Raw genomic sequence first — 55,899 nt, 5'->3', positions numbered from 1 at the left:
GTCCGCCGCTTCCGTCAGGCGGCCGGACACGTCCTTCATCACGTCCTTGCAGCGCTGGCGCAGGGCATCCACCTCGGCCTGCGTGACGAGCTTGCGAGCGATCATTTCCGAGGCGATGCGGTCCAGCGGATCGCGCTGGCGCCACTGCGCCTCTTCGTCCTTGGTGCGGTAGCCGAAGGCGCTGCCGGGGAAGGGGCCGTTCTGGTGGAAGAAGCGGTAGACGTCCACTTCGACAATGGTCGGACCGTTGCCGGCACGCATGTGTGCCACAGCCTCCGACATAGCCAGGTGCACGGCCAGCGGATCCATGCCGTCGACTTTCCAGGACGGAATGTTGAAGGCCAGCCCGCGCGCGGACAGGCGCGGCTCGGCGGTGGACTCTTCCACGGTGGTGGACACGGCGTAGCGGTTGTTCTCGATGAAGAAGCACAGCGGCGTCTTCCACGCGGCGGTCAGGTTCATCGTTTCCAGGACCGACCCGATGTTGACCGCGCCGTCGCCAAAGTACGTGACGGCTACGCGGTCCGTGCCCGCATGTTTGTGCGCCCAGCCCGCGCCGGCGGCCAGCGGCACGCCGCCGCCAACGATCGCGTTGGTGCCCAATGCGCCGGCTTCCAGCCAGCGCAAGTGCATGCTGCCGCCGCGGCCGCGGCAGTAGCCGTTGGCCAGGCCCATGATCTCGGCCAGCGTCTTGTGCAGGACTTCGTCGATGGCGGGCGTCAGCGGGGTGCGCGGATCCAGTCCAAGCGGCGCGACGTGTTGCAGCGCCTTCGCCAGGAACTGGTGATGGCCGCGATGCGAGCCGTTGATCTGGTCGCCTGCGCCCAGGGCCAGCACCGAACCGACGGCGCCGCCTTCCTGGCCCACCGACGAGTGCGCGGGGCCGTGCACCAGGCCTTCGGCGGCCAGCTCCAGCACGGCTTCCTCGAAAGCGCGGATCCAGTGCAGTTGGGTCAGCATCGTGCCGAGCAGCGCGGGGTCAGCCTGCTGCCAGTCCGAGGCCTCGGCCGTCAGTTGCCGCCAGGGCGCCTGGGGCTCAAGCGGTTGGTAGGTGGCCATGAATGAATCTCCAGAGTGTTTTTGTAAGCGTCGGGGGCAATCAGAGGTAGCTGTAGCGGCTCCAGCCGCCGTCGGCCACCAGGGTGTGTCCGGTGATGTAGGCGGCCTGGCGCGACGCCAGGAAAACCGCCAGGTCGGCCATTTCGGCCGGCTGCGCCATGCGGCGTAGCGGCGTGCGTTGCTTGAGGCGTTCGGGATCCAGCCGGCCGCGCGCCGCCAGGTCGCGCACCAGGTCGGTTTCGACGTAGCCCGGCGCCAGCGCATTGACGCGCACGCCCGCGGGGCCCCATTCGACGGCCAGCGTCTCGGTCAGCAGCACCACCGCGCCCTTGGTGGCGCAGTAGGCCGCACGGTCGGGGGCGGCCACCACGCCGTACATGGAGGCCAGGTTGATGATGCTGCCCGAGCCCGCGGGCACCATGCGCCGGCCCGCGGCCTGCGCGCACAGGAAGACGCCGGTCAGGTTGATGTCCACGGCGCGCCGCCATTCGTCCACGGTGACTTCCAGCGTGGGCTTGTTGGCCGAGATGCCGGCGTTGTTGACCAGCACGTCGATGCCGCCCCAGGTCTCGGCAACCTGCGCGAAGGCGCGTTCGACCGCGTCGGCGTCGGTGACGGACGCCCGCACGGCCATGGCCTGCGCGCCGGTTCCCGTTGCCGCCAGACTTGCGACAGCCGCCTCCAGCGCGGCGGCGTCCATGTCCAGCAGCGCGACGCGCGCACCCTGGCGCGCAAACGCCTGCGCCGTGCTGTAGCCGATGCCCTTCGCGCCGCCGGTGATGACGACCGTCTGGCCGCGCAGCTCCGGATGGATGACTTCAGTGGTGTTGTCCACGATGTGTGCCTGTAATGGATGAGTACGTGGGCTGGCTAGACCGCCAGCCATTCCTGGACGACGTCCTGGCGCTCATGGAGCTGCGCGGGCGGTCCTTCGAACACGATGCGGCCGTGGCCCATCACGCTCACGCGCGTGGACACCTTCAGCGCGATCGTCAGCTTCTGCTCGACCAGCACCACCGACACACCCTGCTTGTGGATATCCCGGATGACGTCGGCGATCACCTCGACGATCTTGGGCGCCAGGCCTTCGGTGGGCTCGTCGATCAGGATGACCTTGGGGTTGCCCAGCAGCGAGCGGCACATGGTCAGCATCTGCTGCTCGCCGCCCGACAGGTTGCCGGCCTTCGTGCTGCTGCGTTCCTTCAGGCGCGGGAAGTAGTCGAACATCTGCGCCACGGTCCAGTACGGCGCATCGTCGCGCCGGGGCTGCTCGCCCATGCGCAGGTTCTCGTCCACCGTCAGGTTGGCGAACACCTCGCGTTCTTCGGGCACGAAGGCCAGGCCGGCGCGCGCGATCTCGAAGGGGCGCTTGTTGGTGATGTCGCGGCCTTCGATGGCAATGCGGCCGCCGGTCACGTCCACCAGCCCCATGATGCTTTTCATGGTGGTGGAGCGGCCCGCGCCGTTGCGGCCCAGCAGGCTGACCACTTCGCCGCGCCCGATCGACAGGTCGATGCCGTGCAGGATGTGGCTCTTGCCATAGTGGGCATGCACGCCCTGCAGCGACAAGAGGGGGGATTGCGTCGTCATACCGTTTCCTCTCCCAGGTAGGCCTCGCGCACGCGGCCGTCGCCGCGGATCGCGGCGGGCGTGCCGGTAGCCAGGATCTCGCCGTAGACCAGCACGCTGATGCGATCGGCCAGCGAGAACACCACCTGCATGTCGTGTTCGACGATCAGCAGGGTGCAGTCGCGCGTTACGTCCTTGATGAGTTCGACCGTGTAGTCGACCTCGTGCTGCGACATGCCGGCCATGGGTTCGTCCAGCAAAATTACCTTCGGGCGCGACGCCAGCGTCATGCCGATTTCCAGCGAGCGCTGCTCGGAGTAGTTCAGGTCGCCGGCCGCCGTGTCCTGCTTGGCCGTCAACCGCACCTTTTCCAGCAGGCGGTCCACGTCTTCATTGACGGCGCGGTTGCGCGCAATCGGCCGCCAGAAGTTGTAGACCAGCCCGTGCATGCGCAGCACCGCCAGCCGCAGGTTCTCGCGCACCGACAGGCGCGGGAACACGTTGGTGATCTGGAACGAGCGCGCAAGGCCAAGCCGGTTGATGGCCTCGGGCGCCAGGCCGCCGATGGACCGCGAGCGCAGGCTGATTTCGCCCGACGTGGGCGCGAACGAGCCCGACATCAGGTGAAACAGCGTGGACTTGCCCGCGCCATTCGGGCCGATGACGGCGTGGCGTTCGCCGGCTTCGATCGCCAGGTTCACGCCGCGGATGATCTGCGCTTCACCAAAGGATTTGCGCACGTCGGTCAGGGTCAGGATCTCGTGGCTCATTTGGCGGGCTCCAGCAGAGGGGCGGCTTCCCCGGCGTCACGCCACAGGGTCAGCGCCCAGCGGCAGACGGCAAGGCCGGCGGCGAACAACGCCACCGGCACCAGCCAGGTCGACACGGCAAGCGGCGCCCACTCCTGGCCGAACAGCGGGATGGCGGGCCAGCCGGCCTCGGGGTTCATGGCGAGGAGGGCGCGGTAATCGCGCGCGAACATGCGTTGCAAGAGTTCGACGGTGAAGACGGTGGCGCCGGTCAGCAGCAGACCCCCGGCCACCGACACCGCGGCGCGTGGCAGCCAGTTAGTCAGTCCGCGCTCGCGCAGCGATTTGGCCGCGCGCTGCACCAGTCCGACCAGGCCGTCCGGCACGAACAGCATCACCAGCACGAACAGAATGCCTTGATACAGCAGCCAGGACCGCGTGATGTCGGCCAGCGTCTGCGACAGGAACGTCAGGATGGACGCGCCCAGCACCGGACCCAGGAACGCGTTGACGCCGCCGATGTAGGCGAACAGCACCGCGTCAGTGGACAGCTTGACCTCGAACAGCACGTAGTTGCCGGCCTCGATGTTCAGCGCCTGCAGGCCGCCCGCAATGCCGGCAAACATCGCCGACAGCGCGAACACCATGGTCTTGAGTGCATGCGGGCGGTAGCCCAGGTAGCGCAGGCGGTTGGCGTTTTCGCGCAGGCCCAGCGTCAGGCGGCCCAGCGGCGTGCGCGTCAGGCCGTACAGCGCGGCCAGCGACACCACCACCCACGCTAGCACCAGGTAATAGACCTCGATGTCGGAGCCGAAGGTAAAGCCCCACGCAGGCATGCGCATGGCGGATACGCCTGCCTCGCCGCCGAAGACGCCTTTCAGATGCGGGGCCAGCGCGTGCAGCAGTTCGGCCAGCGCCAGCGTGATCATCGAAAAGTACACGCCTGACCGCATGGTGGCGAACCAGCCGGCGACCACGCCGAACAGCAGCCCGGCCACGCCGCCCACGAGCGGCATCAGGGGCGTGGGCAGCAGTCCCGCGCCGCCCAGCGCATTCATCGCATGGATGGTGGCAAAGGTGCCGACGCCAAAGTATGCGGCATGACCGAACGACAGCATTCCGCCCTGGCCTGCCAGCAGGTTGAAGGCGCAGGCAAACAGTGCGGCAATCAGCATCTGCACGGCCGCCACGAGCTGGCCGGCGGGCAGCAGCCACGGCAGCGCGCATAGCGCGGCCACACACAGGATCAACAGCAGCGCGCCCGTGGCGCGGCCGGTGGAGGTAGCGGTATGGCTCATGCCTGCTCTCCCTTCAGTCCCGACGGCTTGACCAGCAGCACCACCAGCATCAGCAGAAACGGCAGCGTCGCGGCCAGGCTGGAGATCTTCACCGTCATCAGGCCACCCACGCTTTCGGCCCAGTCACGCGCGCCGAACAGGCCGAACAACGTCGCCAGGCTGGCGTCGATGCCGACCGAGAACGAGCTGATCAGCCCGATCAACAGCGAGGCGATCATGGCGCCTTCCAGCGAACCCAGTCCGCCGACCACGACCACCACGAACACCAGCACGCCCAGTTCCAGCGCCATGTTCGGGTTGGTTGTGTAGAACGCGCCCGCCACCGCGCCGGCAAGGCCCGCCATCGCGGCGCCCACGCCGAACACGCTCATGAAGACGAGCGGCACGTTGTGGCCCAGCGCCTCGGCCATGCGCGGACGGTAGATGGCCGAGCGCACCACGATGCCCACACGGGTGCGCGACAGCAGCAGGTAGATCACCGCAAACATCGCGATCGACACGCCGCCCATCAGCAGGCGGTAGAACGGATAATCCGCGTCGAACACGCGGAACGCCGCGAAGTTCAGGAACTGCGGCACGCGGTAGTCGACGGGAAAATCGCCGTAGAAAAGCTTGACCAGCTCGGCGACGATGAACGCCAGCCCGAAGGTCACCAGCAGTTCCTGCGCGTGGCCAAACCTGTGCACGCGGCGCAGAAAAAAACGTTCGACGCCCATGCCCAGCACGCCCGAAATGATCGTGGCCAGCACGAGGGCCGCCCAGAAGCCCGTGACGGGCGTCAGCGTGTAGGCGGCGTAGGCGCCAATCATGTAGAACGAGGCGTGCGCAAAGTTCAGCACGCCCATCATTCCGAAAATCAATGTCAGGCCTGCTGACACCATGAATAGCAGCAGGCCGTAGATCACGCCGTTCAACAGCGAGACGGTAAAGTATTCCATGTCCGCTCCAGGATTCTTGCGCGGGACGCCGGGCGTCCCGCGAGCGATTGCGCACGTTGTTTTTGCCCGGCCCGCGCCGGGTGTGCGCTTGTCATGTGCCGGCGGCGGCCCGTTCGCGTTTCAGCGCAAAGGCCGCCGCGCCGGCATCACTTCGGACGTTGCATCTTGCAGGTGGCCTGCACCGGCGCGGACACGTCGGCCGCGGCCAGCACCTTGACCGGTTCAAAGCCCATGTCGGTGCCGTCCGCCTTGTACTTGGCGTTCTTGCTGACCTTGGACACGACCATCGGCAGTTGCACCTGGTGGTCTTCGGCGCGCATCGTGTAGTCGCCCAGCGCGGACTTGTAGGTGACCTGCTCCAGCGCGACGGCCAGTTCGGGCACCGACAGCTTGCCGTCCTTGGGCTTGACCTGCTTTAAGGCTTCGCCCAGGAAGCGAACGCCGATCACGGTCTGCGGCTCGGTGTAGCTGGGGTAGTGGCCGGTCTTGGACTTGTAGTCCTCGGCAAACTTCGCGCCTTCCTCGCCCGCGGCCTCGATGTTGTACGGGTGCGCGATGTAATGGCCCATCGCGACTTCGCCGGCGTTGGCCAGGTTGCCCACCTGGTCCAGGAACACCGTGGCAAAGCGCACCTTCAGGCCGGCGGCCTGCGTGGCCTTCATCAGCAGCAGCAGGTCGTTGGACCAGTTGCCGGTGATCACCGTGTCCGGCGTGGCCGAACGGATGCGCGCCACGTACGGTGCGAAGTCCTGGATCTTGTTGACCTCGTGCAGCGTCTTGCCCACCACCTCGTAGCCGTAGTCCTTGGCAAAGCGCTCGGTCGCGCCTTCCATGTCCTGGCCCCAGGAGTAGTTCTGGTTGATGGCGTACACGCGCTTGCCCAGCGTGCCGTCGGCCGACATCACCGACGCCAGCGCCTTCACGCGCAGGTCGGCGTTGGTGGTGAAGCGGAAATGGTAGAAGTGGCACTTCTGGCCGGTCAGCTCAAGCGCCTCGCCGCCCACGTTCAAGAAGACGATTTCCTTGCCGGGATTGCGCAGGTTGTGCTTGCGCACGTCTTCCGTCAGCTGGCCCGAAATGGCCGATGACGACCCTTGCACCAGCACTTGCACGCCCTCGGCGGCAGCGGCGCGGAAGCGGTCGGAGGCGCCCACGGGGCCGCCCTGGTTATCGAACTCCACCAGTTCCAGCGGCTGGCCGTTCCAGCCGCCGGCCGCGTTGATGCGATCCAGCTCGTATTTGACGGCGGCACGGAACATCAGGCCGGTCGAGGCCTGCGGGCCCGACAGCGTTTCGATCAGGCCGATCTTGACGGGCGCGGCGTGGGCGGTGGCGGCGAGTCCGGCCAGGCACAGCAGACCGGTGGTGAAAGCCAATTTCATGCGTGTCTCCTCCGTTGAACGGGAGTGTGGTGATTGCGTGGGTCAGGCAGGCGCGCGCGCCGCATCGCCGCCGCGCCGCAAGGGCACGAAAGCGATGGGGAGCGAAGACGGGGGGATGGCGGCGGCCACGGTCGCACAAGGCGCCGGGGCGAAACGCCAGCCGGACAGGGCACGAAGCCGCCGGGGCGTCTGAAGGGGCGCCGTCGGACGTGCCGAGGGCGCGGATGCGGTCATGCTGCCGGTGAAGTTCACCTGGTTGTCCCCTGCCTGTTTATGCGGCGTGTCGCCGTGTTTTTCTGACTGACTTGCCTGAAAACGTCCGTTGATTTACGCTGTCAGCACAAGTTGTCAGGCAACTTTATCAAGTTGTCCGATAAATCATAGGCCAGGCGTTTTTCTCGTGTCAAGCAACGGATTCAGCAGTTCAATCAGAATTTGCACCGTTGCCGCGACAGCGCCGCGGACCGCTAAAAACAGCTTCAGGAGACAGGATGATTTCGTTTGAGGGGCAGGTTGCCGCCATCACTGGCGCGGGCAACGGCATCGGGCTGGCGACGGCACGCCTCATGGCCGCGCACGGCGCGCGGCTGGTGCTGACTGACATCGACAACGCGCGGCTGGAGGAGGTGGCGGCAGAGCTCGACCCCGCCGGGCAGCGCGTCTACACGCATGCGCTGGACGTGTCGGTGTCGCACGATTGCGAACGGGTGTTTGAGGCGGCGGCCAAGCATTTCGGTGGGCTGGATCACCTGGTCCACTGCGCGGGCATCTACCCGGAACAGCTCGTCAAGGACACCAGCGACGAGTCCTGGCGCACGCTGATGCGCGTGAATCTGGACGGCACGTTCTACGTGTGCCGCGCCGCCCAGCGCCATCTGCGCCACGACGGTTCGATCGTCCTGTTGACGTCGCTGGCCGCGCAGCGCGGCAGCTATGCGCACGCTGCCTATTCCGCGTCCAAGGGCGCGGTCCAGAGCTTCACCCGCAGCCTGGCATTGGAACTGGCCCCGCAGATCCGCGTGAATGCGGTGGCGCCCGGCATCATCGCCACGTCCATGACGCATGACCTGATCGGGCAGAAGGGCGCGCAGTTGCTGGAAAGCACGCCGCTGCGCCGCTTCGGCACGGCCGAGGAGATCGCGGGCACTATCGCGTTCCTGTGCTCGCCGCTGGCGTCATTTGTGACGGGCGAGGTCATGCAGGTCAATGGCGGGATCTACATCGCTTAAAGTGCAGGAACGCGGCGCGCCGGGACGAACCGGCAAATCTATAATTTCCAAGGCGCTGCCGCGAAGATGCCTGTCAGGACCCCCACGCGAGACATTCCTATAAACATGGCCGCCGCACCCGCGCGCCGCCCTCACGTTTGAAGATCCCCATGCAGCCCAGTCAAGAATCCGATCCGACGCGCGCCGCGCCTCGCAGTTCGCTATCCGCGGCGGTGGCGGATGCCCTGGCCGACCAGATACGCCAAGGCGTGCTGGCCCCCGGCGACCGTCTGCCTACCGAAAAGCAATTGACCGAAATGCATTCGGTCAGCCGCGCGGTCGTGCGCGAAGCCCTGGCTCGCCTTAAATCCGAAGGCCTGGTCACGTCGCAGCAAGGCAGCGGCGTGTTCGTCGATCCGAACTTCCAGAAGAACGCCTTTCGCATCGCCGCGCCCACGCCGGGCGACAACCAGGACCTGGAACACATCCTTGAGCTGATGCTGTCCATCGAGGTCACGGCGGCGCGCTATGCGGCGCAGCGGCGCACCGATCCTGATTTGAAAAAGATGCGGCAGGCGCTGGTGGGCATGGAGTACGCGCTCATCAACGACAAGCTGGGCGACGAGGAAGACTACCAATTTCACCAGGCCATCGTGCAGGCCACGCACAACCCGCATCTGGTGGCGCTGAACGATTATCTGGAAGCGAACGTGCGGCGCGTCATCCGGAGTGCGCGCAACAACACCGCGCGGATGTATGCAGAGCGCATGGCCGCGGTGCAGAGTGAGCATCAGGTCATCTTCGCGGCCATCGAAGCCGGGGACCCCGATGCGGCGGGGCGTGCGGCCGAACAGCATCTGCGCAACGCGGCGGACCGGCTGCGGTTGTTTCAGGCGGAGCGCCCGGCGCCGGTCTAGCGTGCCTCGGTCTGGCGCGCCCCGGTCTGATCCCATGACGAGCGCGCCGTCCTTTACGCGAAGGTCTGCTCCATCTCGCGCCGGAACTGCACCGCCGTCGAGCGTTCGTCGTATTCCACATCGCGCCAGCGGATCGCCTGCGACTGGCGCACGGGATTCTTCAGTTTGACCTTGTTCGACAACCCCAGCGGCAGATAGCCTTCCTCGACCGAATCGGGGGCTGGCATCAAGCGCCCGTACACCGTGTAGCCGCCTTCGCCGTCCAGGATCTGGCCGGCTTGCAGGTCGCGCTTGGCCGTCGCCACGACGTCACCATGCCAGCCGGCCGGCGCACCCGTCGGCTCGCGCCGCAGGCCTACGCTGGCCACGCTGATGCCCAACTCCAGCCCGATCAGGTGGTACGGCTTGTACATGGCGGTGAAATTGCCGCTCGGATCGGTGACCAGGCCATATTCCTGGAAGCAGCGCCGCACGTAGTCGCTGTCGGCCGCCAGCGTGACATACACGCCCCAGCGCAGGTCCCGGAACACCGGCCGGCCGTCGCGTTCCAGCGACGAAATCACCTCGACCTGGCCGCGATGGTGCAGCATGCCGCCATCTTCGCGGGGACGCAGCACGCGCGCCAGGTCGTCCACGCCGCACGGCGGAAAGTGCAGGCCGGACGGCGAGGGCAGCAGGCCCGTGGCATTGGAGACGGCCGCCATCTCGATGGCGCTCTTGGTGCCATCCAGAAAGCTGTTGAACATCTGCGCGTTGAAGTCGCCCGCCGCCACCATTTCCGCCGTGAAGCCGTAATAGGGCCAGACGGTATCGGGTGTGGACGTATGGAATTCCGGCAGGTACTTGGTGCCCTTGCCGGCGGCCATGACTTCAAAACCGCTGGCGCGCGCCCAGTCCACCATTTCGCAGATCAGCGCAGGCTGGTCGCCGTAGGCCAGCGAATAGACGATGCCCGCCTCGCGGGCGCGGCGCGCCAGCAGCGGGCCGGCCAGCGCGTCGGCTTCGACATTGACCATGATGATGTGCTTGCCGTATTCGCAGCAGGTCAGCACGTGCGTGATGCCGGCCGCGGCCTGGCCGGTCGCGTCGATGACGATGTCTACGTCGGGACTGGCGATGACGGTGCGCGCATCGTCGCAGAAATAGACCTTGCCGTTCTTGTACGCGTCATTGATGCTGCTGGCGTTGAGCGCGCCCGCGGGCCAGCCGACCCGGGTCAGCGCGGCGCGAGCCCGGTCCGGCACCAGGTCCGCGACGGCGACCAGCCGCATCCCCGGCGTGCGCGGGGCCTGACTCATGAACATGGCGCCGAACTTTCCGGCGCCCAACAATGCGACGCGCAGCGGCTTGTGGTCGGCTTCTCGCTGCTTGAGCAGACGGTACAGATTCATGGCGCGGGCTCCTCCTGGGTGGGGCGTACGACTCCACAGGATAGTCCCAAACGATGACGCCTGAACAGGACTCAGGCATCTGCCGTATAGAGCTCGCCGGCCAGCACGTTGCGCCAGTTCTGCCAGGTGATGCGCGGGCGGTCCGTCACCTCGCGGTTGTAGGGCGCGTCAAACAGGATGTGCTTCCAGCGCGGCCGCACGGCGCCTTCGATATGCGGCTTGTCGTCGATGAGCAGATGGCCCTGCACCAGCGTCTTGTCCTTGGTCAGGATCAGCCGGTTGGTGGCTTCGCGGCCCAGATTCTTTTCCACCCACAGGTATTTTTCGGCGACGCAGTTTTCAAACTGCGACAGCGGCGACGAGCAGATCCGCACATCCATGCCAAGCGCCAGCAGTTCCTTGACCGCGTCCAGCGCGCCGGGCACGGGCGGCAGATTGCGGATGAAACCCGGCGCGGTGTAGATCGCCTCGGCCAGACCGCGTAGTTCGGGGCCGTAATCCTCGCGGATGTAGAAGGACTTGCGGTCCTCGAACGCGATGGGCGCGATGTCCGGGTGGCGTTCGCGCCAGGCGTCGATGAAGGCGTGTTCGAAATCGGCCAGCACGCCGTCTTGATCCAGCAGGATGATCATGGGGGTCCCAAACGTTGGCAACCGTAGGATTGTGCCCTAGCCGACCAGCGGCCGGGATTGCGCCACGATGCGGTAACGGCTGCCGCCGGTCAGCGATTCGGACGCGACCAGCACCATGCGGTCGTAGCGCCAGTCGAGCGGCGCGGGTGCGTCGCCGGGCGGCTCGGCGTGGGTGATGTTGCGCAGCAATGTGACGTGCGGGCGGAACGGCTGGGTCGGCGGGGTCAGTCCATAGCCGGACAGCCACTGCCAGAGATCGTCGTGGGCCTGCTGCAGCCCCGGGGGCGTCTCGGCGGGACCCGCCCAAAGAATGCGCTGGCGGTGGAAGACCCCGTAGCGGTCCAGCCGCACATCGCCCGGCGTCAGGCGGCGTTCGGGCGTGGCGGCCGCCAGCTCGTCGGCCAGGGCGCTGTCGACGGGCCCCAGGAAGGCGAGCGTCAGATGCAGCGTCTCGGTGCGCATGGCGCGTCCGCCCATGGCCGGCTTTGCGGCTTCCGCCCAGCCGGCCAGCGACGCCGCAAGCGGGGGAGACGGCCACAGCGCGTAGAAGAGGCGGATGGTGGACATGCGCTGATTGTAGGTCGCGTCTGCGAGGGGCGGGCCCACCGTTTTCCTTCAGCCGTAATGCTCGTCGTCCAGCAGCATGTCCTCGAAGAACGCGCCGAACCGGCGTTGGGGATCCAGTAGGTGGATCTCCAGGATCCAGCGCATGTCCGACGGCGCGATGTCCAGATCGGCAAGCGACCCGGTGTGAATGGCCGCGTGGGGAAAGTCGGAAATCCGGTGGCCGGGCAGCTCGAAGTTCAGCGCCCAACCCATGGCGCGCGCCTGGCGGTCGGCGTGGGCATAGAGCGCATGGCCGGTCAGGCGTTCGCGCAACCATCGGTCGCGCACGTCGTGGAAGAGGATTTCGGCATCGCGCGCGCAGCGCGCCTGCTCGGCGTTGCCACCCAATACGAATGACTTGCCGCCGTCGCCTTCCCAGGCGTCGAGGCGGGGTGCGATGTCCAGAAAGAAAATGTCGTCTTCGCCCAGCACCGCGCCCGGTTCGGACGGCTGGCGCATGGACTTGAGCGTGTTGGCGCCAAAGCGCACCCGCGTGGGATGCCAGCTCAGGGCCATGCCGGCGTCGATGAGTGTCTGCTTGGCGAGCCTCACGGCGTCTTCCTCCACCATGCCGGGCTGGATGCGGGCGGCGATGTCGGCAATGGCCTGGCGCGTCTTGTTGCGCGCCCGCAGCATGCCGTCCACGGAGAAGGCGGGCCCAACGCGTTCGCTGGCGGGGGAAGGAGATATCGTCATGTCGGAATTCCTATGTGGCTGGGCGCAGCGGCATGCCGCGCCGGACAGGTGCCAGTCTGGGCAGAAGAGGGCAGGCCCGCGAGCGCCCGGCGGGACGGAATCGTGCCAGGCTGGCGCGTGGACGGGCCAGCGACGCAGGCAAGGACGGATTCGGGCCGCCATGGCGCGTTTCAAGGCCAAGGATTCGCGTGGGCCGCCGCACATGGTTGGCGCTGGGCTAACGTAGCGGTTTTCCTTTGTACGCCCGTCACCCGCCATGAAAACCGTCGCCCTTGTCGTGTTCCCCGGGGTGCAGGCCCTGGACGTCAGCGGCCCCATGGATGTGTTCGCGGAAGCGAACCGCTTTCTGGCGCCGGCCCGGCAATACCGGCTGGAGATCATCGGCCTCACGCGCGGCGCGGTACCGTGCTCCAACGGGATGACGATCCTCCCGCAGCGGCATTACGCCGAGGTGTCTGACACCCCAGACCTGTTGCTGGTCGCGGGAGGCCCGAACCTGCCGGCTGCGCGCGAGCCCGACGAGGCGCTGGTCTGGCTGCGGGCGGCCTGCCGACGCGCGCCGCGGTACGGGTCGATCTGCAACGGCGCCTTCTTGCTGGCACGCGCGGGACTGCCCGATGGCGCGGTCGTCACCACGCACTGGAACGATGCGCAGGCCTTGGCCGCGCAGTATCCGGCGTTACGGGTCGAGGTGGACAGGTTGTATGTGCAGGACGGCCGCCTGCATACGTCGGCGGGTGTCACGGCAGGCATCGATCTGTCGCTGTATCTGCTGGCGCAGGATCACGGCGCAGAGGTCGCGCTGAACGTGGCCAAGCGGCTCGTGGTGTTCACGCAGCGCGCTGGCGGGCAATCGCAGTTCAGTCCGTTTCTGACCCCGTTCGTCGAGGAAACCTCGGTGGTCGCGCAGGTGCAGCAGCATGTGCTGACCAACCTGTCCGGCGACTTGGGCCTGGCAGAGCTGGCCGCCGTGGCCCGGATGAGCCGCCGCAATTTCTCACGGGTGTTCCGGCGGGATGCGGGCGTGACGCCGGCGGAATTCGTGGAAAGCGCGCGGGTGGACGCGGCGCGGGCGCGCCTGGAGCGCGACGGCGCGCCGCTCAAGACGGTCGCGTATGAATGCGGCTTTCGCGATGCGCGCCACTTACGCGAGGCATTCACCCGGCGTTTGGGCGTGTCGCCCAGCCAATACCGGACCAGTTTCAGCCTGGGGCAGGGCGGCCCGGCGCTTGCTGATTAGCGCGTGGGACGGCAGGATGCTTGCCGTTCAGGGGTAGGGATCGCGCCGCTCGCCGTTCAAGGCTTGGTGCGGCGAGTCACACCCGTGTCAAAGCGTTCAACGCCCGGCCGGGCAGGGCGGTCGAAGCGTTCCACGCCGGGGCGCGCGGCGGGGCGGTCGAATCGTTCGACGCCCGGGCGGTTCAGCCGCTCGACGCCGGGGCGATCAAACCGTTCCACGCCGGGGCGATCAAACCGCTCGACGCCGGGCCGCGCAAAGCGCTCGACCCGTTGCGGCGTGGCCGTCTTGGCGGCCGCGCTTTGCGCCGCCTCTTGCTCACGTTTGGCGATGATCTCTTCGGCGCGCTGGTGGTGCGGCGCCATCTTGCGCACCATCACCCGGCCGTCGCGCGGGAAGTAATTGATGCGGCGCGCGTGCACGTCGCCCAGATCCTGCGCCTTGACGGGGATGCCTTCGGTCTTGAGGTAGTTCAGGACGAACTCGCCGTTGCGCTCGCCGATGTTCATCTGCTGCATGGCCGCCAGCACCGCGCCGCCGCCGAACACCTTGGCTTCCAGGCGGTCGCGCGAGGCGCCGGCCTTGAGCAGTTCGTTGATCAGTACTTCCATCGCAAAGGCGCCGTAGCGCATGGTGGCCGATGCGGGCGACTGCATGTCGCCCTCGGGCAACATGAAGTGGTTCATGCCGCCCACGCCCGTGATCGGGTCGTGGATGCAAGCCGCCACGCAGGATCCCAGCACGGTCGAGATCATCATGTTCTCGTTGGTGACGTAGTACTCGTTCGGGAGCACTTTCACTGCCGGAGATTGGAACGCGCTGTCGTAGTAGTGACGCGTCGCGCGGGCTTCAAGAGCGGCCATTGGACTGATATCTGGGCAAAAACGGCGATTGAGACACTAGAAATGCGGGAAAAAGCGACAATTGTGACAAAACATGTAAAAAAATGTCGCTTTATTCTTGCATATCCCGGCAGTCAATGGGAGAAAACTGTGTAAACACGACCAAAGCGTCGTTTATTGGAACTTCCTCCTGACGCCCGCATGCAAAAAGCCTGTGCGGATGGCAGGCAACCATCCTACACAGGCTAGTTCGGGGTCTTTCCCCGGATCACGGGGATGAAGGGGGTTCAAACGGAGGTTTAGACCCGCTGGGCGGAACGATAGGGCGGCGAAAGAACCCCGAGCCGGACCGGCCTTCCAGGCCGGTCCGGCAGATCTGCCGGTCTAGAACCGCGTGCTGCGCGTGACCGACCAGCGCGCGGACAGCGCGCCGAGCGCGGCGGACGCCACCACCGCACCGATCAGGACGGGGGCGCCGGGCAGGTGCAGGGCAAATTCGGCCCCATAACTGCGGGCCAGCCCCAGCAGGGCTTCGTTCAGCGGAGACAGCGCAACGGACGCCACGCCAATCGCCAGCAGCGAAGCCAACGCGCCGGACAACGCGCCCAGGTACAGGAACGGCCGGCGCACGAACGATTCGGTGGCGCCGACCAGCCGCGCCACGCCGATTTCTTCGCGTTGCGACAGCGCCTGCATGCGTACGGTGTTGAACACGGTGGCCAGCACCACGACCGCCACGCACGCGGCCAGGAACCCCAGGCCGATCCGGGCAAACCGCAGAATGGCTTCCAGCCGCTGGACCCACGCGCTGTCCAGTTGCACCAGATCCACGTGGTTCCACTGCTTCCAGGCCGAGGCCAGCGTGTCGGCGCGTCCGGCCAGGTTGTCGCCGTCGGCCAGCGTGACGACGACCGCGTCGGGCAGCGGGTTACCCGGCAGCACGGCCAGCGCTTCCTGCCAGGCGGGGTTGGCGCGCAGGTCGGCCAGGGCGCTTTCGCGGCCCACGACGCGCACGGCGCGCACCTCTTGCGGATAGTCGGCTTGAATGCGCTTGGCGACGTCGGCGGCGGCGCCCGCAGGCGCGTCCACGCGCATGAAGACGGTGACCTCCGGCGTGACGGACATTTCCCGCGCCACCGGTTGCACCGAGACCAGGATCGCGCTGCCCAGCAGCGGCAGCGCCAGCGCCAACGCCATGACCAGCAGGTTGGCGAGCGATGAGAAGGGTTGCTTGATCAGCCGGCGCAGCGTGACGAGAAGCGCGTAGCGGTGTTGCCGCAGCCAGGCGTTCATGCCGACTCTCCCGGATGGCCGAGGCCCGGCTCGGTGCGGCCGGGACGGACGGGCGCCGCCGTTGCGCCATGCGCGCCATGGGTGGCCGCGCCGTCCGGCGGCGTCGCGGGGCCGTGGGAGTCGGCGAACTTGCCCGGCTCGATCCGCAGCGTGCGGGTGGCGTAGCGCGCCATGAGTTCCTGGTCGTGCGAGGCGATCAGCGTGGTGACGCCGACGCGATTGAAGTCGCGGAACACGTTCATGATGCGTTGCGCGTTGTCGTGGTCGAGGTTGGCGGTGGGTTCGTCCGCGATCAGGATCGCGGGCCGGTTGACGATGGCGCGGGCGATCGCCAGGCGCTGTTGTTCGCCGCCCGAGAGCTCGATGGGATTGAGGTCTTCCTTGCCCGACAGCCCCACCTTGTCCAGGGCGGCACGGGCACGCGACGCGGCGGAATCCCAGGGGTGTCCCTGGACGGCCAGCGGCAGCATCACGTTTTCGAACGCGCTTCGGTCGAACAGCAGGTGCGTGTCCTGCAGGATGACGCCCACGGCGCGACGCAGATAGGGCCGGGCGCGCGCGGGCAGCTTGTCCAGACGCTGGCCGTTCACCTGGATCGAACCGCGGCTGGCGGGTTCAAGTCCGCCGATCAGCTTGAGCAGGGTGGACTTGCCGGCGCCGGACGGCCCCGATACGAAAACGAATTCTCCCGCGCTCACGCGGAAGTTGATGTCGGCCAGGATATTGCGGCCGCGACCATATGATTTGAATACGTGCTGGAATTCGATCATGGCGGCTGTCAGATGAAGCCGCCATAGTAACTCGGGGACAGTAAGGTGGCCTACATCTCTTGGCGTGGCCGGGGCAGGTCGGCTTCATTCCACCGGCTGAAACATCGGTGCGCAAAGCTGAAAGCGCGTCCCTGTTTTTCGTCAAAAACAGCGTTTCATTTCATCCAGTGTCCCTATATTTCAAGGGAATTCCCGGATGCGCCGCGTGCTTTGCGGACGCTACCATCCGCCCCATGCGTGGGTCCAACCCGGCCCTAGCTTTGGATTCCGCTTCATCCCACACGGAGATCACGATGAAAGTACTGAAACTCGCTGCCATTGGCGCTGCCCTGTTTGCTGCATCCTCGGCTGCCAACGCTGGCGCAACCTTCGATAACGTCAAAAAGAAAGGGTTTGTCCAGTGTGGGGTTTCGACGGGCATTCCGGGTTTCTCCATCGCCGACAGCAAGGGCGAATACAAGGGCATCGACGTGGACATGTGCCGCGCCATCGCCGCGACCATGTTCGGCGATGCCAGCAAGGTCAAGTTCACGCCGCTGAACACCCAGCAACGCTTCACCGCGCTGCAGTCCGGTGAAATCGACGTGCTGACCCGCAACACCACCGTCACGCTGACGCGCGACACGACGCTCGGCCTGATCGGCGTGGGCGTGAACTACTACGACAGCCAGGGCGTCATGGTCTCCAAGGACCTGAACGTCAAGAGCGCAAAGGAACTGAACGGCGCCACCATCTGCGTGCAGCCGGGCACCACCACCGAGCTGAACCTCGCTGACTGGTTCCGCAGCCAGAAGATCGAATTCAAGCCGGTCGTGATCGACAAGTACGACGAAATCATCCGCGCCTTCTCGGCCGGCCGTTGCGATGCGTTCACGACCGACAAGTCGCAGCTCGCCTCGACCCGCACCACCCTCGAGAACCCGGACAAGTTCGTCATCCTGCCGGAAGACTTCTCCAAGGAGCCGCTGGGCCCCATGGTCCGCCAGGGCGACGAGCAGTGGTTCAACATCGTGCGCTGGTCGCTGAACGCCATGCTGGAAGCCGAGGAATACGGCATCACCAAGGCCAACGTCGATGAAATGACCAAGAGCCCCAACCCCAACATCCAGCGCATCCTGGGCGTGACCCCGGGCATGGGCAAGAACCTGGGCGTGGACGACAAGTGGGCCTACAACATCATCAAGAGCGTGGGCAACTACGGTGAAAGCTTCGAATCGACGCTGGGCAAGAACAGCGCGATGAAGCTGGAGCGCGGCTTGAACGCTTCGTACAAGCAAGGTGGCTTGATGTACGGCTGGCCGGTGCGCTAACGCGCGGCTGCCTGGCATGGCGGAGCACGGCTCTCCGTCATGCCTAGGGCCTGTCTGCACAGGACGTGTATTCTGGACAGGCCCTAACCCGCCTTCGGGCGGGCGGCAGAAGTGGGTGGCGCGGCTTTTCCGGCATGCCACCCGGTGTCCGACTTCTGTAGATTCATCATGATGACTCCCAACAAAAACGCCCCGATTTCGGCACCCCCTCGGCGTCTGAACTGGAACGATCCCGGCGTACGCTCCGTGGTCTACCAGGTGATTGCGCTGACCGCGGTAGCCTGGGCCGTGTGGTTCCTGGTTTCAAACACGCTCCACAACCTGTCCGTGCGCAACATTGCCACGGGCTTCGGCTTCCTGAACCGCGAGGCCGGATTCGCCATTGGCGAAACCGCTGTCGCCTATTCCCCCTCAGACACTTACGGCCGCGCCATCGTGGTCGGCCTGCTCAACACGCTGCGCGTCGCCGTCCTCGGCATCGTGCTGGCGACTATCCTCGGCACGCTCATCGGCATCGGCCGCCTGTCCAAGAATTGGCTCGTCGCCAAGATCACCTCTGTGTATGTCGAGGTGATGCGCAACGTGCCGCTGCTGCTGCAGCTGTTCTTCTGGTATGCGCTGATCACCGAGAACATGCCGGGTCCGCGTCAGGCGCACAATCCGCTGCCGGGCGTGTTCATTTCCAACCGTGGCCTCAAGGTCCCGGCGCTGGAAGGCAACTCGTTCGACTGGATGCTCGGCGGACTGGGACTGGCGATCCTCGCGATCATCATCCTGGGCCACTACGGCAAGAAGCGCCACGAGGCCACCGGCCACATGTTCCCGCTGGGCCGCTGGGCCATTGGCCTTCTGATCGGCCTGCCGTTCATCGGCTGGCTGGTCAGCGGCGCGTCGCTGACGCTGAACATGCCGGAGCTCAAGGGCTTCAATTTCTCGGGCGGTCTCACGCTGTCTCCGGAATTCGCCGCGCTGCTGGCCGGTCTGGTGATCTACACGTCGGCGTTCATCGCCGAGGTGGTGCGCTCTGGCATCCAGGCGGTCAGCAACGGCCAATGGGAAGCCGCCGGCTCGCTGGGCCTGCCGCGCGCCAAGGTGCTGCGCCTGGTGATCCTGCCGCAGGCGCTGCGCGTGATCATCCCCCCGATGACCAGCCAGTACCTGAACCTGACGAAGAACAGCTCGCTGGCAGTCGCCATCGGCTACCCCGACATCGTGTCGGTGGTGAACACAACGTTGAACCAGACGGGCCAGGCCATCGAGGGCATTCTCATCATCATGGGCGCGTACCTCACGGTCAGCCTGTCGATCTCGATCTTCATGAACTGGTACAACAAGCGCATTGCGCTGGTGGAGCGTTGATATGAGCAGCACTACGCATACCCCCAGCGAGGCCCTGCCGCCGCCCAGCAATCAGACAGGACCGTGGGCGTGGCTTAAAACGCGCCTCTTCTCGTCGCCGCTGAACATCCTCATCACGGTGCTGCTGGCGTGGTTCCTGTTGATGTCCATCCCGGCGCTGGTCGAATGGGCCTTCATCAAGGCCAGCTTCGACGCGGCCAATGCCCAGGAGTGCCGCGCAGCCGGCGGCGCCTGCTGGGCGTTCATCATTGAAAAACACCGGCTGATCCTGTTCGGCACCTACCCCTACGATGAGCAATGGCGGCCGTTGATCGCCACCATCATCCTGGTGGCGGTGATCGTCTGCAGCGGCATCCGCCGCTTCTGGAACTGGAAGCTGGCCGTCATCTGGACCGTGGGCCTGACGGCCGTGGCGCTGCTGATGTGGGGCGGCGTGTTCGGCCTGACCTACGTGGAAAACGCGCGTTGGGGCGGCCTGCCGCTGACGCTCATCCTGTCCACGTTCGGCATCGCCTTCGCGTTCCCGATCGGCGTGCTGCTGGCCCTGGGCCGGCGCTCGAAGATGCCGGCCATCAAGGCGCTGTGCGTCGTGTACATCGAGCTGATCCGCGGCGTGCCGCTCATCAGCCTGCTGTTCATGTCGTCGGTGATGCTGCCGCTGTTCCTGCCGGAAGGCTTTTCGATCGACAAGCTCCTGCGCGCGCAGATCGCCATCATCATGTTCGCGGCGGCCTACATCGCCGAAACGGTGCGCGGCGGCCTGCAGGCCATTCCGAAGGGGCAGTACGAAGGCGCGGATTCGCTGGGCCTGAACTACTGGCAGCAGATGCGCAAGATCATCCTGCCGCAGGCGCTCAAGATCGTGATTCCGCCGCTGGTCAGCATTTTCATCGCGCTGTTCAAGGACACGTCGCTGGTGGTGATCATCGGCATTTTCGACCTGACGCTGGCGGCCAAGGCAGCCTTGTCCGACGCGGCATGGCGCGGATTCGGGGTGGAGGCGTACCTGTTCATTTCGCTGATCTACTTCGTCTTCTGCTTCTCCATGTCCAAATACAGCCAGGCGCTGGAAAAACGCCTGGCCACGGGTCACGCACGCTAGCAATTTGCCGCGCGTCCGCCGCAAGGCGGGCGCGCAAAGCGATACTTACGGGAGTACAGGCATGTCGGATGCCATTATTCGTTTGCAGGACGTGAACAAGTGGTACGGCCAGTTCCACGTGTTGCGCAACATCAACCTGGACGTCGCGCCAGGCGAGCGCATCGTGGTGTGCGGACCTTCGGGTTCGGGCAAGTCCACGATGATCCGCTGCATCAACCGCCTTGAAGAGCACCAGAAGGGCCACATCATCGTGGACGGCACGGAGCTCACCAATGACCTGAAGCACATCGAGACGATCCGCAAGGACGTGGGCATGGTGTTCCAGCATTTCAACCTTTTCCCGCACCTGACGGTGCTGGAAAACCTGACGCTGGGACCCATGTGGGTGTTGAAGAAGCCGCGCGCGGAAGCCGAGGCCACCGCAATGAAGTACCTTGAGCGGGTGCGCATTCCGGAACAGGCCAAGAAGTTTCCGGGCCAGTTGTCGGGCGGCCAGCAGCAGCGTGTGGCGATCGCGCGGTCGCTGTGCATGAACCCCAAGATCATGCTGTTCGATGAGCCGACGTCGGCGCTGGATCCGGAAATGGTGAAGGAAGTGCTGGACGTGATGGTCAGCCTGGCCCAGGAAAGCGGCATGACGATGATCTGCGTGACCCACGAAATGGGTTTCGCGCGCAAGGTCGCCAACCGCGTGATCTTCATGGACCGCGGCGAGATCATCGAACAGAACAACCCGGACGAGTTCTTCGACAACCCGCAGAACGAACGGACCAAGCTCTTCCTGAGCCAGATCCTGCACTGATCCGCCAAACCGCCTTCAGGCGGTTTTTCATTGGTGCGGACTGCCAATCCCGGGAATTCTGGGCGTTCTTGCCGGTAGCCCTTTGTTACCTCCGTCACGCCGGTGGGGTATGCTACTGACCGCCATTGATCCGGAGTGAGGAGAACACACCATGTCGAATACCCCCCGCAGCGCCGTGCGCCGCGCCCTGTTGCAAGGCGCCGTGGCGCTGGCCGCGACCCTGCCTTTCAGCGCCCCGGCGTTGGCTCAGGCCGCCGATTTCCCGACGAAGCCGATCCGCTTCGTCGTGCCTTACCCGCCCGGTGGCCCGCTGGACACGATGGCGCGCATGCTGGCCGAGAAGGTGCGCGGCTCGCTGGGTCAGCCGGTGATTGTGGAAAACCGTTCGGGCGCGGGCGGCAACATCGGCGCGGACCTGGTGGCGAAGGCGCAGCCTGACGGCTACACGCTGGTGATGGGCGCGGTGGCCACGCACGCGATCAATCCGTGGCTGTTCGCCAACCTGCCGTACGACCCGGTCAAGGATTTCGCGCCGGTGACGATCGTGGCGGCGGTGCCGAACGTGCTGGTGATGAATGTGGAGTTCGCCGAAAAGAACAAGATCGAGAAGCTGGCGGACCTGATCGATTACGCAAAGAAGAACCCGGGCAAGCTGAACTACGGTTCGGGCGGCAACGGCAGCGCGGGCCATCTGTCGGGCGAGCTCCTGAAGGCGCGCGCGGGCATCAACGTCGAGCACATCCCCTATCAAGGCGCGGCGCCGGCGCAACTGGCGCTGCTGTCGGGCCAGTCGGATTTCATGTTCGACAACCTGGCGGCGTCGGCGCCGCTGATCAAGGACGGCAAGGTCAAGGCGCTGGCCGTGACGACGGCGCAGCGTTCGTCGTTGCTGGCTGACGTGCCGACGGTTGAAGAATCGGGCGTGAAGGGCTTTGACCTGGGCACGTGGTTTGGCGTGTTCACGACGGGCGGCACGCCGGCGCCGGTGGTGGCCAAGCTGAACAAGGCGTATGCCGACGCGATGGCGCAGCCCGATGTGAAGCAGCGTCTGCTGACGATGGGTTCCGAGGCGGGCTCGATGACGCCTGAGGCGTTCGCCGCGTTCGTGAAGGCCGAGATGGCGAAGTATCAGGAGATCGTGAAGATCTCGGGCGCCAGCCTGAATTGATGGCGCTGGCAACGGGCGTCTTTAACCGGATGCCTGTTGCGATGCAGTTTCAACGCCCGCCGGGATGCTTTCCTGACGGGCGTTTTGCTTTCTGTTGATGCCAGCCGCCGCGCATGCCTACCAGCCCATCGCGTAAGCCGGCCGGCGCGGGTCCGCGCCGCCCCAGCGCACGCCGCTATCCAGATCGTGCCGGACCATGCAGACGGCGCCGGCCCGCCAGCTATGGCCGTTCCACCATTTCACGGTATGGCCCATTTCTGCGAGCGCGTCGCCCGCGCTGCGTGGGATCAGGTCTTCGATCATCAGCCGGCCCGGCATGGCGTTGTGCGGCTCGAACGACGACGGGAAGCTGAAGCTGGCAAAGCGCGGCGCCTCGACCGCCTGCTGCACGTCCATGCCGAACACCTCCATGTTCAGGAACGTCTGCAGCATGGCCTGGCACTGCACGTCGCCGCCCGGCGTGCCGAAAGGCATGACGTACTGGCCGGGCCGGATGGCGAGCGAGGGGTTGGGCGTGAGCCGCGGCCTGCGGCCCGGTCCGATGGCGCACGGATGGCCGGCCTCGGCCCAGGATTGGCTGCCGCGTCCCGACGCGCAGATGCCGGTGCCGGGAATGACGGGCACGTTGTAGGAGCCATCGCTGGGCGTGGCCGAAAACGCGTTGCCGTCCTTGTCGACGACCGCCACATAAGACGTATCCAGGCGCGGATCCGTGCGCGCCATGTCATCGGGCCCGGCCTCGCGCAGGTCGATGTCCCGCGCGTGGGGAAGCCGGCCCGCCGGCGGCATGTCGGGGCCCGCCCGATCCAGGGCGATCATGGCGAGCCGCGCGCGCGCATAGTCCTTTGACAGCAGCGCCGCTTGCGGCACCCGCGCATGGCGCGGATCGGCGTAATGCACCTCGCGATCGGCGAAGGCCAGTTTGATGGCTTCGGTCAGCAGATGCACATAGGGGGCGGAGTTGTGGCCCAGCGCGCGCAAGTCGCAAGGCTCCAGGATGTTCAGCATCTGCAGCAGCGAAGGGCCCTGGCACCAGAAACCGCAGCTATGCACCTGCGTGCCGTTGAAGTCGGTGGACAGCGCCGGCTCGACCTCCACAGCAAAGCCTCGCAAGTCCTCGTGGGTGATCAGCCCGCCTTCGTCGCGGTGATACTTGACGATCGCCGCAGCGATGTCGCCTTCGTAGAATGCGCGCCGCGCGGCGGCCAGGCCCGCCTGGCGGCTGTTTCCGGAATGCGCGCGCTCTTCGTCCGCCATGTACTGGATGCTGCGCGCCAGGTCGGCCTGGCGGAATAGCGATCCCGCCTCGGGCGGCTTGCCGCCGGGCAGGTAGATGGCCGCGCTGGAGGCCCACCGCGCGTAGTTCTTCTGGTTCTCGGCCAGCACTTCGGCCATCAGCGGATACATGACGAAGCCGTCTCGCGCCAGCCGGATGGCGCCGGCCGCGACCTCGCCGAAACGCATGGTGCCGAATCGTTCCAGCGCGGTGATCCACGCGTCGGGCGCCGCCGGCATGACGGTGCGCAGCACGCCCGCTGGGATCGTGCCGCCGTGCTTTTCCAGAAACGTCTCCAGCCGCGCGGCCTGCGGCCAATAGCCAAGCCCGGAAATGCTCCACACCTTTTGCGCCTTGGCCTGATAGACCAGGATAGGCGCGACGCCGCCGAAGTTGACGATGTCGCTCTGGACCACGCCCAATGCAATGCCGGCCGCCACGCCCGCGTCGACGGCGTTGCCGCCGGCCTGCAGGACGTCCATGCCTGCCTGCGTGGCCAGATAGTGGCCGGCCGAGATCATGTGATTCAGCCCGGCGAGCGCGGGGCGCATGGAGGTGGGGGCGCTTCCCGCGGTCAGGTCCGGGGCGTAGGGGGAATGGGACATCGAAGACTCCGGTCGGAAGAGGGGGCTTGCGTGCCTGCGCGGGCTCAATCGGTCATTGCGGGGTGATGCCCAGCTTTTGCGTCACGTCCTGCCAGCGCTTGAACTCGGCGTGCAGGAAGCGGCTGAATTCGTCGGGCGAGGTGCCTTGCACGATCACGTCGCGTCCTTCCATGGCGCTGCGCACGTCCGCGCTGGACAACGCGGACTTCGTGGCCTTGTACAGGCCGTCGACGATCTCCGGCGGCGTGCCCTTGGGCACCAGCAGTCCATACCAGGAACCGCCCACCAGATTCGGATAGCCGCTTTCCTTGGCGGTGGGAATCTCGGGCGCCCGGTTCAGGCGCTTTTCGCTGAAGATCGCCAGCGCCTTCAGCTTGCCGTTGCGGATGAAGGTCAGCGTGGTGCCCGGCGTGTCCAGCGTGTATTGCACCTGGCCGGCGATGACGTCGTTCAAAAGCGCGGCGCTGCCGCGGTAGGGGACATGCGTGGTCTTGATCCCGGCATCCATGTTCAGTTGCTCGGAGAAAAAGAAATTGGCGGTCATGATGCCCGGCGACGCGTAGTTGATCTCGCCGGGACGGCTGCGCGCGTACTCAACCAGTTCAGGCAGCGTGTTGGGCGGAAAAGCCGGGTTCGCAACCAGGATGAAGGGGCCGCCGCCGACCAGAGTGACCGGGATCAGGTCGTTCATCGGATCATATTGCAGGTCCTTGACCGTGAGCGGGGCCCCGGTCAGCGGCGACGCCGTGGCGAACAGCACGGTGTAGCCGTCAGGCTCGGCCCGCACGACCTGCTGGGTGGCGATGGTGCCGCTGGCCCCCGCGCGGTTCTCGACCACGACGGGTTGCTTGATCTCCTGGCTGAGTTGCTGCGCCAGCATGCGCGCCACGGTGTCCGTGCCGCCGCCCGGCGGGTAGCCGACGATCATGCGTATCGGCTTGGCAGGCCACGCCTGGGCCGACGCCGCAACGGGCAGTGCGGCGGCCAGCAGGCCTGCAAGGCCGCACATGGCAGCGAGGGCGCGGCGGCGCGCGGGACGTGTGGCGAGTGCTCGAATGATCATGGATGACTCCTGGATGCTTCTTGCTGGCCGGCGCCCTTGCAGATACCGGCCGTTGTCGGATCCCGCGCCGCCTTGATGCGTGAGGCCCGGTTGCGGCGGCGCAGCCGGATCGGGCCGGCCTACTTGTTCGCGGCCAGCCCCAGCTTGCGGACGATCTCCGCTTCCAGCGCGTACTGCTGCGCGGCATAGGCGGCGTAGTCCTTGCCGTCCATGTAGACCAGTTCCTGGCCGTATTGCGTCAGGATCTGCTTGAAGGCCTCGGATTCGGCCACCTGCTTGAAGACGGCATGCAGCTTGGCGACAACGGCGGGCGGCATGTCCTTGGGACCTGCAATGCCGAACGGCGCGTTGGCGGGCGGCGTGCCGTCAAGTTCGTGCAGCGTGGGCGTGTCCGGATACTGCGCGCTGCGATGTTCGCCCCAGGTCACCAGCATGCGCATCTTTCCCGATTGCACCTGCGGCTGCACGGTCGTCGAGCCGGCGTATGCCGTCACCTGTCCGCCCATCACCGCCGTCAGCACTTCGGATTCGCCTTTGTACGGGATGTGGCGCCAGGTCACGCCGTTGCGTGCGGCGATGTCTTCCATCATCACGTTGGACGCGCTGCCGACGCTGGCCGTGCCGTAGGTGACCTCATTCGGATGCTGTTTCGCATAGCGGATGAAATCTGCCCACGTCTTGTGCGGCGAGCCCGCGGGCACCGCCACGCCCAGCGTGTAGCCGCTGAGCATCATGACGTAGGTGAAATCGCGTGTCGGGTCGTAGCCCATGTCCTGGATGTGCGGCATGCGATAGACCGGGCTGGGCAGGACGGCCAGCGTGTAGCCATCGGGACGCGCGGTCTTGATGGCGCGTGCGCCCATGGTTGCGCCGGCCCCGCCGCGGTTTTCGATGACGATGGCCTGGCCCAGTTCGGGCGCGGCCAGCTCGGCGAATTTGCGGATGACGGTGTCGGTGGAGCCGCCCGCCTGATAGGGCACGATGATGTGAATCGGCTGCGCGGGGAAGGGCGCGGCCGTGGCCAGGGGCGCTGCCAGAACAGCGCTGGCAAGCGCCAACGCGCGCGGCGCGCGGGCCGCGCAAGCCAGCGCGGCGGTCAGGGTGCGGAGCAGTCGCGGGATCATGATGTTCTCCATTCGAATCAGGCAGTGGCCCAGGCCTGCGCGAACGCGCGTTGGAAGTTGCCGCCGAGTACGCCGGCGATCTGGCTGTCCGTCAGTCCGGCCTCGTGCAGCGCGTGGGTAAATGCGGGAAATTGCGCCGGCGTCGGCGTTTCGACGGGGTAGCGCGCTTCCATCACATCGCCAAAGGCATCAGAAAAGTCGCCGCCCGATTTCGCGTACTTGGTGCGCGACATCACCATCACATGGCGCACGGCCTCGTAGGTGTCGACCGACGGAAAATCCGTGCCGATGCCCACGTGTTCATAGCCGACCAGTTCGCCGATGTACTTCACGTTCGCGACGAAGTCCGACAGCAGCGGCTGCTGGCGGGGATCGCCGCGCCAGCTCAGGTAGGCATGGATGCTGCATCCGACCACGCCGCCCGTCGCGACGACCGCCTTGATGACGTCGTCCGACTTGTTGCGCGGCCGGGCGATCACGGCGTTGGCGTTGGCGTGGGTCAGCAGCACGGGCCTGGTGCTGTGCCGGGCGGCGTCCAGGCAGGTCTGCGGCGCGCAATGGCTGAGGTCGATGGCGATGCCCACGCGGTTCATCTCCGCAACCATCTTCACGCCCAGATCGCTCAGGCCGGCGTTGCGCTTTTCCAGGCATCCGTCGCCCAGCAGATTGGCCTCGTTGTAGGTCAGCTGAATGACGCGCATGCCCAATTCATGGAACAGGGCGACGCGGTCGATCTGGTCGCCCAAGGGTTTGCCGTTCTGCCAGCCCATGATGAGCCCCAGCTTGCCGGTCTGCTTGGCGCGCGCAATGTCGTCGGCCGTTTCCACCAGCAGCCAGGACGAGTCCGGCGCGGCGCAGCGTTGGCGCCAGGCCATGCAGTCGCGCAGCGCCTGCTCGAAGTCCGCGCCCATGTCGCTGACGGTGACGTTGATGGCGCTGACGCCGCCGGCCAGCATGTCGCGGGTGCTGCCGTCGCTGAAGAAGACCAGACCGTCGACGACGGTGGCGCGGCGATGCAGGTCGGCGATGTGACTATCCATGGAAGAACTCCCCTTTTGTTGTATGCATGATTTCAATGCGTGCCCGTCAGGTCCCGTAGCGGCCGTAGCGGAACGGGAGCAGGTCGATGGCGGGCGTTTGGCCCTGGATCAACTGCGCCATCAACTCGCCCGCCGCCGGGCCGATGCCGAAACCGTGGCCCGAGAAACCGGAAGCAAGGTAGAGCCCGGGCAGGCCGGGCACCGCGTCCATGACAGGCATCGCGTCGGGCGTGACATCGATGTAGCCGGCCCAGGACTGCGCAATACGTGCTTCGCGGAATGCGGGAAAGGCGTGAACCAGCCGGCGCCAGGCTTGCGCCACGCCGCGACTGGACGGCGATGGATCCAGCACGCGATGCCGCTCGAAAGGCGATTCGCGGTCGGCCGGAAAATGGTTCGGGATCTTCAGTTCCTCGAAGAAGCGCTTGCCGAAACGCAGCCGCACGAAGCTGCTGTTGGCCCGCCACGCGCTGAAGAAATGCGGCATGAGGCGGAAGGTGTCGGGCACCACGTCCGCCATCGACGCGCCGAACTGCGACACCGAATAGCCGCCATCGGCACGTTTGCGGCAGGTGAAGTCCTTGCCGTTGATCGCCGCCTGCGGTCCCGCGTCGAGCGGCGTCGTGCGCAGCACGGATCCACGCACCTTCAACTGCGGGAAGTCGGCGCCCAGATTGCCGCAAAAGAGCCGCGACCAGGCGCCGGCCGCCACCAGCACCGCCTGCGTGGCAACGCGGCCGTGCTCCGTGATCAGGGCGCTGACGCGGCCCGCGCTGCGCTCCACGCCGCGCACGGCGCAGTGCTCAACAATGTGTGCGCCCGCGGCGCGCGCCAGCGAGGCGATACCGCGCGTCGCCATCTGCGGTTCGGCGACCCCGTCCGTCGGGCTGTACATGGCGCCTGTCCAGGCACGTCCCGTCGACGGCAGCATGTCCTGCACCGTGCGGCGATCCAGCAGGCGCGCATCCACGCCATGCGCGCGTGCCCCGTCCAGCCACGCCTGATGGCCGGCCGCGTCCGCGTCGTTTTCCTGCAGGTAGAAGATGCCGCTGCGGCGGAAACCCACGTCCACCTTTTCCTGGATCTCTGCCCATAGCCGGTTGGCGCGTTGCGCCAGCGGCACTTCCGGCAGATCGCGGCCCAGCGTGCGCACCCAGCCCCAATTGCGCGACGACTGTTCGCAGGCCAGCGTGCCTTTCTCGAACACGGCGACCCGCAGTCCGGCGCGCGCGAGGGAATAGGCGGTGCTGATGCCGATGATGCCGCCACCAACGATGGCGACGTCGACCGAGGCGGGCAGCGCCGTGTCGGACGGGCCAGAAGCAGAAGCGGGCATTGGAGCGGCGGAGGGCGTCGGCGTTTGAGGCGGATGCGGTTGCATGAAGATCCGGATTGATTAAATATCGCTATTCGATAACAATCTACGTATAACGATAACTGCGAGTATTTTTATACTGCTCGCCGGGTCCGGCTACAACGTAAGGGTTTCCCTAGGCTGCCGGACTTTCCGGCTCCCCGCGGGCAAACTCCGTCCCTGCTACCCAAACCGAATCCGAATGTCTGAACCTTCCGCCTTGTTGATCCAGTCGCTGGAAAAAGGGCTCGCCGTGCTCGAGTCCTTCCGGGGGCACGCCTCTTTGAGCCTTCAGGAGATGGCCCGCGAAAACGGCATCACCATCGGCTCGGCCCAGCGCGTGGCCTACACGCTGGAAAAGACCGGCTACCTGTTCAAGGATCCGCGCAGCAAGCGCTACAGCATGACGGTCAAGGCCGTGGGGCTGGGCTACAGCTATCTCTACCGGCAGCCCTTGTTCCAGCATGCGCATGCGGTGCTGCATCAGGTCAACCAGGAGTGCGGCGAGATCGTCAATCTGGCCGTGCCCGACGGCGACAACATGGTGTTCGTCATGCGCGTCGCGCCGGCTAGGCACATTCCCGAGTACCTGCCGGTGGGCACGCAGATTCCCTGCGTGGCGACCGCGTCGGGGCGCGCGCTATGGGCGTTGCTGCCGCCGGATGAACTCGATCTCAGGTTGCGTAGCGTGACGTGCGCGAAGTACACGCCGCACACCACCACCGATATCGACCGGCTGCGCGCGTTGATCGACGAGGCAAGACGGAATCAGTACGCCTATGCCGACGAAGAGTTCTTCGCGGGGGATTTGAATGTCGCGGCGGTGATTTATGGCGACAACGGCGATCCGCTGGGTGCGGTCAACATATCCGTGCCGAAGCCGCGCTGGTCGCTGGCGCGTGCGCGGGAGGAACTGGGGCCGCTGGTGATCCGGGCAGCCAGGGCGATCAGCAAGCGCAACTGATGCCGACCGCCCGGGATGCCGGGGATTACCAGCGATACCGCAACGTCGCCATGACGGTGCGTTCTGCGCCCCAATAGCAACTCACGGCTGTGCCCAGGCAGTTGGCCACGTAACGCTTGTCGAACAGGTTGGACACGTTCAACGCGACCTGCGCGCCGGCAAGGGCGGGGCTGGCGCGGCCCAAGTCGTAGCGGATCGCCGCATCGACCAATGTCACGGCCGGGATGGCGTAGTTGTTGTTCAGATCGCCATAGAAGCCGCCGCGGTACGTCACCCCCGCGCCCAGGCCCACGCCCTGCAACGGGCCGTCGCGCAGCGTGTAGTCGGCCCACAGGGCGGCCTGATGGCGCGGCACGAAGTTGAGCTGATTGCCGCGCTGCGCGGGATTGTTGCTCTTGGTGATCTCGCTGTCGCTCAGCGCGTACGACATCGTCAGATCCAGGCCGTTGTCGAAACTGGCCTTGCCCTCCAGCTCCAGTCCCTGCACCTGAACCTGGCCGGTCTGCACGACAAAGCTGGTATTGACCGGGTCCGGCGTGCTGACGTTGTTCTGGTTGATCTGGAACGCCGACAGCGTCACGAAGCTGGCGTAGCCGTTGGGCTGGAACTTGATGCCGGCCTCGTACTGCTCGCCGGTCGTCGGCTTGAGCGGCGAGCCGTCGCGCATCACGCCGGTGACGGGCTGGAAGGACGTGGAATAGCTCAGATAGGGCGCCAGACCGTTGTCAAAGCGATACGTGACGCCGAGCCGGCCGGTGAAGCGGTTGGCGTCGGCATCGCGCGAGGTCCATGCCCATTGCCCGGCGCTGCCGCGCGCGCCGGTATCGGTGGTGCCTTCGGTCCAATCGTAACGGCCCACCAACGTGAATAGCAGACGGTCAAGTTCGATCTGGTCCTGCGCGTACACGCCCAACTGGTTGCGCGTCATGTTGATCTTGGTGGCCGTGGGCGGGCGCGTCACCGGTGTGCCGTAGTCGGGGTTGAACACGTCGAACAGCGGCGACGCTGGCGGCAGCATCAGCCCCGGGCTGCTTTCGTTGTAGCGGGATTTTTCCCGCAGGTAATCCAGGCCGAAGGTGAGGTCGTGGCGTGTGGGGCCGGCCGTGAATTTGGCGTTCACCTGATTGTCGATCTGGAACGCATGCGATGTCTCGGGGAAGGCCCACGCGTAACGGATCGCCTGGGTCTCGGACGCCATCGCGCCGATCTGCACGCGGCGGGTGTTGGTGTCCACGTTGGTGTAGCGGGCGCTTTGCCGCACGCTCCAGGTGTCGTTCAGGCGGTGGTCCAACGTGTAGCCCACCATGGTCTGCTCGTTGGTGAAGATGTCGTAGCCGGGTTCGCCCACGAAGCGGTCGCGCGGAATGTAGCCAGCGCTGCTTTTCTCCAGCGTGCCGATGACCGGCAACACGGGCGCGCCGCCGCCGCCGTGGCTGGTGATCTTCTGGTACTGCACGTTCAGATTCAGGCTGGTGTCGGACGACGGGCGCCAGGTGAAGCTGGGCGCGATGAACTGGCGTTCATCGTCGACGTGCTGGTACTGCGTATCGCTATCGCGCAAGGTGCCGGTCAGGCGATACAGAAATTTGCCTTCGTCGTCGGCCGGACCGGAAAAGTCGAAGGAGCCCTGGTACCGGTTGAAGCTGCCCGCCTGCAGGACGACTTCATTGATCGGCTCGGCGGTGGGTCGCTTGCTGGTCATGTTCACCAGCCCGCCCGGGGCGCTCTGGCCGTAAAGGCCGGACGACGGTCCCTTCAGGATCTCTATCCGTTCCAGGCCATAGGTGTCGATGCGCGGCTGCGCGTATCCCCGCGCGCCGAAGGGGAGAAGCAGGCCATCCAGATAGCGCGCCGGGGTGAACCCGCGGATGGTCAGCCAGTCATAGCGCACGTCGTTGTCGCCGTACTGGGCGAAGATGCCCGGCGTGTAGCGGACGGCCTGCGCCAGCGAGGTGACGCCACGCCAGTCCATTTCATTGCGGGTGATGACGTTGATGGTCTGGGGCGTGTCGATCAGGGCCGCGTCCGACTTGGTGCCGGACCGGCTGCGCGTGGCGACGAAGTCGGCGCCGGAGGTCGGCGACGCATCGCTCGATCCCTGCACCACAACCGGCGACAACGTGGAGACATCGGCGGCCGCCGAAGGAACGGGTTGCGCGCCGACGGACGCGGACGCCGCAAAGGCGGCGAGCAATGCCAACGGCAACGGCTTGACGGAGAAGGACACGGGGTTACCACCTGATCAATTTATAATTAACAAGAATCATTCTTGTGCGACGGCATGATTCCAGAACACCCGCCGGATGTCTGACGATTTCGCGGCGCCCATTGACGGTTTTGCTGCACTCGGCGCAATTGCGCTTGTTTCCCATGTCCGCTGAGCTCTCGCTTGACCCGTACACCGCTCCCGCCAAGCCTCACGAATGGTGGCGAGGGACACTTCCCACCGTGCCCGCGACGCAAGACTGGGAAAACGTCATCCAGTGCGTGGTGCGCGTCGAGGAAGGCGTCAGTGTGGTGGTGCTGGACGGCTGCCCATCGGCGGCGCTGACAATTCCCGCGCCGGGCGCGCCGGTGTTCGGCATGCAGGTATGGCTGGAGGGCGACGCCGTGCTGGCGTTGGACGGCGGCAAACCGCTGAAGGTGACCGGGGGCGCGGCGCTGCTCTTCAACCACGAACAGCCGTTGGGGTGGACCACGCACCTTTACGCGAATCGGCGCGTCCGGATGCTGGATATCCGATACACGCCTGATGCGCTCGCCCGTGCAGGCGACTCGGCGCCCATCACCCTGCTGACCCAACGGTTTCGCCACGACGTCAGCGTGCCGACCCACGGATCGTTGGTCGCAATGCTGGACGCGCCGGCCAGCCTGCTGACGTTGGCCACCGACATTTCCCGCAACGCGCCGACGGCGCCCGAGGCGCGACGGATCTGGTACCGCGCCAAGTCGCTCGAGACGCTGGCTGCCTTTGTGGAATTGCTTTCCGTGCAGCAAGTGCTGAAGGGACCCGCCGCAGAGGAGCGTCAGCAGGTGCAGCAAGCTTGCCGCTTGCTGCGGGAACGCTGCTCGGAACAGTGGCCGCCGGGGCGTGTTGCGCGGATGGTGGGCTTGTCCGAAAGGCGGCTGCAGGAATTGATGCGCGAAACCGTCGGCCGTTCGGTGCACGCCTATCTGAGCGACGCGCGGCTGGTTCGCGCCTCGGACCTGCTGCGCAGCGGCATGAGCGTCACGCAGGTGGCCGGCGACTTGGGCTACTCAAGCCTCAGTCATTTCAGCAAGATCTTCAAGGCGCGATACGGCGCATCGCCACGCGCCTGGTAAGGCGCTGAATATGCTCAGCGGCACGTCGATCAATCGATGCGCATCAAACCGCCGGCCCCTTGATCAGCCACTGCAGCATCCTCCGCAGCGAATCCCGGTCATACTCCGCATCGGTAAGCCGGTACTGCTCCGGATCACGATTCACCCACGAATCGGTCACCGTCCACGCATCGCCGTCCTGCTCAAGCCGCAGTGCATAAATCCAGTTGCCGGTCCAACTGCGATGCAAACGCAGCCAGCCGTCGTGCAGGTAGATGAACCATTTGTCTTCCATCTCCTTCGGCACGAAGCCCTGTTGCAAGCGGGCGTACTCGTCGGCGGTAAAACGCCCCTGAAAATGCAGCGGTTCACGCTGCGCCGGCGCGGGCAGGTGCTTCCAGGAGTCTGGGGTGGCGATGGGCATGTGTGGGCTTCTGTTCTATGCTGGATTTTTCGCATACTACCAAGGCCCCGCCATGCACCTTCAAGCCGCCATTCCGATCCTGCGCATTTTCTCCGTGGAAAAGGCGCGCGACTTCTATCTGGATTTCCTGGGGTTCACCTGGGACTGGGAGCACCGCTTCGAGGCGGGTTTTCCGCTGTACGCACAGGTGCATCGCGGGGATCTGGTGCTGCATCTGTCCGAGCATCATGGCGACGCGACGCCGGGGTCGGCCGTATTCGTGCGGATGCAGGGCGTAGATGAATTCCACGCGGAGGTCAGCGCCAGGCAGTATGCCTACATGCGGCCCGGCGTCGAGGAGATGCCTTGGGGGCGCGTGATGGCGGTGATCGATCCGTTTGGCAATCGGCTCAGCTTTTGCGAGTCACAGGACTAGCGGCCTGCGCCTAGACCCCCAGATAGCGGTGCGCCAGGTCGGGCTGCGCGGCCAGCTCGGCGGGGCTGCCTTGCCAGACGACGCGGCCTTTTTCCAGGACGTGGTGGCGGTCAACCAGGGTCGCCATTTCCTTGAGGTTCTTGTCGATCACAAGAATGGTCTGGCCTTCTTCCTTCAAGCGGCGCAGGCAGTTCCAGATTTCCTGGCGGATCAGGGGCGCGAGGCCTTCGGTGGCTTCGTCCAGGATGAGCAGGCGTGGGTTGATGAGCAGGGCGCGGCCGACAGCCAGCATCTGCTGTTCGCCGCCGGATAGCGTGCGGGCGGATTGGGTGCGGCGTTCCTTCAGGCGCGGAAACAGGTCGAAGACGCGGCCGACGTGCCATCCTGCGTGCGTGTTGCGCGCGGTGGCGACGAGGTTTTCTTCGACGGATAGCGATCCAAACACGCGGCGGCCTTCGGGGACGAGACCGATGCCTAGCTGCGCGATGCGGTGCGGGGCCATGCCGGTGATGGGTTTGCCGTCGAGCAGGACGGCGCCGCCCTGCGCGGGCAACATGCCCATCAGCGTCTTGACGGTCGTGGTCTTGCCCATGCCGTTGCGGCCGATCAGCGAGACAACCTGCCGAGGCGCGATGTCCAGGTCGACGCCAAAAAGCACTTTGCTGGCGCCGTAGCCGCCTTGCAGTTGGTTCACTTGCAGCATCAGTCCTCCTCGCCCAGATAGGCGGCGCGCACGTCGGGATGGCGGCGCACCTCGTCGGGCGTGCCGGTGAAGATGGTCTTGCCGTAGACCAGCACGGTGACGCGGTCGGCCAGCGCGAAGACGGCGTCCATGTCGTGTTCGACCAGCAGGATGGCGTAGCGGCCCTTCAAGGTCTGGAGCAGCGCCGTCATGCGTTGCGATTCCTCGGCGCCCATGCCGGCCATCGGTTCGTCCAGCAACAGCACGGAGGCGTCCAGCGACAGCGCCATGGCAATTTCGAGCTGGCGCTTTTCACCGTGCGCCAGCGCGGACACGCGCACGCCGGCGCGTCCGGCAAGACCGACACGTTCGAGCGCATCGCGCGCCGGTTCGCGCAGCCGGGCCATGCGCCGCGCGTTGCGCCACAGGTTGAAACCGCCCGGGCTGCGCGCCTGCACGGCCATGGCGACGTTGTCTTCGGCGCTGAAGTCGGGGTAGAGCTGGCTGATCTGAAACGAACGGGCCAGGCCCGCGGCGGGGCGCCGGTAGGCAGGCATGCTCGTGATGTCGGCGCCGTCGAGCCAGATGCTGCCGGCATCGGGCAGGATTTCACCGCTGATCTGCGATAGCAGCGTGGTCTTGCCCGCGCCATTGGGGCCGATGAGGGCGTGCAGCTCGCCGGGCCGGACCGCGAGGTCGACGCCCTGCGTGGCGTGTACCGCGCCAAAGGATTTCTGCAGGCCGCGGATCTCCAGTTTAGGGTGGGTCATTGCTTGCCTCCCACGAGCCAGCCGTACACGCCGCGTTTGCCGAAGAGCACCACCAGCACCAGCACAGGTCCCAGGATCAGCATCCAATGCTCGGTCCAGCCGGTGGCGACCTGCTCCAGGCCGAGGTACACGGCCACGCCGAGCACCGGGCCGAAGATCGAACCCATCCCGCCCAGGATGACCATGGCCATGAGCTCGCCGGACTTCTGCCAGGCGGACATGTCCGGGCTGACAAAGAGCGCGTAATTGGCCCACAGCGCGCCGGCAAGCCCGGTCCCGGCAGCCGACAGCACGAACGCCGTGAGGCGATAGCGCAGCGGCGCGAGGCCCAGGGCGATGCTGCGGCGCGGATTCTGCTTGATGCTCTGCAGTGCCATGCCGAACGGCGAATTGACGATGCGCCGGCACACGATGATCCAAAGGGTCATGAGCGCCAGGCACACGTAGTAGAAGGTGGCCGGATCGTTCACGTTCAGCCCCGGCAACGTGTTGCGCGCATCGATCGACAGGCCGTCGTCACCGCCGTAGATCATCAGTCCGACAAGGATGAAGTACAGCATCTGCCCGAAGGCGAGCGTGATCATGATGAACTGCACGCCGGACGTGCGCAGCGACAGAAAGCCCACAACCAGCCCGGCCAGCGCGGCAACCGCGACGGCGAGCGGCCACATGACCAGCGCGGCATTGCTGCCGCTCCAGCCAAAGATCGTCTCGCCCATGTTGACGTGGAAGGCAGCGATGCCGATGACGTAGCCGCCTAGCCCGAAGAATGCGGCGTGGCCGAAGCTGACCATGGCGCCGTAGCCCAGGATCAGATCCAGACTGACAGCTGCGATGGCATAAATGAGAAATCGCGTCATGAGGTTGACGAGAAAGCTCTCGCCCGTGGCTTGCGCGATGGCCGGCACCAGCACAAAGAGCAACAGCCCGATCGCGTTGACGACGACGCTGCGGGTGATGCGCGGTCTGCCAGCAGAGGAAATGTCTGACACCCTCGACGCGCCGTCACGGTTTGGAGTGCCGCCTCGGGTGTCGGACACCGATGCGCCCGCGCCGCCGGTGTCAGATAGCGGTCCGGCAGCGGGATTCGTTGAAGTGGGTCTGGTCATGAATATCTTTCCTAGCGCTGGGCCGGCACCAGTCCGCGCGGCTTGAACAGCAGCACGATGGCCATCAGGATGTAGATGCTGGCGGACACGAGGCTCGAACTTGCGGAGTCCGAGAGCTCGGGCGGCAGCAGGCGCGACATCCAGAAGGGGATGTAGGCGCGCCCCAGCGCATCGGTCATGCCGATCATCAGCGACCCCACCAGCGCGCCGCGCACGGAGCCGACGCCGCCCACCACGATGACGACGAACGTGGTGATGAGAATGCGCTCGCCCATGCCGATCTCCACTGCCAGCAAAGGCGCGGCCATGACGCCCGCAAAGCCGCAGAGCAGGGCGCCCAGCGTGAAGATCAAAGTGAAGAGGCGCTGGATGTTCACGCCCAGCGCGTCGACCATCTCGCCGTCGTCGGCGCCGGCGCGCACCAGCATCCCGACCCGCGTGCGCGAGATCAGCAACCAGAGGCCCACCGCCACCAGCGCGCCCGCACCGATGAAGGCGAGCCGCATGATGGGATAGTTCAAGCCGGGCAGCAGCGCAACGGATCCCGACAGAAAAGGCGGGATGTCCATGAAGGGCGGGCTGCGGCCGAACAGCACGGTCACTAGTTCGTTGGTGAATAGCGTGAGCCCCAGCGTGGCCAGCACCTGATCCAGGTGATCGCGCCGGTACAGGTGACGGATGACCAGCAGTTCGACGATCAGCCCGTACAGCGCCGCGCCGGCCAGCGCAGCCAGCAGGGCGGCCGCGAACGAGCCCGTGGACGCCGCCGCGCTGGCCGCGCAGAACGCGCCCACCATGTAGAACGAACCGTGCGTCAGGTTGATGACGTTCATGATGCCGAACACCAGCGTCAATCCCGCCGACAACAAAAACAGCAAGGCGCTGTACTGCAGGCCGTTCAGGACCTGCTCCAGGAACATCAGCATTACGACTCCTTCTCGGGAGAGCCTGAATGGCTAGGCCGCGCGGCGCCAGCGAGCCCGGCGCCGCGTGCCTTGTGCCGCGTCATGGCATCTTGCAGTCCGCGGCATGCACGTCCGTGTGGTCGCGGGCAAGCACCTTCAGATTCTTGTAGACCAGCTTGCCGTCGGGACCCGCTTCAATGTGCAGCAGATACCAGTCTTGGATCGGATGCTGGTTCGGGCCGAACTTGAATTTGCCGCGCACGCTGGGAAAGTCCGCGCGCCGCAACGCATTGCGGAAGTCGTCGGGCTTGCCGGTGATGTCGCCGTTCACGGCCTTCAACGCGGAGCCGATCAGATTGGCGGTGTCGTAGGCCTGGGCCGCGTAGGCGGTGGGCGCGCGGTTGTAGGCCTTGGTGAAGGCTTCGACGAAGTGCTTGCTCTGCGGGTTGTCCAGGTCGGCGCTCCACAGCGAGCTCAGGTAGAAGCCCTTGCCCGCGGTGCCGGTGGCGGCCAGCATGCGGTCGTCCATCGAGTAGATGGGCGTGATCATCTTGATCTTGTCCGCCAGGCCCGAGTTGGCAAACTGCTTGGTCAGGTTGATGCCCGCGCCGCCCGGATGGAACTGGAAGATGGCGTCGGGATTGAGCGAGCGGATGCGCGCCAGCTCCACCGAGAAGTCTGCCTGCTCGAGCTTGGTGTAGATTTCGTCGGCGATCTCGCCTTTGTAGGTGCGCTTGAAGCCGGCGATGGCATCGCGGCCGGCCTGGTAGTTCGGGGCCATGATGACGACGCGCTTGGCGCCCAGCTCATTGGCCGCCATGCCGGCGGTGTCGGCGTACGAGTCGTTCTGGAACGCCACCGAGAAGTAATTGGGGTTGCAGGCCTTGCCGGCGAAGTTGGACGGGCCGGCGTTCAGGCTGACGTAGAAGGCGCCGGCGTTGAGCACGGTAGGCCCGACGGCGGCCATGACGTTCGAAAAATTGATGCCGGTGAACAGCCGCACGCCGCCTTGCACCATCTTGTCGGCGATCTGCTTGGCGTTGGCAGGTTTGAGCGCGTCGTCCTCGACGCGCACGTTGACCGGCACGCCGCCCAGCTTGCCGCCGCCTTCCTTGACGGCCAGCATGAAGGCGTCGCGCTCGTCTTCGCCGATGTAGCCGGCAGGCGTGGACAGCGTGCCGATGAATCCGATATCCACAGGTTTCTGCTGGGCGCTGGCCGCGTACGAGGCCAATGAAAGCATGACGGCGGCTGCGCCGCGGATGGTGCTTTTGTGCATGGTTGTCTCCTCTTGTTCTGATGCTTGTATGCCGCGTGCTCTTTGGCAAGCGGCGTTTTCCCTGCTGTGTCTTTTGCTGCGACTATTGCTGCAACTATTGCTGCGTCATTCTCTGCAGCTTTTGCTGCGTCCTTTATTGCCGCGCCGTCTATTGCGGCGCGCTTCCCGCCAGGCAGTTCTCCACCTTCCACCCATACAGCCACTGCAATGCGTCATAGAACTGGGCCTGGCTGCGCCCCGTCCACAGCATGTTGCGCACGGTGCGCTCCACGCCGCGCGCGTGATAGAGCCTGCCCATTTCGCGTGTCGACCACACCACGCGCGCACTGCGCGGGATGCGAACCGATTCGTACAACCGGAAGGCGGCGGGCAGGTCGTGCTCGCACTGCCTGATGGCCTCGCCCAGCGTCACGGCGTCTTCCAGCGCCATGCAGGCGCCCTGAGCCATGTATTGCGTCATGGGATGCGCGGCATCGCCCAGGATCGTGACGCGGCCCTCGCCCCACTGTTCCACCGGCTCGCGATCGGCGGTCGCCCAGCGCTTCCATGACGTCGGACGGTCCAGCATCTGATGCGGCGTCGGGTGTATGCCCTGGAAGTACGACAGCACCTCGTCCTTGCTGCCTTCCCGCACGCCCCATTCTTCCTGCTCGCGGCTATGGAAGGTGACGACCAGGTTGTATTGCTGCCCGCCGCGCAGCGGATAGTGCACCAGGTGGCAATGCGGCCCGGCCCACAGCACCGGGGCGTTGATGCGCAGCTCCCGGGGCATGTTCTCTTCTTCGACCACCGCGCGGTAGACCACGTGACCTGTGACGCGCGCCGGATCGCCCACCATGCGCTCGCGGATCACGGACTTGACGCCGTCTGCGCCCACCACCGCGTCGGCGCGGTAGCGGTTGCCGTGCGTGTCCACGACTTCCACGCCGTAATCGTCCTGCGTCATGCTGGCGATCTGCGTAGACGTGCGGAACTGGATCAGCGGGTCCTGCTGCACGGCCTCCAGAATGGACAGATGGATGTCGGCGCGATGAATCACCGCATACGGGCCGCCAAACCGTGCTCGGAACGCTTCGCCGGTGTCGATGCGCACGACCTCCCTGGCGTCCACCGCATCCATCATGATGATGTGGTCGGTGAAGACCGCGCGCTCGCGCGCCGTGCGGCCCACGCCCAGGGCATCCAGCGCCGCGAAGGCATTGGGGCCAAGCTGGATGCCGGCGCCGATCTCGCCGATGTGCGCGGCCTGCTCCAGCAGTTGCACGGCAATGCCCTGCCGCGTCAGCGCCAGCGCAGCCGCCAGCCCGCCAATGCCGCCGCCCACGACGATCACGGTTTGCGTCTTCGGGTTTGCCGCCTGGTTCGTAGTCATGTCGGAATCTCGCGGGTCAGTCGTGGCCGCCCAGGAAGGCGCCCTGTTGCTTCAATTGCGCCTGCAGCGCGGAAATGGAAACGTCGCCGGGCGCAATGCCGTCGCGCAGCGCCATCGCGGATGCGGTGCCGGCGGCTTCGCCCATCACGAAGCAGCTGCCGCTGACGCGCGCCGCCGACTGCCCCTCGTGCGTCATCGACGCGCAGCGGCCAGCCACCAGCACGTTGCTGGCCACGCCCGGTCCGCGCCGCGGCACCATCATGCGAAACGGCAGCTGGTTGTAGCCGCGCGATTCGGGGATGGGCGGCCACACCCACTTCACGTCGCCCGCCGTGTGCATTTCCAACGGCCAGCCGTTCACGCCGATGCTGTCCGGAAAATCCGCGCAGCCCAGCACGTGCTCCTTAGTCAGCACGGCCTCGCCGACGATGCGGCGCGTTTCGCGGATGCCAAGCTGCGGCGCGATGTCCAGCACATAGGCCTGTTCAAAACCGGGCACCTTGGCGCGCAGAAACGCCAGGTAGTTCATGATCTGTCGGCGGCCTTCCAGCTCGCCTGCCGACAGGGACTCCGCGTCGGTGCCGTCCGCCGCGCTGCCGTCCGCATTGGCAAGCTGCGTGACGTTGACGCGCCATTCGTAGTCGTGCTTTTGCGGCCGCACGATGGCACCTTTGCGCGGAAACGTGAATTCACCGCTGGCGGCTGCGTCGTCCATCAGCGCCGGGATGGTTTTCCAGGCCTCCTGCGCACGCGCGCCGTCCACATTGCCCACCTTGAACATCAGCGTGGGGTAGAGCATGTGGCCGTGGGCGTCGCCCTTTTCAAACGGCAGGCCCCCCCAATTCGCGATATCGGCGTCGCCCGAGCAGTCGATGAAGATCTTTGCGCGGACGGCGCAGCGGCCGGACTTGGTTTCCAGAAACAGCGCATCGACCCGGCCCTGATCGTCACGCGTCAAACCCGTGGCGAGCGCGTGGAACAGCACCTGCGCGCCGCTGTCATGCACCAGGCCATCCGCCGCGCACTTGAAGGCCGAGATGTCGTAGGCCTGCGCGTGGATCTTGCCCAGGATCAGGTGCGGATCGTTCAGCCCGTCCATCGCGCGCATGCGGTCCAGCAGGTCGTCGGTCATGCCGTGCACCACCTGCCGGATGTCGCCGTGGATGTTGGCGTGCAATCCGCAGAAGTTGGATACGCCCGCGGCGGTGCCCATGCCGCCCAGGAAGCCGTATCGCTCCACCAGCAGCACGCTCGCGCCGTTGCGCGCGGCGCTGGCGGCCGCCAGCACCCCGGCGGGGCCGCCGCCCAGGACGACGACCTCGTACTCGCCATACAGCGGCACCTGACGGGCGGGTTCGGTGATGACCATCTGACTCTCCTTGCGTTCATTGCAGCCGGCGTGCGGCGTCCTTCTTGGCCCACTTCTTGGCCCACTTCCTGGCCGCTTATCGGCACAGTTATTGGCCCTTGATCCCCAGCTTCTTGATCAGGGGCTCCCAGCGCTTCAATTCGTCATCCATGTAGCCGCGGAATTGCGCGGGCGTATCGCCCACCGGATCCATGAACTGCGCCTGCAGCCGCTTGGCCACCTCGGGATCGTGAATCGCCTGGATCAGCGCGTCGGACAGCTTCTTCTGCACGTCGGCCGGCGTCTTGGACGACACCACAAAGCCGATCCACGCCGAGCCCTCGATCCCCTGCACACCCACTTCCGCCAGCGTCGGAATGTCGGGAAGCAGCGCGGACCGCTTGGACGACGTCACCGCCAGCGCCTTCAACCGGCCATCCTTCACCATCGGCATCACCGCAATGGGCGGCAGCGCGGCAAACTGGGTGTCGCCCGACAGCAGCGACGTCAGCGCCGCCGGCGAGGACGGGTAGGGCACGTGCGTGGCGCGCGCGCCGATCTGCTGCAGCAGCAGTTCGACCGCCAGATGCGACACCGTGCCCGCGCCCGGCGACGGGAAGTTGTACTTGTCCGGATTCTTTTTCAGCGCGTCCAGCAGCTGTCCAATGTTGCCGATGCCGGCCGAGGCCGGGACGACCAGCACGTTGGGCTGATGCACCGCCAGCGTCAGCGGCGCCAGGTCCGTGGCGGGCGCGTAGGGCAGCTTGTCGAACAACAGCGTGTTGTTCACCAGCGGGCCGGTGATCGACACGCCGAAGGTGTAGCCGTCCGGCTTGGCGTTGGCGATGGCGAACGTGCCGATGTTGCCGCTGGCGCCCGGCTTGTTTTCCACAACGATGGTCTGGCCGAGGATTGCGCCCGCCTTTTCGGTGACGATGCGGGCCACCTGGTCGGGGCTGGAGCCCGGGCCGAATGGCACGACCGCCTTGAGCGGCTGCGTCGGCCAGGCATCGGCGGCAGTTGCATTGGCGGCCAGCGGCGCCAGCACGGCAAGGCTTAGTGCCGCAATGCGTCGCGCCACTGCGCGGCCAGGCAGCAAGGTCGAAGCTTCAAGCATGCGCGTCTCCCACGTCCTTCATGGTGTCGAAGTAGGTCTGTTCATTGGCGATGAAGGCGGCGACCATCGCGCGATAGGTGGCGTCCACCACCTGCTCCAGGTTGGAGAAGCCCTGGTTGTGGCGCTGGGCGAGCGCCCGGGCCTTTTCAAATACCTGGGCTTGACGCGCGGGCGCGCTCACTTGAAAGGCGTCGCGTTTGAATCGCGCGGCGTCCTTCACGTACATCGCGCGTTCGGCGATCAGCCGCACGATTTCATCGTCCAGCCGGTCGATGTTGGCGCGCACGTCGGCCAGATTGGCGCACAGCGGGCGATAGGCCGGATCGGTGTACTCGCGCAGCGGCGCGCCGTGGGTGTCGGGTTCTTTGCTCACTGGGTGTAGTCCGGTTGCTGTGCAGGCGCGGCCTGCTGGAAGGCGGGTTGCGCATTGCAGTGTTCGACGATGCGCAGGATGCGCGGATAGGCGGACAGGTCGCAGCCCATGCGCTGCGCGTTGGCCACCTGCGGCACCAGGCAGCAGTCTGCCAGCGTGGGCGCGTCACCAAAGCAGTACGCGCCGTGCCCGTGACGCGCCAGCAGCGCTTCCACTGCCGTCAGGCCTTCGCGGATCCAGTGCTGATACCAGGCGTTCTTCTGTGCGTCCGTCGCGCCCAGCACCTCCTGCAGATAGCGAAGGATGCGCATGTTGTTGACGGGATGGATGTCGCACGAGATGGCGTGGGACAGCTCCAGCACGCGGGCGCGCGCCAGCGTGTCGGCCGGAATCAGCCGCGGCTCGGGGTGCGTGGCGTCCAGGTAGTCGATGATGGCGAGCGACTGCGCAAGCTGCACGTCGCCGTCGATCAGAAGCGGCACGCCGGCCGACGGATTGCGCGCCACGTACTCCGGCGCGCGCTGTTCCTGCTTGCGCAGGTTCACGGGCAGGTACTCGTAGGGCAGGCCCTTGAGCGCAAGCGCGATGCGCACGCGGTAGGAGGTCGAACTGTTGAAGAAGTTGTGCAGTTGCATGGATGGGCGTTTCGTGAGGACGGTTGGCCGTGGGCGGATCTTTCAGGGTCGTTCAGGGCAGAAACGTTGTTGCCGGAAGCATTTATTCGGCCGTGATGCCGGTGCGGGCGACGACGTCGTCCCAGCGCTTGGCGTCACGGGCGATGAGCGATCCAAAATCGGCAGGCGTTGACGTGGCCGGCACCATGCCCTGCGCATCGAATGCCGTGGCGGTCGCGGGCGTCTGCAAGATGGCGTTGATCGCCTGGTTCATGCGGTCGACGATGGCGGGCGGCGTGCCTTTGGGCGCCAGGACCCCATACCACATGTCCACGTCGGCCCCCTGCAGTCCGGCCTCCGTCAGCGTGGGCACGTCCGGCAGCTGCGGCAGGCGCTTCGGGCTGCCGGTGGCGATCACCTTGAGTTTGCCGCCCTTCACCTGCGGCAGCGCCACGTGAACGGGTAGGAACATGTAGTCGAGCCGTCCGCCGAGCATGTCGGTGACGGCGCCCGCCGTGCCCTTGTACGGCACGTGCAGCATGCTGGCGCCGGTGCGGTCCAGAAACAGCGCCATCGAAAGGTGATGGGGCGTGCCCACGCCGGGCGTGCCGTAGCTCAGTTTGCCCGGCGCGGCCTTGGCCGCCTGCACCACGTCGGCGACGGTGTTGGCGGAATTCGACGGATGCGTGACCAGCAGCAGCGAGCCCCACGAGGTCAGGCCGACCGGCGCAAAGTCCTGTTGCGGATCAAAGCGCAGCTTGCCCTTGTAGAGGCTGCTGTTCATGACGAACGTGTTGACCGTGACCAGGAATGTGTAGCCATCGGGGTTGGCGCGCGCGACCTTTTCGCTGCCGATATTGCCGCTGGCGCCGGCCAGGTTCTCGACGACGACGGGTTGCCCCAGCGTCTGCGGCAAGCTGGCCGCCAACTGGCGGGCAATCAGGTCGATGCCGGTGCCGGGTGTGAAGGGCACCACAAGCGTGATGGGGCGGTCGGGCCAGGCGGCGTGGCTCGCCGCGGCCGCAAGGGACAGCGCCGCGGCAGCCAGAACACGTAGCAACTTCAACATGGGTTGTCTCCTTGTTTGTCGCCGGTCATGCGCCGGCTTTGAAGGGCGGCGGGTCTTGGGACCCGCTCGCCGGGGCACTGAGGTCCGGCTACTGCTACACGTAAGGCGCGCGCTCCTTCAAGGCGACCGGGTCAAAGCCCGCCACCTCCTTGTAGCGACGCGATATCCCTTCCAATTCCTCGCGGCTGATGACGTCCTCGATCCGCGTATAAGGCTTGTCCGCCGAACGCACGTGGACTTCACGCAGGATCGCGTCCGGCGGGTTGCTGCGATTGGTCAGCACGACGCGCGTCGTGGCTTCGACTCGGGCGCGGTCGTACTGCTGCAAGGCATCGGGCGTCAGGCCTAGGCGCTTGAACTGGCCGGTCAGGTAGCGGGCGTCCACCACGGCCTGGCCCGCGCCGTTCGAGCCGCGCGGCACCATCGGGTGGGCCGCGTCGCCCAGCAACGTCATGCGGCCCTGCGTCCACGTGGGCAGCGGATCCTGGTCGACCATGGGGTACTCCAGAATCGAGTCTGCGTCCTGAATCAGCTTGGCCACGTCGAGCCAGTCGAAGTGCCAGTCGGCAAAGGCCGGAAAGAAGTCCTCGAGCCTGCCGCTGCGGTTCCAGTCGCGCACGGCAGGTTGGGGGGCTTCGATCTCGGCGACCCAGTTCACAAGCTGGTTGCCGTCCGCGTCAATGCTGTCGCGAATCGGGTAGATCACCATCTTGCCGGTGGACAGCCAGCCGGCGCGCACCATGCTCGCGCCCGACAGAAAGGGTTTGCAGCGCGTCGTGCCACGCCACATGTTCACGCCGGAGTAGCGCGGCGCGCCTTCCTGCGGGTAGAGCTGCTTGCGCAATACCGAGTGAATGCCGTCGCAGCCGACGGCAATGCGGCCGCGCACGAACGGCAGCGCATTGCCGTCGTTGTCTTGAAAGCTGGCCGTGACGCTGTCGGCGTCCTGCGTCACGCCCGTGCAGCGCGCGTTCACCACGACGCTGTCCTGGCCCAGACGGTCGCGCACGGCATCCAGCAACGTCATTTGCAGGTCGCCGCGGTGGATGGAGTACTGGGGCCAGTCGTAACCGGCGTCGGTGCCCGCCGGTTCGCCATAGATGAACTGGCCGTGCCGCGTGTAGAACACGGACTCACGCGTGCGCACGGCAATGGCGTCCAACGCGGGCAAAAGGCCCAATTCATCCAGTTCGCGGGTGGCGTGCGGCAGCAGATTGATGCCCACGCCCAACGGCTTGATCTCTCGCACGGCTTCGAAAACGCGGCAGGAAATGCCTGCCTGATGCAGGCTCAGCGCCAGCACCAGGCCGCCGACGCCCGCGCCGACGATGATGACATCGGTGTCGGTGCGCATCGTCACACCATCTGCACGCTGAGCGTGCCCAGGCCGTCCACGCCGCCGACCATCCGGTCGCCCGGCACCACGGGTCCCACGCCTTCGGGCGTGCCGGTGTAGATGAGGTCGCCGGCTTCAAGACGGAAGTACTTGGAGAGGTACGCGATGGTTTCGGCAATGGACCAGATCAGCTTGCCGATGTCGCTGCGCTGCTTGTCCGCGCCATTGACCTGCAGCCAGATGCCAGCCTTCTCGATGTCCTTGACCGATTGCGCGGGATGCAGCGGGCCGATGGGCGCGCTCTGGTCAAAGGCCTTGCCCAGTTCCCACGGGCGGCCGGCCTCGCGCATTTTCATCTGCAGGTCGCGGCGCGTCATGTCCAGGCCGACGGCGTAGGCATACACGTGCTGCAGGGCCTCATCGACGGAAATGTTGGCGCCGCCCTTGCCGATAGCCGCGACGAGTTCGATCTCGTAATGCAGATTGGCCGTTTCCGGCGGGTAGGGCAGTGAAAGCGTGCTGCCTTCGGCAACGGGCACAACGGCGTCGGCGGGCTTGCAGAAGAAGAACGGCGGTTCGCGGTCGGGGTCAAAGCCCATTTCGCGCGCATGGGCGGCGTAGTTGCGGCCAACGCAATAAACGCGGCGTACAGGAAAGCTGTCCTGGCTGCCGGCGATGGGCACGGCGACGGGGGAGGCGGGGGCAAACACAAACGACATGGAGCATCCTTTGAAGACGGGATGGAGAGTCAGGCGCGCGAGGTAGGCGATCGGCACGCGCCGGTCAGGCGACGCGTTCTTCGCGCCACAGGCCCAGCGCGTCCTGCACCGGGCGGTCGGAATAGCTGAAGAGCGTGGCGTCTTCCAGCGCGGCAAGCTGCACAGGCATCCAGGACGGCGCGACGAAGACATCGCGCGGTCCGAAATGGAATTCCTGGTCGCCGATGCGCGCGGTGCCGCGACCCTCGACAACGCTGTAGACGGTTGAGTCGGTCGTGCGCGTGGTCTTGCCCTGAAAGCCCGCGGGCAGGAACTGCATGAACGTGGCCATCGTGGGCATGGGGTAGCCACCCGTGGCGGGATTCAGGTAGCGCAGCTTGACGCCGTCCCACGGGTCGAGTTCACCGTGCCGGTAGAGTGCATCCAGCGCTTCGCGGCTGCGTTCATAGGGGTAGTTGAAGATGGGTGAGGTGCCGCTCGAAACCTGGTGACGTACGGGCGCCATGTTGTGGCCAAAGCGGGCCATGCTGTCGCCTTCGGGGCGCGTGACGGGCTGGGTGGCGGACGGGTAGTTCTCTGCAAAGCCCGCATCCAGAAAGCGCAGCAGCGGAATGTCCAGGCCATCCAGCCAGACCACGGGCTCGCCGCCTTCGACGGTTTCCGCATTGCCGTGGTCATGCCAGGTCCACGATGGCGTGATGATGAAGTCGCCCGGGTGCATGGTGGTGCGTTCGCCGTTGACGGCAGTGTAGGCGCCGCGCCCTTCCACGATGAAGCGCAGGGCCGATTGCGTGTGACGGTGGCTTGGCGCGATCTCACCCGGCAGGATCAGTTGCAGTCCTGCGTACAGGCTTTGCGTGATGCTGGCCTGGCCCGGCAGACCCGGGTTTTCCAGAATCAACACCCGGCGCACGGCTTCTTCTGCCGTGATCAGCGATCCGGACGCCATGACGTCGTCGCGTACATCGTCATATTTCCACAGCGCTGGCACGCAGCGCGGCGCGGGCTGGCGGGGCACCAGGTTGTGCAGCGACTCCCACAGGGGCGCCATGTGTTTCTTGGCGATGCGCGCGTAGTAAAGGGCGCGGTCCGAGGCAGCGCTGTCCGCGCCGGTGGAATGACCGTCGTGCATGGTTGTCTCCTGTATGTCCGGCTATTGCCGGCTTCTACGGGCGGCCGCCGCGTGGGTTCGCAGCTGGTCCTGATATGGAGACGATTATGCGAGCAGGAGCTATGCAGTTTGAAATGAAATTATCTTATTATCCATACCAATAACCATATACATACGAGACAAACCTCCCACCAAGAGGGCCTGCATGGACTGGACCCACCGCCTGCGGCTGCGCAATCTGAAGATGCTGCTCAGCCTGGCCCAGACCCGCAACATCAGCCACTCGGCCGCCATGCTCAATACGACGCAGCCGGGTCTATCGAAGTGGCTGAAGGATCTGGAAGACGACATCGGACTGCCGCTCTTCGAGCGCCACGCGCGCGGCCTGCGCCCCACGCCGCATGGCGACGTGCTGATCGCGCATGCGCAGCGTGTGGAGTCGCAACTGGATCGCGCCAGCGCGGACATGGCGGCGCTGCGCGAGGGCGGCGGTGGACGCGTCGTGATCGGCGCATCGGGCGCGTCCGCGTCCGACACGGTGCCGCTGGCCGTGATGAAGCTGCTCGAGCGCATGCCGCAGGCGCGCGTCAAGCTGGTGGAGGGCACGACGGATCGCCTGCTGGCGCAACTGGCGCAAGGGGATCTGGATATCGTCGTGGGGCGCTCGGCGCCCGAGCATCACGATCCGGCGATCCGCTTCGAGGCGCTTTATCTGGAGCCCATCCACCTCGTGGCGCGGCCCCGCCATCCGCTGTTCGCGGTGGAGCAGCCAAGCTGGCAGGATCTGCTGTCCTATCGCTGGATTCTGTGGCCCAAGGGCACGCCCATCCGCAACGCAGTAGACGCCGCGCTCGCCGCAGCAGGCCAGGCGCCGCCGCCGGACCATATCGAGTCGAACTCGGTGACGGTCAACCTGACCCTCATCAACAACAGCGACATGATCGGCGTCGCCTCGCACCGTGCCGCGCTGCGGTTTTCGCAGATGCGGGCGATGCGCATCATCCCTGTACGGCTGTCGGGATTCGGCTCGGTGGCGATGTATTGGCGCGAGGATGCGTTCCGGCCGGTCGCCGTTGAAGAGGCCATGGCGGCGCTGAGAAATACGGTCGCCGAGCACGCGCCAGGAGTGACCCGGCTATGACTCCCGCGCCCGCCTCCGGCCTGAATGCCCTGATCGAACAGTGCCAGCGGCTGGAAGCGGCGCTGAACGCGGGCAAGGACCCGGGGACGGCGGCGTCGATGCATCGCTTCGTCGCGGAAATGGAAGCGGAAGAGGGCCGCGCGCCGCCAGGAACGTGGTCGCCGCTGGTGCTGTCCGTGCTGGTGATGGCGGGCGGACTGGGCGTCGGGATTGAACTGTTGAGTCTGCTGCTGCGGTTCGTGGGACCGGCAATGGCAGCGTTCGCGCTGGTGGCGGTGTGCGCGGGAACCGCGCTCGCGCTAGCGATCGGGATGGTGCTGATGATGGCGGGACGGGTGCAGGGCGTGGTGCTGTTGAAGCGGGTCTGTATCGGGTTGATTGTGGTGGGTAGCTTCGGCGGGATCGCCTGGACGCAGGGCGACGTCAGGGCCGTCGGGCCGGTGGTTGCGGTGCTTGGCGGATTGGGCGCCTGGCTGGTGATGAACTCTTCGGGGTTTTATGTGTTTGTGGGCTATCGGGTGGCGCTGCGGTGTTTGGCGCGGCGGGTATAGCGATTACGAGCCATCTGTGTTGTCGCTTGAAGGGCGCCGCGCAATGCGCGGCATCTCCTAGCGCCCAAGCGCTTCCGGCGGTGGTGGCGCACCGCGGACGTTGAAGACGCGGCACACCGCGTACCAGCACAGCGCGGAGAACATGTTGTAGGGAAAGAGCACGAACCACAAGGGCAGCAGCCAGGTTTTCTTGCCTTGCAGCTCGCCCGGTTCGCCTGTGCGCCAAGGCGCGTAGTGGCGCCAGGCTTCGGCTGGGGTCATGCAGATACGGTGGAGCGGGGCGTACCACCAGTTGGGCTCTCCCGGCGCGGGCAACCTCTCTGGGCCTTCTTCCATGAACTGCCGGATGTATTCCCATACCTGCGCGACGTATCTGGGGTCAGGATCGCCGCTGATATTACTGTCGACCCATAGGACGATGCGGTCTTTTTCTTGATCGGCGGCAGGTCTCGGACCGAACGCGAGAGCGTAGCTTGTACTGAACGAGCGGCCGCCAAACTCTGTGCGTGCAAAAACACCGCCCTGCGTCTGCGCCCAATCAAACTCAATCAGCGTCTTGTTGCGTCGATAGTAGACCTTTTTCAACCTTCTATTGAAGTAGAAGTTCGACAAGCGCTTGATGCAGAAAATTCGATATCCGGAGAGAAGGAGCGAAAGAAGAATGAAGCCAAGGGTGCAGGCGACTAAAGTCCAAAAGAAAACGCCGTAGCTAGTTTGTTCTATCAACATCCAACCCAGATAGCCGACCATCAACAGGTTCATTGATGTGTACAGCTTTCCGGAAAATACTGAATCGACGACCCAGGGATTTCTCAATGACAACACTTCGTCGGTGACATTGAAAACCTGATCGTGAACAGCTGGCGCAATGCCTGTCGCCGCTTCTGGAGAAAACTGCCAACTTACATTCATGACTAGCGCTTCAGAAAAAATTGAGCAGAGGCCACGGCACTTTCGTCGAGTCCGTGGTTTGGAACAAACTTGACCTCTAAGGCTAGGCCGGAGTGCCCCACTATCTCTTTGACTAGGTTTATGACCAGCCCTCCGGGAACTTGATAAATCCTTGTTGTGGTCGCGCCAGGAACAACTTGTTTTGGGGGCCCTGGGATGCTCAATTCGTACGACCAGTCGCTTTGTCCCATGACATATTCCCGCAGGAAAACCGTGAATTCGGCGACGCCAGAAGCCGGTAAGCCTTTCGCGGGTAAAGCCCCCCACCAAGAGGTATTGTCCTGCCAGCGACTGTCGGCGCCCGGGATGCCTAGCGTTTGAGCTTGCTGCTTGTCCAACAATGCTGGCGCGAAATAGGTGGCGTACCAAGCCTTAATTTCTGCTTCCACGTCGGAATGTTGCGGTAGTTTGTTATCCTTGTTCAGTATGATGTCATCGCGAAATTCGCCGTCATTTTCGAGGGTTCCGAATACGCTGCGAGCGGCCCACAATTCGATGGGTTCGTGCTTGCGTTCTCTGGCTGCCGCGTGAAACGCGACGCCGCCGGCGACAACTACTGCTCCAAGTAAAGCCACAGCTGCGGCTGCAAGGCCTGCGAATGGAAATACCATCGTCGGCGCCGCAATGGCGAGAGAGCCTTCCAACAGCGCCACGCTACCCAGGAGAACCATGAATCCTCCGGCAACTGTGTAGCCCGCGGCGGTCTCATCTCCGCTTTGTGCTTGTCGGCCAGCTTTCGCGATATCGGAAGCGAAGCTCGTCAAAATCGCTGGATAGCCCACCCACCGGCTAAACAAGTTGCTTCCAATTACTCGTACAAAACCATTGCCAAATGCCATCCCCGGCCCCGCTGTGCTGACGCGAAGCATGATGACTTTATGAGCGGCCCGCGCGCTAACCAGCACCGCCGCAGCGGCGCCCGCCGCGCCAAAAATCGCGGAAGCGAAACCAGTCACATACTCGAAGGACGGGTCGCTCAGCATGTTGTCATAGGCGGACTTCAGGTTCACGATGTTGAACCAGAGCATGCCCACGTTCAAAGCTCCCCCGCCGGTGGTGGTGAGCAGCGATGCCAATTTCGGTTTCACTCGTTGGGTCAACGTCTCCTCAATGTTCACCGTGCGGCTGCCGTGGACGCGAACCTTCTTTATCTCTTCGACCTTCGCCATGCCAGATTCGATGAGCTTGTCGACTTCTCCGCTGAAGGCATCCGCGCGTACCACCTCGTCGGTGATGCGGTAGCGAGCGCCAATCAAGCCCATGGCCTTGCTTGCATTCGCCTCCTCAGCGGCAGCAAATACTTGCTGCCGCAGGGTGCGGCTGGCATCCCAGCGGGTTTTTCCGCGCATGCGTTTGAGCACTACGATGGTCACCGTTTGTGCTGTCAGGTCGGTGACGCCAGCCGTGGCGGGAAAGCGTCCCGCCAGATCCTCCATGATGTAATCCGCGGCGCCCAGCAAGGACCCGACCGCATCGGCTTTCTCCTTGAAGGGGTTGAATGGCGCCAACGCGGTGTAGATCGGGCTGTCATCCTTGTCGATCCACGCATTCAACCGCATGAAACGAGGGTCGTCGTCCTCGGTGCCGGGCAACGACTGGCTCATGGGATGTATCAGCATGGACAGGGACACTTCCAGCCCTATCGCTGATATTCGGTTGTTGCGATCGTAAGCGGTCAGGGGCGCCGCCAGGCTGTTCGGATCGTCCTCATGCGCGGCTTCGGCAGTGGCAAGCCAATGATCGTGATCTTCGCTGGCCTTGGCCACGATGGCGTGGAGATGTCCCAGTCGGCGTTCCACCTCGTCGCGCTCGGCCAGGAACCGCTGGTACATGGCCTTGTCGAGACGCTTTCCTAAACGACCTCCTGCGGGTGAAACGTGCTCGTTCGTAAGCACCTCGAAGACCATCTCGGAAGGAGTGAGGCGCCGATGGTGGCCGACCTGCTTTTGCTGGTACTCATAGCGCGACTTGGCCAATTTCTCTGGCGCATGCTTGTCGCCCGGGTACATGTTGCGCAAGGTCTTTTCTAGTAGCAACGCAACCAAATTTCGGTGATGGTAGCTCTGGCTCTTGGCGCTCAAGATTTCCACGTCCCGGCTGAATGCCTCTGGAAACCCCCTCGCGTCGTACTCCGCATTGTCTGTGCTGGTGGCCGGATGGATATGTTCGGCGGGCATCAGGTCGCGTGTCTGATGCTGATACGCGGCGACGGACAGGCTGAGGTCCTGGCATAGCCCTTCTGCGTCATTGAGCACCACGACCGTGGGCACTCGCGGTTGCGTAAACGGATAGTGATGTCGTTGTGCCAGAAACGTGCCAATGGGCAGATCATCCTTGCTGGCATGGCTGCTCCATTCGAGCGGCAAACGCTCCTGGCGAGGTTTGAAGTCCTCGACCCACTGGGTCAACGCATCCGCCGGCAGCACGTGTGGCTGGCCGGAAGGCGATTTTTCGCCCGAGGTCAGTTCGGCCATGTCCAGCGGACGCATATGAAGCCGCCGCACCGCGGGATCTGCAGAAATCCTGGCCGTCATGTCATTGGTCCAGAGGTGCGGGCTATAGCCTATCCACACTTCCGCGGCAGTCGTGGGGCAGGTGTCTGCCCACACCCACCCCATGCGGGCGCCCGCCTTGTACTTATCCTTCCTGTCGTAGTTCTCCAGTCCGGTGTAGGTCAGTTCCTGATAATGACCTTCACCGTCGTACTCGTGGATGACGAGCTTTTCGCCCTTGGCCCCTTTCATGAAGACATAGACATATCCCGGGCGAATGGCGCGCAAGGTATACGACGACAATTGCAGGTGCGGGAAGGCGGCTTCCAGCTTGAAGCCGGACGCGGCATACCGGTACGGGGAGGCGCCGTCCGCGTTCGGGACAATCGCATATCGGACGGGAAGGATCGGAATGCGTGCGCTGCACGCCGGTGCTGAAATGGCGCCGCCGACAGTCGTCTTAGCCACGGGGGGCTCCCCGTGCGCGTACCAGCGATTCCAACTGACGCAGGCGCGCCTGAGGAGACTCAGTCAAGTCGTTGAGAATGCCGCGCGCCTCATCGCTCTGAAGCAGCCACGGATCATGGGCGAGCAAGCTGATGTATTGGGTCGCGACAGCTTCATCGTGAAAGTTCAGACGGTCGCCCAGTTGAAGCAGCTGCTCGACCCAGCGGCGAATCTCTTCGAGGCTGCGGCCGCTGTGATCGGGAATCGAATGCACTTCGTAGACGCGACTTTGCACGAAGTGTTCCCGGGTGTTGGCGTCAAAGCGGGCGATCTCGTGAGGGCGTAGCGTCAGTGGCACCGTCTTGCCGACAACATATCCAGAGGCGTCCCGGTCAAGGCGGCGCCAGTCGTAAGCGGGGCCCCAAGTGGCGCGCCAAAGCAAAGTGCTGATCGGTCCGAGCCACGCAGCGCGATGGTCATCGTCCAACGCTTCGAGCCAGGCGGCCAGGTGATGCGGTTGGACGTCGAGGGTGGCCTCGCCCTCACAGTACAGGTCTAGTTGCACCAACCCGCTAAGGTGTGCGGACATATCGCTGATATCGGCTGCCGAACCGATGAACATCGCGCCGCCAGCGGGCGCCCAGTGCGTAAATGCATGTTGCATCAGCGAAGGTTGGTTCGTTGCGTCAACCAGCAGCGGGCCTCGGTCATATTGTTCATCTAGTGGCGTACCTTGCCAGACCCAGGCATGCCAGGGCAGGGGATCGAACTCCTTGACCAAGTCCAATACGCCCGGCGCATACGCAGGGCGATATTCGCCCTCTTGCGGAACAGGCCGGTAGGCCCAGTTTTGCAGCGGCACCGTCATCAGCAGCAGATAACGAAATGGCGCGCGAGGAAGCGTTTCCTCTGTGATGTCCTTGCCCAGTGACGTGATCCAGGGCGGAGCTTTGGGAAGCGTCATCGCGCAAGCCCTCCCAGGCAGCGGCAGTCGGATAAGGGGCATGTACCGTCGGGGCGGCGCCCGCATAGGCGATCGATGGGCTTTCCCGCCACAGGCCTACCCTGGATCGAAAACGGGTTACCACTGCCACCCCCCTTCTGGCTCATCGGCCCCTTGATCACGATGGCGATCCCGTCAAGCGTGATTCCCGATCCATCGATCCGTATCGTTCCCCCTGGCCCTTTCAACGTCAGGCTCTCCGCCGCCTGCACCTCGTAAGCCGTCGTGCGCTGCCGGATCGCCTGCCCGGCCTGCAGTTCCGAATGCCCTTCGACGGTGAGTTCCTGATGCCCGCCAATACTCACCCAATGATTCGCCGCGGTCTTGTCGCGGCGGTTATTGCCCACTACCTCGGTACGGTCCTTGGTGGTGTAGATCGTGTGATTGCGCCCCACGGTCAAAAAGTCATCCCGCCCGATGTCGTGCCGCCGGTCCTGGCCGATGTTGACCTGCTCGTCGTTGCCCACCGTCTCCTTGCGGTCGTGGCCGATGGTGATGGTTTCATCGTTCTCGACCTGCTCGCTGCGGTCGTGCCCCACAAACGTCGACTCGTCGTTGTTGACGTGGATGTTCTGATCTTTTTGCGCGTGGACGTAGATTTCTTCCTGGTCCTTCTCATCCTCAAAACGCAGTTCGTTGTATCCCTCGCCTTTGTGGGTCTTGCTCTTGATCGTCATCCTGGTCTTGTGGCGCGGCAGTTCGTAGGGCGGCAATTGCAGGCGGTTGTAGACGCGGCCGGTGATCACGGGCTGGTCGGGGTCGCCGTCGAAGTATGAGACGATGACTTCCTGACCGATGCGCGGGATGGCCATGTGGCCCCAGGTGGCGCCGGCGATGTTCTGCGAGACGCGAATCCAGCAGGAGCTGTATTCGTCCTCCGTGCCTAGCCGGTCCCAGGGGAACTGGACCTTCACCCGGCCGTATTCGTCGGTATAGATCTCTTCATTGGGCGGGCCGACCACCACAGCGTTCTGCGGACCGTCGATACGCGGCCTGGGTAGCGGTTCCGCGCGCCATTCGGCGTCGTCCGGGACCAGCTCCGCCTCGTAGCTGTAGTGCGTTCCCAGCTGGGCCTGTGCGCTTTCCTCGGCCTGACTTGTGTGCTGGATGCCACGGTGGACGATGCGCACCGGGCGCCAGCCGCGGTTCAGATCTTCGCGCGGATGACCGGTCAGGCTAAATGAAATGCCCGGCTGGAGCCGCGGGTCATCGCCTTCAACGAAAGCGACGCGCGAATCGCGGCGATGGCCGCGCAGGCGGTTCTCGGCGAAAGGTCTTCCGGCTTCGTCGAACTTTGCGCGGGCCGGGTAGTCATAGCGTTCGTAGCGGCGGCCCTGATGGTCCAGATCTCGTCCGTCGCGGCTGTGCTGGTGGGTGTAGCGCGGATGGTGAAAGGTGTAGTCGCGCTGGGTCTGGCGCGCGGTGCGCACGTTCTCGGTGTAGGAGAATCGCCGCAGCCCTGGCTGCGGCTGGTCGCCGCCGGGTGTGGGGTTGTACTGCACCGGCTCGTCGCCGACGCGGCCGTGAATGAACAGGCGGTCGCTGTGGATAAGTTGATGGCCTTCGGCACCATGACGGAAGGAATAGAAAAATCCTTCCTCGCGCATGATGCGT

At 65.3% G+C, this 55,899-nt stretch carries 52 protein-coding genes (1 of these 52 only partly in view); 13 read left to right on the top strand and 39 right to left on the bottom strand.

Features of this window, described 5'->3' with window-relative positions; translation table 11 throughout:
* The 7 genes from B2W22_RS20890 to B2W22_RS20860 form a co-directional block, all read right to left on the bottom strand.
* A protein-coding gene (locus tag B2W22_RS20890; RefSeq protein WP_286939415.1) for an alpha-ketoacid dehydrogenase subunit alpha/beta crosses the window boundary here: on the bottom strand, positions 1-1,059 show its 5' portion. Its footprint begins 1,125 nt before the window's first position; only the first 1,059 of its 2,184 coding nucleotides appear in the window; the start codon lies at positions 1,057-1,059; its stop codon lies off the left edge, out of view.
* A 40-nt stretch (positions 1,060-1,099) separates the two neighbouring features.
* On the bottom strand, positions 1,100-1,894 hold the full coding sequence (locus tag B2W22_RS20885; protein ID WP_286939414.1) for an SDR family NAD(P)-dependent oxidoreductase: 795 nt from the start codon (positions 1,892-1,894) through the stop codon (positions 1,100-1,102).
* Between the two features lie 35 nt (positions 1,895-1,929).
* Complete coding sequence (locus tag B2W22_RS20880; RefSeq protein ID WP_056559753.1) at positions 1,930-2,649, bottom strand: ABC transporter ATP-binding protein; 720 nt, start codon at positions 2,647-2,649, stop codon at positions 1,930-1,932.
* The gene (locus tag B2W22_RS20875) at positions 2,646-3,398 is read right to left on the bottom strand and encodes an ABC transporter ATP-binding protein (RefSeq protein WP_286939413.1); all 753 of its coding nucleotides are present in this window, start codon (positions 3,396-3,398) and stop codon (positions 2,646-2,648) included. Before B2W22_RS20875 ends, B2W22_RS20880 begins: the two co-directional genes overlap by 4 nt.
* Positions 3,395-4,675 (bottom strand): branched-chain amino acid ABC transporter permease, encoded by a 1,281-nt coding sequence (locus B2W22_RS20870; protein ID WP_286939412.1) that lies wholly within the window; start codon positions 4,673-4,675, stop codon positions 3,395-3,397. Before B2W22_RS20870 ends, B2W22_RS20875 begins: the two co-directional genes overlap by 4 nt.
* Positions 4,672-5,613, bottom strand: coding sequence for a branched-chain amino acid ABC transporter permease (locus B2W22_RS20865; protein ID WP_286939411.1), 942 nt, complete (start codon positions 5,611-5,613; stop codon positions 4,672-4,674). Before B2W22_RS20865 ends, B2W22_RS20870 begins: the two co-directional genes overlap by 4 nt.
* Positions 5,614-5,759: 146 nt before the next feature.
* Positions 5,760-6,995, bottom strand: coding sequence for a branched-chain amino acid ABC transporter substrate-binding protein (locus B2W22_RS20860; RefSeq protein ID WP_175184861.1), 1,236 nt, complete (start codon positions 6,993-6,995; stop codon positions 5,760-5,762).
* Positions 6,996-7,486: 491 nt separating this feature from the next.
* Between B2W22_RS20860 and B2W22_RS20855 the strand changes: the two genes are divergently transcribed.
* Both B2W22_RS20855 and B2W22_RS20850 read left to right on the top strand, forming a co-directional pair.
* Complete coding sequence (locus B2W22_RS20855) at positions 7,487-8,224, top strand: SDR family NAD(P)-dependent oxidoreductase (RefSeq protein WP_286939410.1); 738 nt, start codon at positions 7,487-7,489, stop codon at positions 8,222-8,224.
* A 149-nt stretch (positions 8,225-8,373) separates the two neighbouring features.
* Positions 8,374-9,120: a FadR/GntR family transcriptional regulator gene (locus B2W22_RS20850; RefSeq protein ID WP_175122192.1), complete on the top strand. Its 747-nt coding sequence runs from the start codon at positions 8,374-8,376 to the stop codon at positions 9,118-9,120.
* 53 nt (positions 9,121-9,173) lie between these two features.
* Here B2W22_RS20850 and B2W22_RS20845 read toward each other — a convergent pair whose 3' ends face one another.
* The 4 genes from B2W22_RS20845 to B2W22_RS20830 form a co-directional block, all read right to left on the bottom strand.
* On the bottom strand, positions 9,174-10,511 hold the full coding sequence (locus B2W22_RS20845) for an NAD(P)H-dependent oxidoreductase (protein WP_056559741.1): 1,338 nt from the start codon (positions 10,509-10,511) through the stop codon (positions 9,174-9,176).
* Between the two features lie 71 nt (positions 10,512-10,582).
* Positions 10,583-11,143, bottom strand: coding sequence for a 5'-3'-deoxyribonucleotidase (locus B2W22_RS20840; protein ID WP_286939408.1), 561 nt, complete (start codon positions 11,141-11,143; stop codon positions 10,583-10,585).
* A gap of 36 nt (positions 11,144-11,179) precedes the next feature.
* Entirely contained in the window at positions 11,180-11,710 is a 531-nt protein-coding gene (gene thpR, locus B2W22_RS20835; RefSeq protein WP_286939407.1) for an RNA 2',3'-cyclic phosphodiesterase, read from the bottom strand.
* A gap of 48 nt (positions 11,711-11,758) precedes the next feature.
* Complete coding sequence (locus B2W22_RS20830) at positions 11,759-12,445, bottom strand: M24 family metallopeptidase (RefSeq protein WP_286939406.1); 687 nt, start codon at positions 12,443-12,445, stop codon at positions 11,759-11,761.
* Positions 12,446-12,701: 256 nt separating this feature from the next.
* Between B2W22_RS20830 and B2W22_RS20825 the strand changes: the two genes are divergently transcribed.
* Positions 12,702-13,685 carry a GlxA family transcriptional regulator gene (locus B2W22_RS20825; RefSeq protein WP_175122197.1) on the top strand — a complete coding sequence of 328 codons (984 nt, stop codon included), beginning with the start codon at positions 12,702-12,704 and terminating at the stop codon, positions 13,683-13,685.
* Positions 13,686-13,741: 56 nt separating this feature from the next.
* Here the strand turns inward: B2W22_RS20825 and cheD are convergent, their stop codons facing one another.
* From cheD to B2W22_RS20810, 3 genes are all read right to left on the bottom strand, one after another.
* Positions 13,742-14,545: a chemoreceptor glutamine deamidase CheD gene (gene cheD, locus B2W22_RS20820; protein WP_175122198.1), complete on the bottom strand. Its 804-nt coding sequence runs from the start codon at positions 14,543-14,545 to the stop codon at positions 13,742-13,744.
* A 363-nt stretch (positions 14,546-14,908) separates the two neighbouring features.
* A complete protein-coding gene (locus B2W22_RS20815) occupies positions 14,909-15,817 on the bottom strand; it encodes a cell division protein FtsX (protein WP_175122199.1) in 909 nt (302 codons plus the stop codon).
* Entirely contained in the window at positions 15,814-16,587 is a 774-nt protein-coding gene (locus B2W22_RS20810) for a cell division ATP-binding protein FtsE (RefSeq protein WP_175139551.1), read from the bottom strand. Before B2W22_RS20810 ends, B2W22_RS20815 begins: the two co-directional genes overlap by 4 nt.
* Before the next feature lie 293 nt (positions 16,588-16,880).
* Here B2W22_RS20810 and B2W22_RS20805 point away from each other — a divergent pair, with 293 nt between their 5' ends.
* The 5 genes from B2W22_RS20805 to B2W22_RS20785 all read left to right on the top strand — a co-directional run bounded on the left by B2W22_RS20805 (position 16,881) and on the right by B2W22_RS20785 (position 22,328).
* Positions 16,881-17,897: an amino acid ABC transporter substrate-binding protein gene (locus B2W22_RS20805; RefSeq protein WP_105240917.1), complete on the top strand. Its 1,017-nt coding sequence runs from the start codon at positions 16,881-16,883 to the stop codon at positions 17,895-17,897.
* Positions 17,898-18,065: 168 nt separating this feature from the next.
* The gene (locus B2W22_RS20800; protein WP_175139552.1) at positions 18,066-19,256 is read left to right on the top strand and encodes an amino acid ABC transporter permease; all 1,191 of its coding nucleotides are present in this window, start codon (positions 18,066-18,068) and stop codon (positions 19,254-19,256) included.
* Between the two features lies 1 nt (position 19,257).
* Positions 19,258-20,358: an amino acid ABC transporter permease gene (locus B2W22_RS20795; protein WP_175122202.1), complete on the top strand. Its 1,101-nt coding sequence runs from the start codon at positions 19,258-19,260 to the stop codon at positions 20,356-20,358.
* Between the two features lie 61 nt (positions 20,359-20,419).
* On the top strand, positions 20,420-21,160 hold the full coding sequence (locus tag B2W22_RS20790; protein ID WP_056559723.1) for an amino acid ABC transporter ATP-binding protein: 741 nt from the start codon (positions 20,420-20,422) through the stop codon (positions 21,158-21,160).
* A gap of 151 nt (positions 21,161-21,311) precedes the next feature.
* The gene (locus B2W22_RS20785; protein WP_175139554.1) at positions 21,312-22,328 is read left to right on the top strand and encodes a Bug family tripartite tricarboxylate transporter substrate binding protein; all 1,017 of its coding nucleotides are present in this window, start codon (positions 21,312-21,314) and stop codon (positions 22,326-22,328) included.
* 117 nt (positions 22,329-22,445) lie between these two features.
* Here B2W22_RS20785 and B2W22_RS20780 read toward each other — a convergent pair whose 3' ends face one another.
* The 5 genes from B2W22_RS20780 to B2W22_RS20760 all read right to left on the bottom strand — a co-directional run bounded on the left by B2W22_RS20780 (position 22,446) and on the right by B2W22_RS20760 (position 28,772).
* Positions 22,446-24,209, bottom strand: a complete 1,764-nt coding sequence (locus B2W22_RS20780; RefSeq protein WP_175122204.1) for a gamma-glutamyltransferase family protein — start codon at positions 24,207-24,209, stop codon at positions 22,446-22,448.
* A gap of 52 nt (positions 24,210-24,261) precedes the next feature.
* A complete protein-coding gene (locus B2W22_RS20775; RefSeq protein WP_286939404.1) occupies positions 24,262-25,272 on the bottom strand; it encodes a Bug family tripartite tricarboxylate transporter substrate binding protein in 1,011 nt (336 codons plus the stop codon).
* 119 nt (positions 25,273-25,391) lie between these two features.
* Entirely contained in the window at positions 25,392-26,396 is a 1,005-nt protein-coding gene (locus B2W22_RS20770) for a tripartite tricarboxylate transporter substrate binding protein (RefSeq protein WP_286939403.1), read from the bottom strand.
* Positions 26,397-26,413: 17 nt separating this feature from the next.
* A complete protein-coding gene (locus B2W22_RS20765) occupies positions 26,414-27,436 on the bottom strand; it encodes a dipeptidase (RefSeq protein WP_175184853.1) in 1,023 nt (340 codons plus the stop codon).
* A gap of 46 nt (positions 27,437-27,482) precedes the next feature.
* Positions 27,483-28,772, bottom strand: a complete 1,290-nt coding sequence (locus B2W22_RS20760; RefSeq protein ID WP_286939402.1) for an NAD(P)/FAD-dependent oxidoreductase — start codon at positions 28,770-28,772, stop codon at positions 27,483-27,485.
* A 220-nt stretch (positions 28,773-28,992) separates the two neighbouring features.
* On the opposite strand from B2W22_RS20760, the gene B2W22_RS20755 reads away from it, so the two are divergent.
* Complete coding sequence (locus B2W22_RS20755; RefSeq protein ID WP_175122209.1) at positions 28,993-29,754, top strand: IclR family transcriptional regulator; 762 nt, start codon at positions 28,993-28,995, stop codon at positions 29,752-29,754.
* A gap of 25 nt (positions 29,755-29,779) precedes the next feature.
* Here the strand turns inward: B2W22_RS20755 and B2W22_RS20750 are convergent, their stop codons facing one another.
* Positions 29,780-31,981, bottom strand: a complete 2,202-nt coding sequence (locus tag B2W22_RS20750) for a TonB-dependent siderophore receptor (protein WP_286939401.1) — start codon at positions 31,979-31,981, stop codon at positions 29,780-29,782.
* A 143-nt stretch (positions 31,982-32,124) separates the two neighbouring features.
* Here B2W22_RS20750 and B2W22_RS20745 point away from each other — a divergent pair, with 143 nt between their 5' ends.
* Positions 32,125-33,078: a helix-turn-helix transcriptional regulator gene (locus B2W22_RS20745; RefSeq protein ID WP_175122211.1), complete on the top strand. Its 954-nt coding sequence runs from the start codon at positions 32,125-32,127 to the stop codon at positions 33,076-33,078.
* A 43-nt stretch (positions 33,079-33,121) separates the two neighbouring features.
* Here B2W22_RS20745 and B2W22_RS20740 read toward each other — a convergent pair whose 3' ends face one another.
* Entirely contained in the window at positions 33,122-33,481 is a 360-nt protein-coding gene (locus B2W22_RS20740; protein WP_239215125.1) for a hypothetical protein, read from the bottom strand.
* A gap of 52 nt (positions 33,482-33,533) precedes the next feature.
* On the opposite strand from B2W22_RS20740, the gene B2W22_RS20735 reads away from it, so the two are divergent.
* Positions 33,534-33,896 carry a glyoxalase superfamily protein gene (locus tag B2W22_RS20735; RefSeq protein WP_175122213.1) on the top strand — a complete coding sequence of 121 codons (363 nt, stop codon included), beginning with the start codon at positions 33,534-33,536 and terminating at the stop codon, positions 33,894-33,896.
* A 10-nt stretch (positions 33,897-33,906) separates the two neighbouring features.
* Here the strand turns inward: B2W22_RS20735 and B2W22_RS20730 are convergent, their stop codons facing one another.
* From B2W22_RS20730 to gtdA, 14 genes are all read right to left on the bottom strand, one after another.
* Complete coding sequence (locus B2W22_RS20730; RefSeq protein ID WP_286939400.1) at positions 33,907-34,599, bottom strand: ABC transporter ATP-binding protein; 693 nt, start codon at positions 34,597-34,599, stop codon at positions 33,907-33,909.
* Positions 34,599-35,348 carry an ABC transporter ATP-binding protein gene (locus tag B2W22_RS20725; protein WP_175184846.1) on the bottom strand — a complete coding sequence of 250 codons (750 nt, stop codon included), beginning with the start codon at positions 35,346-35,348 and terminating at the stop codon, positions 34,599-34,601. Before B2W22_RS20725 ends, B2W22_RS20730 begins: the two co-directional genes overlap by 1 nt.
* Positions 35,345-36,307, bottom strand: coding sequence for a branched-chain amino acid ABC transporter permease (locus B2W22_RS20720; protein ID WP_286939430.1), 963 nt, complete (start codon positions 36,305-36,307; stop codon positions 35,345-35,347). The genes B2W22_RS20725 and B2W22_RS20720 overlap by 4 nt, the downstream gene beginning before the upstream one ends.
* A 161-nt stretch (positions 36,308-36,468) precedes the next feature.
* Positions 36,469-37,383 (bottom strand): branched-chain amino acid ABC transporter permease, encoded by a 915-nt coding sequence (locus B2W22_RS20715; RefSeq protein WP_105240906.1) that lies wholly within the window; start codon positions 37,381-37,383, stop codon positions 36,469-36,471.
* Between the two features lie 79 nt (positions 37,384-37,462).
* Positions 37,463-38,641: an ABC transporter substrate-binding protein gene (locus B2W22_RS20710; protein ID WP_286939399.1), complete on the bottom strand. Its 1,179-nt coding sequence runs from the start codon at positions 38,639-38,641 to the stop codon at positions 37,463-37,465.
* A gap of 148 nt (positions 38,642-38,789) precedes the next feature.
* Entirely contained in the window at positions 38,790-40,013 is a 1,224-nt protein-coding gene (locus tag B2W22_RS20705) for a 3-hydroxybenzoate 6-monooxygenase (protein ID WP_175122218.1), read from the bottom strand.
* 16 nt (positions 40,014-40,029) lie between these two features.
* Positions 40,030-41,382: an FAD-dependent oxidoreductase gene (locus B2W22_RS20700; protein WP_175122219.1), complete on the bottom strand. Its 1,353-nt coding sequence runs from the start codon at positions 41,380-41,382 to the stop codon at positions 40,030-40,032.
* Positions 41,383-41,470: 88 nt separating this feature from the next.
* Entirely contained in the window at positions 41,471-42,478 is a 1,008-nt protein-coding gene (locus B2W22_RS20695) for a Bug family tripartite tricarboxylate transporter substrate binding protein (RefSeq protein WP_175122220.1), read from the bottom strand.
* Positions 42,471-42,851 carry a chorismate mutase gene (locus tag B2W22_RS20690; protein WP_175122221.1) on the bottom strand — a complete coding sequence of 127 codons (381 nt, stop codon included), beginning with the start codon at positions 42,849-42,851 and terminating at the stop codon, positions 42,471-42,473. The genes B2W22_RS20695 and B2W22_RS20690 overlap by 8 nt, the downstream gene beginning before the upstream one ends.
* On the bottom strand, positions 42,848-43,486 hold the full coding sequence (maiA, locus tag B2W22_RS20685) for a maleylacetoacetate isomerase (protein ID WP_286939397.1): 639 nt from the start codon (positions 43,484-43,486) through the stop codon (positions 42,848-42,850). Before maiA ends, B2W22_RS20690 begins: the two co-directional genes overlap by 4 nt.
* An 82-nt stretch (positions 43,487-43,568) precedes the next feature.
* A complete protein-coding gene (locus tag B2W22_RS20680) occupies positions 43,569-44,534 on the bottom strand; it encodes a tripartite tricarboxylate transporter substrate binding protein (RefSeq protein ID WP_175139574.1) in 966 nt (321 codons plus the stop codon).
* A 94-nt stretch (positions 44,535-44,628) separates the two neighbouring features.
* Positions 44,629-45,888: a flavin-dependent oxidoreductase gene (locus tag B2W22_RS20675; protein ID WP_286939429.1), complete on the bottom strand. Its 1,260-nt coding sequence runs from the start codon at positions 45,886-45,888 to the stop codon at positions 44,629-44,631.
* Positions 45,889-45,890: 2 nt separating this feature from the next.
* The gene (locus tag B2W22_RS20670; protein WP_286939395.1) at positions 45,891-46,589 is read right to left on the bottom strand and encodes a fumarylacetoacetate hydrolase family protein; all 699 of its coding nucleotides are present in this window, start codon (positions 46,587-46,589) and stop codon (positions 45,891-45,893) included.
* 64 nt (positions 46,590-46,653) lie between these two features.
* Entirely contained in the window at positions 46,654-47,721 is a 1,068-nt protein-coding gene (gene gtdA / locus B2W22_RS20665) for a gentisate 1,2-dioxygenase (RefSeq protein WP_175122225.1), read from the bottom strand.
* 184 nt (positions 47,722-47,905) lie between these two features.
* Here gtdA and B2W22_RS20660 point away from each other — a divergent pair, with 184 nt between their 5' ends.
* Positions 47,906-48,841: a LysR family transcriptional regulator gene (locus tag B2W22_RS20660; protein ID WP_105240897.1), complete on the top strand. Its 936-nt coding sequence runs from the start codon at positions 47,906-47,908 to the stop codon at positions 48,839-48,841.
* The gene (locus B2W22_RS20655) at positions 48,838-49,392 is read left to right on the top strand and encodes a hypothetical protein (protein WP_175122226.1); all 555 of its coding nucleotides are present in this window, start codon (positions 48,838-48,840) and stop codon (positions 49,390-49,392) included. The genes B2W22_RS20660 and B2W22_RS20655 overlap by 4 nt, the downstream gene beginning before the upstream one ends.
* Before the next feature lie 57 nt (positions 49,393-49,449).
* Here the strand turns inward: B2W22_RS20655 and B2W22_RS20650 are convergent, their stop codons facing one another.
* The 4 genes from B2W22_RS20650 to B2W22_RS20635 all read right to left on the bottom strand — a co-directional run.
* Positions 49,450-50,304 (bottom strand): DUF6708 domain-containing protein, encoded by an 855-nt coding sequence (locus B2W22_RS20650; protein WP_286939394.1) that lies wholly within the window; start codon positions 50,302-50,304, stop codon positions 49,450-49,452.
* 2 nt (positions 50,305-50,306) lie between these two features.
* Positions 50,307-53,303 (bottom strand): T6SS effector BTH_I2691 family protein, encoded by a 2,997-nt coding sequence (locus tag B2W22_RS20645; RefSeq protein WP_286939392.1) that lies wholly within the window; start codon positions 53,301-53,303, stop codon positions 50,307-50,309.
* Entirely contained in the window at positions 53,296-54,246 is a 951-nt protein-coding gene (locus B2W22_RS20640; protein WP_286939391.1) for a DUF4123 domain-containing protein, read from the bottom strand. The genes B2W22_RS20645 and B2W22_RS20640 overlap by 8 nt, the downstream gene beginning before the upstream one ends.
* Positions 54,243-55,899, bottom strand: a 1,657-nt coding sequence (locus B2W22_RS20635) for a type VI secretion system Vgr family protein (protein WP_286939390.1), incomplete at its 5' end; no start/stop codon positions are given. The genes B2W22_RS20640 and B2W22_RS20635, both read right to left, overlap by 4 nt.

Source organism: Achromobacter sp. UBA4530 (genome assembly GCF_002388205.1).
Taxonomy (GTDB): Bacteria; Pseudomonadota; Gammaproteobacteria; order Burkholderiales; family Burkholderiaceae_B; genus Achromobacter; species Achromobacter animicus.
The sequence above is the reverse complement of the archived record's forward strand: the minus strand, read 5'-3'. Positions and strand labels throughout refer to the sequence as shown.

Excerpts from the sequence above, each read along its gene's own strand:
- B2W22_RS20880 (WP_056559753.1), bottom strand. The coding sequence starts at position 2,649 with ATGACGACGCAATCCCCCCTCTTGTCGCTGCAGGGCGTGCATGCCCAC.
- B2W22_RS20875 (WP_286939413.1), bottom strand. The coding sequence starts at position 3,398 with ATGAGCCACGAGATCCTGACCCTGACCGACGTGCGCAAATCCTTTGGT.
- B2W22_RS20870 (WP_286939412.1), bottom strand. The coding sequence starts at position 4,675 with ATGAGCCATACCGCTACCTCCACCGGCCGCGCCACGGGCGCGCTGCTG.
- B2W22_RS20865 (WP_286939411.1), bottom strand. The coding sequence starts at position 5,613 with ATGGAATACTTTACCGTCTCGCTGTTGAACGGCGTGATCTACGGCCTG.
- B2W22_RS20860 (WP_175184861.1), bottom strand. The coding sequence starts at position 6,995 with ATGAAATTGGCTTTCACCACCGGTCTGCTGTGCCTGGCCGGACTCGCC.
- B2W22_RS20855 (WP_286939410.1), top strand. The coding sequence starts at position 7,487 with ATGATTTCGTTTGAGGGGCAGGTTGCCGCCATCACTGGCGCGGGCAAC.
- B2W22_RS20850 (WP_175122192.1), top strand. The coding sequence starts at position 8,374 with ATGCAGCCCAGTCAAGAATCCGATCCGACGCGCGCCGCGCCTCGCAGT.
- B2W22_RS20845 (WP_056559741.1), bottom strand. The coding sequence starts at position 10,511 with ATGAATCTGTACCGTCTGCTCAAGCAGCGAGAAGCCGACCACAAGCCG.
- B2W22_RS20840 (WP_286939408.1), bottom strand. The coding sequence starts at position 11,143 with ATGATCATCCTGCTGGATCAAGACGGCGTGCTGGCCGATTTCGAACAC.
- thpR (WP_286939407.1), bottom strand. The coding sequence starts at position 11,710 with ATGTCCACCATCCGCCTCTTCTACGCGCTGTGGCCGTCTCCCCCGCTT.
- B2W22_RS20830 (WP_286939406.1), bottom strand. The coding sequence starts at position 12,445 with ATGACGATATCTCCTTCCCCCGCCAGCGAACGCGTTGGGCCCGCCTTC.
- B2W22_RS20825 (WP_175122197.1), top strand. The coding sequence starts at position 12,702 with ATGAAAACCGTCGCCCTTGTCGTGTTCCCCGGGGTGCAGGCCCTGGAC.
- cheD (WP_175122198.1), bottom strand. The coding sequence starts at position 14,545 with ATGGCCGCTCTTGAAGCCCGCGCGACGCGTCACTACTACGACAGCGCG.
- B2W22_RS20815 (WP_175122199.1), bottom strand. The coding sequence starts at position 15,817 with ATGAACGCCTGGCTGCGGCAACACCGCTACGCGCTTCTCGTCACGCTG.
- B2W22_RS20810 (WP_175139551.1), bottom strand. The coding sequence starts at position 16,587 with ATGATCGAATTCCAGCACGTATTCAAATCATATGGTCGCGGCCGCAAT.
- B2W22_RS20805 (WP_105240917.1), top strand. The coding sequence starts at position 16,881 with ATGAAAGTACTGAAACTCGCTGCCATTGGCGCTGCCCTGTTTGCTGCA.
- B2W22_RS20800 (WP_175139552.1), top strand. The coding sequence starts at position 18,066 with ATGATGACTCCCAACAAAAACGCCCCGATTTCGGCACCCCCTCGGCGT.
- B2W22_RS20795 (WP_175122202.1), top strand. The coding sequence starts at position 19,258 with ATGAGCAGCACTACGCATACCCCCAGCGAGGCCCTGCCGCCGCCCAGC.
- B2W22_RS20790 (WP_056559723.1), top strand. The coding sequence starts at position 20,420 with ATGTCGGATGCCATTATTCGTTTGCAGGACGTGAACAAGTGGTACGGC.
- B2W22_RS20785 (WP_175139554.1), top strand. The coding sequence starts at position 21,312 with ATGTCGAATACCCCCCGCAGCGCCGTGCGCCGCGCCCTGTTGCAAGGC.
- B2W22_RS20780 (WP_175122204.1), bottom strand. The coding sequence starts at position 24,209 with ATGTCCCATTCCCCCTACGCCCCGGACCTGACCGCGGGAAGCGCCCCC.
- B2W22_RS20775 (WP_286939404.1), bottom strand. The coding sequence starts at position 25,272 with ATGATCATTCGAGCACTCGCCACACGTCCCGCGCGCCGCCGCGCCCTC.
- B2W22_RS20770 (WP_286939403.1), bottom strand. The coding sequence starts at position 26,396 with ATGATCCCGCGACTGCTCCGCACCCTGACCGCCGCGCTGGCTTGCGCG.
- B2W22_RS20765 (WP_175184853.1), bottom strand. The coding sequence starts at position 27,436 with ATGGATAGTCACATCGCCGACCTGCATCGCCGCGCCACCGTCGTCGAC.
- B2W22_RS20760 (WP_286939402.1), bottom strand. The coding sequence starts at position 28,772 with ATGCCCGCTTCTGCTTCTGGCCCGTCCGACACGGCGCTGCCCGCCTCG.
- B2W22_RS20755 (WP_175122209.1), top strand. The coding sequence starts at position 28,993 with ATGTCTGAACCTTCCGCCTTGTTGATCCAGTCGCTGGAAAAAGGGCTC.
- B2W22_RS20745 (WP_175122211.1), top strand. The coding sequence starts at position 32,125 with ATGTCCGCTGAGCTCTCGCTTGACCCGTACACCGCTCCCGCCAAGCCT.
- B2W22_RS20740 (WP_239215125.1), bottom strand. The coding sequence starts at position 33,481 with ATGCCCATCGCCACCCCAGACTCCTGGAAGCACCTGCCCGCGCCGGCG.
- B2W22_RS20735 (WP_175122213.1), top strand. The coding sequence starts at position 33,534 with ATGCACCTTCAAGCCGCCATTCCGATCCTGCGCATTTTCTCCGTGGAA.
- B2W22_RS20730 (WP_286939400.1), bottom strand. The coding sequence starts at position 34,599 with ATGCTGCAAGTGAACCAACTGCAAGGCGGCTACGGCGCCAGCAAAGTG.
- B2W22_RS20725 (WP_175184846.1), bottom strand. The coding sequence starts at position 35,348 with ATGACCCACCCTAAACTGGAGATCCGCGGCCTGCAGAAATCCTTTGGC.
- B2W22_RS20715 (WP_105240906.1), bottom strand. The coding sequence starts at position 37,383 with ATGCTGATGTTCCTGGAGCAGGTCCTGAACGGCCTGCAGTACAGCGCC.
- B2W22_RS20710 (WP_286939399.1), bottom strand. The coding sequence starts at position 38,641 with ATGCACAAAAGCACCATCCGCGGCGCAGCCGCCGTCATGCTTTCATTG.
- B2W22_RS20705 (WP_175122218.1), bottom strand. The coding sequence starts at position 40,013 with ATGACTACGAACCAGGCGGCAAACCCGAAGACGCAAACCGTGATCGTC.
- B2W22_RS20700 (WP_175122219.1), bottom strand. The coding sequence starts at position 41,382 with ATGGTCATCACCGAACCCGCCCGTCAGGTGCCGCTGTATGGCGAGTAC.
- B2W22_RS20695 (WP_175122220.1), bottom strand. The coding sequence starts at position 42,478 with ATGCTTGAAGCTTCGACCTTGCTGCCTGGCCGCGCAGTGGCGCGACGC.
- maiA (WP_286939397.1), bottom strand. The coding sequence starts at position 43,486 with ATGCAACTGCACAACTTCTTCAACAGTTCGACCTCCTACCGCGTGCGC.
- B2W22_RS20680 (WP_175139574.1), bottom strand. The coding sequence starts at position 44,534 with ATGTTGAAGTTGCTACGTGTTCTGGCTGCCGCGGCGCTGTCCCTTGCG.
- B2W22_RS20675 (WP_286939429.1), bottom strand. The coding sequence starts at position 45,888 with ATGCGCACCGACACCGATGTCATCATCGTCGGCGCGGGCGTCGGCGGC.
- B2W22_RS20670 (WP_286939395.1), bottom strand. The coding sequence starts at position 46,589 with ATGTCGTTTGTGTTTGCCCCCGCCTCCCCCGTCGCCGTGCCCATCGCC.
- gtdA (WP_175122225.1), bottom strand. The coding sequence starts at position 47,721 with ATGCACGACGGTCATTCCACCGGCGCGGACAGCGCTGCCTCGGACCGC.
- B2W22_RS20660 (WP_105240897.1), top strand. The coding sequence starts at position 47,906 with ATGGACTGGACCCACCGCCTGCGGCTGCGCAATCTGAAGATGCTGCTC.
- B2W22_RS20655 (WP_175122226.1), top strand. The coding sequence starts at position 48,838 with ATGACTCCCGCGCCCGCCTCCGGCCTGAATGCCCTGATCGAACAGTGC.
- B2W22_RS20650 (WP_286939394.1), bottom strand. The coding sequence starts at position 50,304 with ATGAATGTAAGTTGGCAGTTTTCTCCAGAAGCGGCGACAGGCATTGCG.
- B2W22_RS20640 (WP_286939391.1), bottom strand. The coding sequence starts at position 54,246 with ATGACGCTTCCCAAAGCTCCGCCCTGGATCACGTCACTGGGCAAGGAC.